Origin of the sequence: Pseudomonas shirazica (assembly GCF_015168335.1) — a bacterium.
GTDB lineage: Bacteria > Pseudomonadota > Gammaproteobacteria > Pseudomonadales > Pseudomonadaceae > Aquipseudomonas > Aquipseudomonas asiatica.
On the sequence record NZ_CP063456.1, the window covers coordinates 1930877 to 1985461 of the forward strand.

Sequence of the window (54585 nt, forward strand, 5' to 3'; positions counted from 1 at the left end):
CTGTGGGAGCGGGTTCACCCGCGAAAGGGCCGGCACAGGCGACAACGCTACATCGGCAACAACCGATCCTGAATCACCTCTTTCATCACCAGCGTCGAACTCAACCGTTTCACATTGGGAATGCTGGTCAGCTGCTCGTCATACAGCTTCTGGAACGCCGGCAAATCCTTGGCCACCACATGCAGCAGGTAATCCGGGTCGCCAAACAGCCGCTGCGCCTCGACGATCTGCGGGATTTCGGCCAGCGCCGCTTCAAAGTCCGCTACCGGCTGGCGAGTGACTTCGCGCAGGGTCACGAATACCAGCGCGGCAAAGTTCAACCCCAGGGCGCTCGGCGCCAAGCGGGCGTGATAGCCAAGAATCGCCCCCGACTCCTCCAGCGCCTTCAAGCGCCGATGACAGGGCGACAGGCTGAGCCCCACACGGTCGGCCAGTTCGGTCACCGATAGCCGACCATCTTTTTGCAGTTCGGCAAGAATTTTTCGATCGGTCCTGTCCATTGAGAAGGATCTTCCAGTAATTGAAGGTTGTTGAGGAATATACGAAAGAAAATCCCTCGGCGGAATCCGTAATCTTTCGTCATCCCAAAGCAGTGGAAAAAGGAAGATTCAAGTGGCTCTCAGTGTTCTGACGGCGTTCTGGGCCGTGTCGATGCTGTTCGTGATTACCCCGGGCGCGGACTGGGCCTACGCGATTTCGGCCGGCATGCGGGGGCGCTGGGTGATGCCGGCGGTGGCGGGGATGTTGTCGGGGCATTTCCTTGCGACCCTGGTGGTGGCGGCAGGGGTCGGTAGCCTGCTGGCCGGCCACCCGCTGGCGCTGACCTTGCTGACCCTGGCGGGGTGTAGCTACCTGCTGTGGCTGGGTGGCAACCTGCTGCTGAGCCCGGCCTTGCCGGCGGCCGAGCAGGATGGTGCGGGGGAGTCGGGGTCTCGCTGGGCATTGAAAGGGTTTTGCGTCAGTGGCCTGAACCCGAAAGTGTTTTTGCTGTTCCTGGCGTTGTTGCCGCAGTTCACCGACCCGCAGTCGAGCTGGCCGGTGCCGTTGCAGATCTTGCTGCTGGGCCTGGTGCACCTGTGCAGCTCGTTGGTGATCTACTCGCTGGTCGGTTATGGCGCCAAAGCCGTGTTGAGCACCCGGCCGGGGGCGGCGAAGCTGGTCGGGCGGGTGTCGGGGGTGGCGATGATCACGGTGGCCCTGGGCTTGATAGCCGGCCAGATCAGCTGACTCACTGGCGTGCGTTGGCCGCTCCTACAGGTTGCCGCGTTAACCTGGCAGGCGAGAGCCAAGGGTAAAGACGACATGCATGGCCTCGGATAAACTCGCAGCACTTCAACGCACAACCAGGATGTGCCCCATGCCCGAAACCACGCAACTGCTCACCTTCGCCCTGATCTGCCTCGGCATGGTCCTGACCCCAGGGCCGAACATGATCTACCTGATCTCCCGCTCGATCTGCCAGGGCCGCAAGGCCGGACTGATTTCGTTGGGTGGTGTGGCCCTGGGCTTCGTCATCTACATGTTCTGCGCCGCGCTGGGCATCACCGCCCTGGTGATGGCCGTGCCTTTTGCCTACGACGCGCTGCGCATCGGTGGCGCGCTGTACCTGTTGTACCTGGCCTGGCAGGCGCTGCGCCCTGGTGGCCGGTCGCCGTTCCAGGTTCGCGACCTGCCTGCCGACAGCCCGCGGCGGCTGTTCACCATGGGCTTTGCCACCAGCCTGCTGAACCCCAAGATCGCCGTCATGTACCTGTCGTTGATGCCGCAGTTCATCGAGCCGGGGCATGGCAGCGTGCTGCTGCAGTCGCTGGTGCTGGGGTCGACGCAGATCGCCATCAGCGTTTCGGTCAATGCACTGATCGCGATCATGGCCGGGTCGATCGCCGTATTCCTCGCCGGTCGCCCGCTATGGCAGCAGGTTCAGCGCTGGCTGATGGGTACGGTGCTGGCGGGCCTGGCCGTGCGCATGCTGGCCGAAGGGCGGCGTTGACCGCTAGGCCTCAGGCGGCGGCTCCTGGGGCAGGTACAAGGTAAAGGTGGTGCCCTGGCCCGGCACACTTTTCACCTGCACATCGCCCCCGGACTGCCTGGCAAAACCGAACACCTGCGACAGCCCGAGCCCGGTGCCTTCACCCGGTGCCTTGGTAGTGAAGAACGGGTCGAAGATACGCTCCAGCAGTTCGGTGGCAATGCCGACACCGCTGTCGCTCACCGAAATCGCCGCGAACGGGCCCGGCTGTGGCGCCTGGCCGCGCAGGGCGGGCAGTGACTGGTCAGCCTGCAGGCGCAGCTGCAAGGTGCCTTCGCCGGCCATGGCGTCGCGGCCGTTGAGCATCAGGTTGATTACCGCGGTTTCCAGTTGATTGAGGTCGGCGCGGATATGGCAAGGCGCCTGTGGCAACTGCAGCTCGACCTGGATCCGCGCACCGGTGGCAGTGTCGAGCATGTCGGCCATGGCCTCCAGCCGTGGCCCGGCCTCGAACACTTGCGGGCTCAAGGCCTGGCGGCGGGCGAAGGCCAGTAACTGGCCGGTCAGCCTGGTGCCGCGGTCGACAGTGTCGGACATGGTCTTGAGATAGCGTTCGCGACGCTGTGCATCGAGGTTGGGGCGCTGCAGAAAATGCAGCGACGAGCGAATGATGGTCAGCAGGTTGTTGAAGTCATGAGCCACGCCACCGGTAAGTAGGCCAATGGCTTCGAGCTTTTGGGTCTGGCGCAGCACGGCTTCTGTGTGCAGCAACTGGCTGGTGCGTTCATCCACGCGCTGTTCGAGGGTGGCATTCAGCGCCTCCAGTGCCGCCATGGCTTCGCGGACCTCGGCGTAGGCCTGTACCCGCTGGATATGCGCCCAGCAGCGCTCGGTGACTTCACTGATCAACGTCTGTTCATAGTGGGTCCACTCCCGTGGCACCTTGTCGTGGATGGCCATCAGCGCGGTCAGTCGGCCGCCTTTGATCAGGGGCATGCAAATGGTCGCGGTAATGCCGATGGCCTGGAAGGTGGCAGCTTCCTCCGGGGACAGCTCGCTCAGGTTGTCCTGGATGACCAACGGCAGGCCATTGCGCAGGCGGCCGAGCGCCAGCTTGCCAAAATCCTGCAACCGATAGCGGCCCAACAGATGCGGCGAGCCGGGCGCCACGGCGTCACCGCAGATGGTGAAACCGTCTTCGTCTGGCTCCATCACCGCGTAGGCACAACTTGACAGTTGCAGGTGCTCGACCAGCATGCGCGTGGTAGTGGCAAGGATCTGGTTCGGGTCGGTAGCGTCGGCCACGGCACGGCCCAGGTCGTCGAGGAACCTCAGGCGCTGGTTGGCGAGCACGCTGGCGGTGGTTTCGGTGACTGTATCCAGCATGCCAAGGACCTTGCCGTCGTGGTCGCGGATGGGGCTGTAGCAGAAGGTGAAATAGGCCCGTTCGGGGCCGCCGTTGCGGTCGATGACGAGCGGGAAGTCTTCGATGTACACCGCCTCGCCGGCCAGGGCGCGGTTGGCCATGTGGCCGATGTCGGCCCAGGCCTCCTGCCACACGGCGCGGAAGGGGATGCCCAATGCCGAGGGCTTCTGCCCGAGAATCTGTGAGAAAGCGTCGTTGTGCAGGGTGAGCAGGTCAGGGCCCCAGAGCACGGCTTGCGGAAAGCGCGAGGCCAGGCACAGCGCCAGGCTGGTTTTCAGCGGGTCGGGCCAGTACTCCAGCGGGCCCAGCGGGGTGGCGGCCCAATCGTGGTTGCGGATGCGCTCGGCCATCAGACCGCCGCCGTCTAGCCATTTTGCCATGTGCTCTGCTGGTCCTTTTGCGTAAGGCCTGAAGGGTGCATCCAGAATAGACGTTTGGCGAGAATTTTTGGTGGCTGTACCGGCCCTATCGCCGGCAAGCCAGCTCCCACAGGACTGCACATGACTCGAAGTCGATGCGGTCCAGGTGGGAGCTGCCTTGCCGGCGATAGGGCCGGTACAAGCTAGCGAATGAAGTGCACCTTGCCAGTGTCGTCATTGCCCATGTAGATGCCATAAACCCCGGCTTGCCGCTCGAGGATATAGCGCTCGAGAATCTGCCGGATTGCCGGATAGTAGATTTCGTCCCACGGGATCTCGTCGGGCTCGAAGAACCTGTAGGCCAGCGTTTCCGCCCCGTACTGCCCGGTTTCCTCGGTGGCGATGGCGCGGAAGATGATATAGACCTCGCTTATCTTCGGGACGCTGAAGATCGAGTACGGCGAGACGATTTCGGCGCGTACGCCGCTTTCTTCCCAGACCTCGCGCAAGGCCGCCTGCTCGGTGGTCTCGCCGGCCTCCATGAACCCGGCCGGCAAGGTCCAGGTGCCGGGGCGCGGCGGGATGGCGCGCTGGCACAGCAGGTACTTGCCATCACGCTCGATGATGCAGCCGGCGATGATCTTCGGGTTGATGTAGTGGATGTAGCCGCAGCCGGTGCAGTGCAGGCGTTCGTGGGTGTCGCCTGTGGGAACGCCCCGGGCCAGTTCCATGGTGCAGTGCGGGCAGTAGCGCGGGGCGTTGGGCATGATCGGTGGCCTGTGGGTGGCTTATATGCGTGGGTCCTTCAAGGCCAGGGGCTCAACCATCTCGCGCACCTTGACGTTGTCATCCTGCTTCTGGCGCAGGTAGTCCAGGGCCACCTTGGCGGCGGCGCGAACGTGGTCAACCGAGGCCTGGTGGGCAACCAGCGGGTCGCCGCTCTTGATCGCCTCGACGATCTTTTCCATTTCGCGGTTGCTGGCGCCGCGGCGGTTCTCCTGCGACACCGAGGTGGCGCGCAGGTAGCTGATGCGCGCCTGCAACTGGCGCAGCTGCTGGGCGGCCACCTGGTTGCCGGAGCCTTCCAGCAGCACATCGTAGAAACCTTGTACCGAGTCCAGCACCTGTTGCAGTTCGCCTTCCTCGAGGGCTTCGCGGTTGACCTCCAGCGCGCGCTCCAGGGCGCGGATGTCCTTGGCCTTGGCGTTGAGGGTGAACAGCTGCACGATCAGGCCTTCGAGCACGCAGCGCAGCTCGTAGATGTCGCGGGCGTCTTCCAGGGTGATGATGGCCACGCGCGGGCCCTTGGCGTCGGCGAACTCCACCAGGCCTTCGGACTCCAGGTGGCGCAGGGCTTCACGCACCGAGGTGCGGCTGACGCCGAGGCGGTCGCAGAGGTCGCGCTCGACCAGGCGGTCGCCTGGCAGCAGGTGGAAGTTCATGATCGCGGCGCGCAGCTTGTCGAGCACGATTTCGCGCAGGGTAACGGGGTTGCGATTGACCTTGAAGCTGTCGTCGAGTGGCTGGCGTTTCATCAAGTGCGCTCTTAAAGAGGCTGCCCGGCCGCAACCGCAACAGCACCACGAACCTTGGGTGCTCCTTGCGTGGGTTCGAACAGCCCGGTGTTAACGGGTTGACTCCGCATCGGCTTCAGCGAACGCTTCGCGGGCCAGGCGGAAACTGTCCACCGCCGCGGGCACGCCGCAATAAATGCCGACCTGGAGCAGGATCTCGCGAATCTGTTCACGGCTCAGGCCATTACGCAAGGCGCCGCGAATGTGCAGCTTGAGCTCGTGGGGCCGGTTGAGCGCGGAAATCATGGCCAAGTTTATCATGCTGCGCTCTTTGAGCGACAAGCCTTCGCGGCCCCAGACGTGGCCCCAGCAGTATTCGGTGACCAGCTCCTGCAACGGCTTGGTGAAGTCGTCGGCGTTCTGGATCGAGCGGTTGACGTAGTCCTCGCCCAGTACCTGGGTGCGGATCTGCAGGCCTTTTTCGTACTTTTCATTGCTCATGTGCAGTACTCCAAAATAAAACAGGGGACGCAACCGAGGGTGAGACGATGACGCGGCCCCTAAAAACAGGGTCATCGGTGTTGGCTTCTTCGCGGGCTTGCCCGCTCCCACAGGGATTGCACAGGTGCTGAAACCTGCGCAGTACCTGTGGGAGCGGGCGAGCCCGCGAAGAAGCCAACGCGGTCTATCAACCCAAGGGGGGCAGGGCGCCCAGCTTGCCCTTGTGGTAGACCATCGGGGTCACCGGCTCGGCCGGCAGCACCAGGTTCTTCACCGCGCCGACGATGATCGCGTGGTCACCGCCGTCGTACTCGCGCCACAGCTCGCATTCGATGATCGCCGTGGCCTTGGCCAGCAGCGGGTTGCCCAGCTCGCTCAGGTGCCAGTCGATGCCTTTGGCCTTGTCCTTGCCCTTGCCGGCGAAGGCATAGGCCTCGGCGGTCTGGTCGGCGGACAGCAGGTGAATCGCGAACTGCTTGCTGTCACGCAGGATGGGGTAGGTGTCGGAGGCGTAGTTGGGGCAGAACAGCACCAGCGCCGGGTCGATCGACAGCGCGCTGAACGCGCTGGCGGTGATGCCGACGATGCCACCGTCGGCGTCCAGGGTGGTGACCACGGTGACGCCGGACGGGAACGAGCCCATCACGTCTTTGTAGATGCCTGGTTCGATCATCTCGTGCTACCTCTTAGCGCATCACAAACGGGTCGGGCATCGGCGCGGTGGACAGGTTGATCCACACCGTCTTCAGCTCGGTATAGGCCAGCACCGAATCGATGCCGCTCTCACGGCCGTAGCCGCTGTTCTTGAACCCGCCGATCGGCGCCATGGCCGACACGGCACGGTAGGTGTTGACCCAGATGATCCCCGAACGCACGTCGCGGGCCAGGCGGTGGGCACGGCCCAGGTCGCGGGTCCAGATGCCGGCGGCCAGGCCGAACTGCGAGTCGTTGGCGATGGCCAGGGCCTCTTCCTCGGTCTTGAAGCGGATTACCGCGGCAACCGGGCCGAACACCTCTTCCTGCATGATGGTCATCGAGTTGCTGTCGCACTCGAACAGGGTCGGCTCGTAGAACCAGCCGTCACCCTCGACCTCGGCACGCTTGCCGCCCATGTGCAGCTTGGCGCCTTCGGCCTTGGCAGCGGCCACCAGGCCTTCGACCACGGCCAGCTGTTGCGCGGTGGCCATGGGGCCCATTTCGCTGGCGTCGTCCTGCGGGTTGCCGATGCGGATGCGCCTGGCGCGGGCGATCAGGCGTTCGACGAACTCGTCGAAGATCTCGTCCTGCACCAGCAGACGCGAGCCGGCCACGCAGCTTTGCCCGGAGGCGGCATAAATGCCTGCCACGGCGCCGTTGATGGCGCTGTCCAGGTCGGCATCGGCGAAAATGATGTTCGGCGACTTGCCGCCCAGCTCCAGCGACAGCTTGGCGAAGTTCTCGGCGCTGCTGCGCACCACGTGGCGGGCGGTGGCGGCGCCGCCGGTGAAGGCGATCTTGCGCACCAGCGGGTGGCGGGTCAGCGCCGCGCCGGTGCTGGGGCCGTAGCCGGTGACCACGTTGACCACACCAGCCGGGAAGCCGGCCTCGAGGGCCAGGCGGGCCAGCTCGAGGATGGTCGCCGAGGCGTGCTCGGACGGCTTGAGCACGATGGTGTTGCCGGCGGCCAGGGCCGGGGCCAGCTTGATGGCGGTGAGGTACAGCGGGCTGTTCCACGGGATGATCCCGGCCACCACGCCGATCGGCTCGTGCACGGTGTAGGCGAACAGGTCGGGCTTGTCCAGCGGCAGGGTGCCGCCTTCAAGCTTGTCGGCAAGGCCTGCGGTGTAGTGGAAGAACTCTGGCAGGTAGCCGACCTGGCCGCGGGTTTCGCGGATCAGCTTGCCGTTGTCACGGCTTTCCAGCTGGGCCAGGTGTTCCTTGTTTTCGGCAATCAGGTCACCCAGGCGACGCAGCAGCTTGCCGCGCGCGGTGGCGGTGATGCTGCGCCACTCCTTGCTGTCGAAGGCGCGCTGGGCGGCCTGCACGGCCAGCTCGACATCGGCCTCGTCGGCGTCGGGCAATTGCGCCCATGCCTGGGCGGTAGCCGGGTTGAGGCTGTCGAAGGTCTTGCCGCTCTGGGCATCGCGCCATTGGCCGTCGATGCACATCTGGAAACGAACGAGGGTCATGCAACAATCCCCTTGGCGGATTCGGTGAGGGTGCGGGCTTGCGCGAGGAAGTCCAGCAGCATCTTGTTGACTTCGCGCGGTGCTTCCACCGGCATCATATGCCGTTGCTCGGCGAGGACCACGCTTTGCGCGCCAGGAATGCTGGCAGCGAGCTGGCGGGTCATGGCCGGGGTGGAGCCTGCGTCGAGTTCGCCGGTGGCGATCAGCGTCGGCACCTGGATGCTGCCCAGGTCGCCTGCGCGGTACATGTCCTGGGTGGCGAACAGCGAATAAGTGGTGTGGTAGCCCTGCGGGTCGTTGCTCGCCAGCACCTGGCGAATGGCGGCGACCTGCGCCGGGTTGGCAGCCTTGTATTCACGGCTGAACCAGCGGTCGAGCGCGGCGTCGACGTTGGCGTCGGGGCCAAGCTGCGCAGCCTGGGCGGCGCGGGCGATAACGCCGGCGCTCTGCTCGGGGGTGCGGTTGAACACGCTGTTGAGCACTACCAGTGCAGCCAGGCGCTGTGGGTATTCGAGGGCGAACGCCCGGGCGACCAGGCCGCCCATGGAAAAGCCGATCACGGTGGCTTGCGCGATCTGCAGGTGGTCGAGCAGTTCGGCCAGTTGTGCAGCATAACCTTCCAGGCCAATGTCGGCGGCTGGCAGCGCGCTCTGGCCGTGGCCGAGCATGTCGTAGGCGATGACGCGGTAGTCGTTGGCCAGGCCAACGAACTGACCGCCCCACATTTCCTTGTTCAGGCCCACGCCGTGGATCAGTACCACGGGTTGGCCCTGGCCGACGGACAGGTAGCTGGTGCCGGCGGGTGTGCGTTCAGCGACAGGCTGAATCATGGAGGGCGCTCCTTGAAGGTCGGGCGCGGCGGGTAAGCACGCCACGCCCCGGCCCGTCTTGGTTGTTGTTATTGAGCGTTGGCTTTTTCGGCAGCCAGTTCTTCCAGGTCGATGTAGCGGTTGCCGATGCGCGGGTGCAGGCGACCGCCGTCGGAGGCGCCCAGGACCACGACGATTTCATCGGCGCGCGGGGCATCTTCGATCTGCATTTCCAGGGTGATGTAGTGCGAGCGCAGGCCTTCGTCGTCCTTCTGCATCATCGGGATCTGGATCGAGGTGCCCGGGCCGCCGCGCTTGTTGGTGAAGCTCAGGTAGCTCTTGGCCTGTACCGCTTCACGGTAGTGGTTGCCGAAGCGCAGGGTATGGATCACCGCCGAGGCGTGTTCGATTTCGCCGTCGGCACCGACGACTGCGGCCTTGCCGTAGGCTTCGATCTTGTCGGCGCCGCCGATGGCGGCAGTCAGGCGCTCGACCATCAGGGCGCCCAGGTCCGAGCAGTTGGCACGGATTTCCGGCTTCAGATCTTCAACGAAACCGCGACCGGCCCATGGGTTCTTGATCACGACGGCCAGGCCGACCATGGTCACCGGCTTGTCGGTGGCCTTGCCGCCTTCGATGCGGGTCTCTTCGGAGTAGGTGACGATCTTGCGGATTTCGAAACTCATGGGTGGCTCCTGGTGAGGGTTATCAGCTCTTGTTGTCTGATGGTATACCATAATATTTGTTGTGCAATAGGTGGCTGGAAATTTCTCTTGCGAGGGGACGAAAGGTGGCCTGATGCCTTGATTCCTGCGGTTTCTGTACTGGCCTTTTCGCGGGCTTGCCCGCTCCCACAGGGATCGCACGGCATTCATGGCCTGTGCTGTCCCTGTGGGAGCGGGCAAGCCCGCGAAGAGGCCGGTGCAGGCTTCAAAAAAAAGCCCGCTCACGCGGGCCGCAGGGCCCACGGGAGCGGGCGCGTCCCGCAATGTTTCAGGTAATGGGAAATCAGGCGAACGCCGGCACCACTTCCTTGATGAACAGCTCCAGCGATTTCTTCTTCTCGGCGTGGGGCAGGCTGTTGTCGCACCAGAAGCTGAACTCGTCGACGCCGAGTTCCTGGTAGTACTTGATACGCGCGATGATCTCTTCCGGCGTGCCGATCATGGTGTTCTTGCGGATGTTCTCCAGCTCGAACGCCGGCACTTCGGCGAACTTCGATTCCGGGCTCGGCTCGAGGAAGCCGTTGACCGGGGTGGTCTTGTTGCCGAACCAGGCATCGAAGGTGCGGTAGAAGCGCGAGATGGCCTGGGCGCCAACTTTCCAGCCTTCCGGCTCGGCCGGGCTGTGCACGTGGGTGTGGCGCAGCACCATCAGTTGCGGGCGTGGCACGCCCGGATTGTTGTCCAGGGCGGCCTGGAACTTGTTCTTCAGGTCCAGCACTTCCTCGTCACCCTTCATCAGTGGGGTGACCATCACGTTGCAGCCATTGGCCACGGCGAAGTTGTGCGAGTCCGGGTCGCGGGCGGCGATCCACATCGGCGGTACGGCGTTGTAGGGCTTCGGCACGCTGGTGGACGTGGGGAACTTGTACACTTCGCCGTCATGGGCGTAGTCGCCTTCCCACAGCTTGCGCACCACCGGCACCATTTCACGCAGAGCCTTGCCGCCGTCGGTGGCCGGCATGCCACCTGCCATGCGGTCGAATTCGAACTGGTAGGCGCCACGGGCCAGGCCCACTTCCATGCGGCCCTTGCTGATCACGTCGAGCAGGGCGCATTCGCCCGCCACGCGGATCGGGTTCCAGAACGGCGCGATGATGGTGCCGGCGCCCAGGCGGATCTTGTCGGTGCGCGCAGCCAGGTAGGCCAGCAGCGGCATCGGGCTTGGCGAAATGGTGTATTCCATGGCGTGGTGTTCGCCGATCCACACGGTGCTGAAACCGCCGTGCTCGGCCATCAGGGTCAGTTCGGTCAGGTCTTCGAACAGCTGGCGGTGGCTGACCTGTTCATCCCAACGTTCCATGTGCACGAACAACGAAAATTTCATGGGGCTTTCCTCAACGCTTGAAAGGGGCTGGCGCCTGGCAGGGTTGGCACCAGCGGTCTCGATTCAGAATAGGCTTCAGGCAAAGGCCGGCAGGCTGGCCATCTTGCCGCGGCAGTACACCATCGGCCGTGGCGCCTCTTCAGGGACGATCAGGTTGTGCACCTTGCCGACCATGATGGCGTGGTCGCCACCTTCGTATTCGCGCCACAGTTCGCATTCGATGACTGCGGTGGCACCGGCCAGGATCGGGTTGCCCAGTTCGCTCAGGGACCACTCGATACCGCTGGCCTTGTCCTTGCCCTTCTTGGCGAACGCATAGGCTTCGGCCTGCTGTTCACCGGACAACAGATGAATGGCGAAGCGCTTCTGCCTGATCAGCACGGGGTAGGAGTCGGAGGTGTAGTTGGGGCAAAACAGCACCAGCGGCGGGTCCATCGACAGGGAGGAAAAGGCGCTGGCGGTCAGACCGACGACCGAGCCATCGTCGTCCAGGGTGGTGATGACGGTAACGCCGGACGGGAAGGAGCCCAGGACATGCTTGTAGACGGTTGCGTCGATCATCTGGTGTACCTCTATAGGGCTGCGGTGGTCCGCGGTTTTTATCGTTGATGTGTCTGATGGTATACCGTAATACCTATTTTGCAAGCGGAATTTTCAAGCGGGGGTGTTGCGCGATGAACGGCTCAAGCCCGCGTATACCGTGGGCTTGAGCGGTGAGGCGGTTTGCCGCAGGGGTTGCGCGAGCGGATCAGTGGGCGTTTTTTCCTACGGATCAGTGTTGTCAAAAGTTTGGAATACCATAATATGGTCCGCAGCTGAGAGGCCGCCTAGATGCGGTTTCCTTACAAAGATAAAAACGACCTTTCGAGCTGAATCCTATGTCCCAACCGTCGTCGCAACACCAGTTTGTCGAGAATCACACGGTCGATTACGTTCCACCTGCCGAGCGCCACGGGAAGGCGCGCGACCTGTTCACCCTCTGGTTCAGTACCAACATCGCGCCACTGCCCATCGTCACCGGCGCCATGGTGGTCCAGGTATTCCACCTGAACCTGTTATGGGGGCTGGTCGCCATCGTGCTGGGCCATCTGGTCGGGGGCGTGGTCATTGCCCTTGCCTCTGCGCAGGGACCGCAGCTGGGCATTCCGCAGATGGTGCAGAGCCGTGGCCAGTTCGGCCGCTACGGCGCCTTGCTGATCGTGTTCTTCACCGCACTGATCTATGTCGGCTTCTTCATTTCCAACATCGTCCTGGCGGGCAAGACCATCCACGGCATCACTCCGAGCGTGCCGATGCCCGGCGCGATCGTGATCGGTGCGCTGAGTGCCACCGCCATTGGCGTGATCGGCTACCGTTTCATTCACATCCTCAACCGCATCGGTACCTGGGTGATGGGTTCGGCGCTGCTGGCCGGCTTCATCATGATGTTCGCCCAGGAACTGCCGGCCGACTTCTTCAGCCGTGGCGCGTTCAACCTGTCGGGCTTCATCGCCACCGTGTCGCTGGGCACCATCTGGCAGATCAGCTTCTCGCCGTATACCTCCGACTATTCGCGCTACCTGCCGCGTGAAGTGGGCATTGCCAAGCCGTTCTGGGCCACCTACTTCGGCGCTACCCTGGGCACCATCCTGTGCTTCAGCTTTGGTGCGGTAGCGGTGCTTTGCGTGCCGGAAGGCACCGATGCAATGGATGCGGTCAAGCAGGCCACCGGCTGGCTGGGCCCGATCCTGATGGTGCTGTTCCTGCTCAACATCATCAGCCACAACGCCCTCAACCTGTATGGCGCGGTGCTGTCGATCGTCACCGCGATCCAGACCTTCGTCGCCGAGTGGACGCCGAGCATCAAGGTGCGGGTGGTGCTGGCTTCGGTGATTCTGGTGGGCTGCGGCCTGGTAGCGCTGAATGCCTCGGCGGACTTCATCGGCCAGTTCATCGGCCTGATCCTGGCACTGCTGCTGGTGCTGGTGCCGTGGGCGTCGATCAACCTGATCGACTTCTACCTGATCAAGAAGGGCCAGTACGATATCGCCTCGATCTTCAGTGCCGACGGCGGCATCTATGGCCGCTTCAACCACCACGCGATCATTGCCTATGCCTGCGGCATCCTGGTGCAGTTGCCGTTTGCCAACACGTCGCTGTATGTGGGGCCGTATTCCAATATCGTCGAAGGGGCTGATCTGTCGTGGCTGTTCGGCTTGCTGGTGACGGTGCCGCTGTACTACTGCCTGGCGACCCGGGGCAAGGCTGCCGAGAAGGCGGGGCGGGTTGTGAGTGTGAATGACTGATAGATTGGCGTTGCTGTAACAGGGGCTGCGTTGCAGCCCATTCGCAGCGCAAGGCTGCTCCTACAAAGGAATCGCGTTGCATGTAGGAACTGCTTTTCAGAGATTGTGATACCCCTGTGGGAGCGGGTTCACCCGCGAAGAGGCCAGTGCAGGCTAACGCCCTTCATGCTGCCGCCGATACGCCCCCGGCTGCACCCCCACCGCTTTGGCAAACGCCCGGGTAAATGCCGCCACCGACTGATACCCCACCTGTGCCCCCACCTGCTCCACGGTATGCCCCGTGCGCAGCAACTGACTGGCAAGGCGCATCCGCAACGCCAGCAGTACCTGCCCCGGCGACTGCCCCGCCAGTTCATTGAAACGCTTGAAAAACGCCGACCGCGACAACCCGGTACAGGCGGCCATGCTTTCCAGCGTCCACGCTTGCCCCGGTTGCTCGATCAACTGCTCCAGCAAACCGGCAAACGCCGGTTGCCGGGCGAGGGCGACCAGCCCGCCCAGCGATTGCCCGGCATGCACCTGCTGGCGTAGCACATACAGGAACAGCAAGTGCGTCAGCCGCTCCAGCAACGCCTGGGAAGGCCCGGCGGCGCGCCGGCACTCCTCCAGGATCAGCTCGAACAACGCCCGCGCCGCATGCCCGGCCGGTTCATCGGCGCGCAGCAATATCCAGTCGGCCAGGCCGTCGACGATCAGCGCCGACAACCCCGGCCTGAAGTGGAAGAAACCACATACCAGGCCCACGCCATCGACCGCATCAACGTCCATGGCCTGCATCTGCTGGCGTGGCTGGGCGCAGGCACTGGCAGGGTCCTGGTCGCTGGCCAGGCGATAGCCGAGGTCGCGCAGCAGGAACACCGCATCGCCGGCCTCCAGGCGCAGTGCCTCGGGCTGCCCGTCGATGTGCAGCCAGCAATGTCCTTGCACCACCAGGTGGAAGCTGGCCCGGCCCATGCCTTCGGTGCTGGCGTGCCAGCCGCCGCAGTAGCGGCCCACATGGAACAGGCTGGCATCGAGCTCCAGGCCCTCTAATAACCAATCGACAAGGTGGCTGGACGAAATCATCTAATGCAAAGACTCAAGAGCAAGGAAAGGCGACTGATGAATATGGAGGGTAGTTCTTATAACCAACAGACTGTAGTGACACTCATCAAAGGAGACCACTCCATGTCCTCGCGCATTACTTTACACACGCTGCAGAGCGCCCCGGAAGCGGCCCGTCCGTTCCTCGAGAACGCCCAGAAGAATTCCGGCTTCATCCCCAACCTGCTGGGCGTGCTGGCCAATGCCCCGGCGGCGCTGGAAACCTACGTGACCGTTTCGGCACTCAACGGCAAAGCCGAACTGAGCCTGGCCGAGCGTGAAGTGGTGCAGCTGATTGCCGCCACCCAGCATGGCTGCGACTTCTGCGTGGCCGGCCACACGGCCGTGGCCCTGAACAAGGCCAAGCTGCCGCAGGAGGTGGTCGATGCCCTGCGTGCCCGTGGCGAGCTGCCCGATGCCCGGTATGAAACCCTGGCCGCGTTCGCCCGCGAAGTAATCGCCACCCGCGGCAATGTCAGCGAGGCCACTTACCAGGCCTTCCGCGCAGCCGGTTTCAGCGAAGGCAACGCCCTGGAGGTGATTCTGGGCGTGAGCCTCGCAACCCTGTGCAACTTTGCTAATGTGTTCGCCCAGACGCCGCTCAATGACGAGCTTGGCAAGTACCGCTGGCAACCTTCTGCATGATCTGCGTGTGACACCGGTCGTACCGCGATCGTTGTAGGAGCGGCCTTGTGCCGCGAATGGGCCGCCAGGCGGCCCCGGCGTTTTCAAAGGAGCAAGACCATGCAAGATTGTGCATTTCGACAATGGCTGGATGCCAATGCCGAGGCCATTGACCGGGGCCAATGCGAGCCGCAGCTGGTGCTGGCGCAAATCGCCGAGTCGCAGCTGCTGCGCGTCGGTGTCGACCCCGCCCAGGGCGGCACGGGCGGGCAGGTGACCGACGCGGTCGAGGCCATCGCCGCGATCGCCAGCCGCTCGCTGGCAGCGGCGTTCGTTTGCTGGGGCCAGCGCGCCTTCATCGAATACCTGTTGCACAGCCCCAACCAGCCCCTGCGCGAGCGCCTGCTGCCGCGCCTGCTGACTGGCGAACTGGCCGGCGCCACCGGGCTGTCCAACGCCATGAAGTTCCTGTCCGGCATCGAAGCGCTGCAGGTGCGTGGCCGCCCGCAAACCGATGGCTGGCAGCTGGAAGGGCGCCTGCACTGGGTGACCAACTTGCGCAAAAGCGGCTTCGTGGTGGCTGCGGCTATCGAAGATGAAGCCGGTGGTGCACCGTTCGTGCTGGCCATCCCGTCCGACGCACAGGGCCTGGAGCGTTCCGACGACCTGCAGCTGATGGGCCTGCAGTCAAGCAACACCGCAGCACTGGCCTTCCACCAAGTGCAATTGCAGCGTGGCTGGTTGCTGCACGAAAATGCCCGTGAGTTCCTGCCCCGGGTACGCCCGGCGTTCCTGGCGCTGCAGTGCGGCATGGCCATTGGCCTGGCGCGGCGGGCGCTGGCGGAAGTGCAGGCACACCTGCATGGCCGTGCCTCGTTCCTCGACGAAGCACGTCAGGTGCTCAGCGAACGCCTGGAAAACACCGTGAACGAGCTCAAGCAGGGCCTGCTCGATGGCCGCTTCCAGCAGCAGCCGGCAGCCTTGTTCAAGCTGCGCATCACCTTGGCCGAAAGCGCTGCCGACGCCGTGCAACTGGAGTTGCAGGCCAGTGGTGGCAAGGCCTACCTAAGCGAGTACGGTGAAGGCTTTGCCCGCCGCTGGCGCGAGTCGGCCTTCGTGCCGATCGTCACGCCCAGCCTGGTGCAGCTGCGCGCCGAACTGCAACGCCAGGCGGGCGCGGCATGAGCCCAGTGTTGCTCGAAGCCCGCGACATCAGCCTGGGCTACCCGCGCGAGGGTGGCTGGCAGGCGGTGCTGGCACAGTTCGACCTGCAGCTGGCACCCGGCGAAGTGGTGACCATCCTCGGCCCCAGCGGGGTCGGCAAGTCCAGCCTGCTGCGTGTGCTGGCCGGCCTGCAGCAGCCCCGCGGTGGCAGCGTGACCCTGCACGGCCAGCCGCTGCAGGGCCCGCACCCACGCCTGGCGGTGGCCTTCCAGGACCCGAGCCTGTTGCCCTGGTTGAACCTGGAGAAGAACGTCGCCTTCGGCCTGGACTTCGCCCGCCAGCCGAAACTTGCCGCCGCCGAACGGCGCGCACGCATCGACCATGCGATTGCCGCCGTGGGCCTGGCCCATGCCCGTGGCCAGTACCCGGCGCAGTTGTCCGGCGGCATGGCCCAGCGCACCGCGCTGGCCCGCTGCCTGGCCCGCCAGCCCGAAGTGCTGTTGCTCGACGAGCCGTTCGGCGCGCTGGATGAAGTGACCCGGGCCGACATGCAGCAACTGCTGCTGCAACTGATCGCCACCCACAACACGGCAGCGGTGCTGATCACCCACGATATCGACGAAGCCCTGCTGCTGTCCGACCGGGTCCTGCTACTGGGCAACCACCCAGCGCACACCCTCGGCCAGTGGCACATCGACCTGCCGCAACCACGGACGCAGCGGGTCGAGGAACTGGGCGCCTTGCGCATCGAAATCCTCAAAACCCTTCGGCGGGCAAGCCGCACAGTCGAACCTACCCCAACCCCGTTGCCCTCGGAGGCTGTCCATGTGCATGGATGACTGCTGTTCCTCTTCTTCGCGTCGCGATTTCCTCAAGCTCGGCGCCATGCTCACGGCCGCCGGAGCACTGCCGTTGCTGTCGAGCCTGCAGGCCCGGGCCGCCGCCGAGCCGGACGCGCCGGTGCGTATTGGCTACCTGCCGATCACCGACGCCACGCCACTGCTGGTGGCGCACAACAACGGCCTGTTCGAGGCCGAAGGCATCAAGGCCGAGCGCCCGGTGCTGCTGCGCAGCTGGGCGCAGGTGATCGAAGCGTTCATCTCCGGCCAGGTCAACGTCATCCACCTGCTGTCGCCGATGACCGTGTGGGCCCGCTACGCCAGCAAGGTGCCGGCCAAGGTGGTGGCCTGGAACCACGTGGGCGGTTCGGGGCTGACCGTGGCCCCGGACATCAGCGACATGAAACAGCTGGGCGGCAAGACCGTGGCCATCCCGTTCTGGTACTCGATCCACAACGTCGTGCTGCAACAGATGCTCAACGACAACGGCCTGACCCCGGTGTCGAAGCCGGCCAATGCGCCACTGGCCGGCAACGAAGTCAACCTGCTGGTGCTGCCGCCGTCCGACATGCCGCCTGCACTGGCCAGCAAGCGCATCGCTGGCTATATCGTCGCCGAGCCCTTCAACGCCCTGGCCGAGAACCTCAAGGTTGGCCGCGTGCAGCGCTTTACCGGCGATGTGTGGCGCAACCACGCCTGCTGCGTGGTGTTCATGCACGAGCATGACCTGAACAACCGCCCGGAGTGGTCGCAGAAGGTGGTCAACGCCATCGTCAAGGCCCAGCACTGGACCCGTGACCACCGCGCCGAGGCCGCTGCATTGTTGTCCAAGGCCGGCCCCAACAAGTACACCCCGCATGAACCAGCGGTGCTCGGCAAAGTGCTGGCACCGGCCGCCGAGGACCGGGCCGGTTATATTGCCAGTGGCGCCATTCGCCACCAGCAGTGGGACGAAAAGCGCATCGATTTCCAGCCTTACCCGTTCCCCAGCTACACCGAAGAACTGGTCAAGCGCCTGAAAACCACCTTGATCGAGGGCGACAGCGCGTTCCTGGCCGGCCTGGACCCGGCACAGACCGCCCGCGACCTGGTCGACGACCGCTTCGTGCGCAACGCCATTGCTACCGTTGGCGGGCCGTCGGTGTTCGGCATCGCCGATGACTTCGAGCGTAGCGAGGAGTTCGCGGTCTGATGCGCACGCATGTCGTTCATGCCGGCCTGGGGCTGGCCGGGTTGCTGGGTCTGTTGCTGCTGTGGTGGGCCGGTGTCGCGCTGTTCGGCCAGGCCGATGGCCTGTCGGCGCGCTTTTCGCCGGCAGCGACCCTGGCCAGCCTGGTCGAGTTGCTGGGGCAGGGCGAGGTGTACGGGCATATCTGGGTCAGCCTCAAACGTATCCTGGTCGGGCTGCTGCTGGCGCTGCTGATCGGCGTGCCGCTGGGCTTGCTGGTGGGCAGCTACCGGCACCTGGAGGCGGCGACCACGCCGGCGTTCCAGTTCCTGCGCATGATCTCGCCGCTGTCGTGGATGCCGGTGGTGGTGATGCTGATGGGCGTGGGGGACCAGCCTATCTACTTCCTACTGGCGTTTGCCGCATTGTGGCCGATCTTGTTGAACACGGCGGCCGGGGTAAGGCAGCTGGACCCACGCTGGTTGCAGTTGAGCCGCAGTTTGAGTGCCACGCGCCGGGAGACCTTGTGCAAGGTGATCGTGCCCGGGGTGATCGGCCATGTGCTGACCGGCGCGCGCCTGGCCATCGGCATCCTGTGGATCGTGCTGGTGCCGTGCGAAATGCTCGGGGTGAGTGCGGGGCTGGGGTACTTCATTCTCGATACCCGCGACCGGCTGGCGTATTCCGAGCTGATGGCGATGGTGCTGCTGATCGGGGTGCTGGGGTTTGTGCTGGATGCCCTGGCGCGTGGGCTGCATCGGCGCTGGGTGCATGGCTGAGGGGCCAGTGCGGCTTCTTCGCGGGCTTGCCCGCTCCCACAGTTTGGCCTTGTGACATCCCTGTGGGAGCGGGCAAGCCCGCGAACAGGCCCTTGGATCAATGCACGGTCTTGCGCTGCCGTACACACTCCTGGGCCTGAGCGGTCAGTTCGTCCAGCCGCTCATCCCGCATCTGTTCCGCTTCGATCATCGCATCCTCACCCTGCTGGTTGAGCAGGTAGGTATGGATCTGCATCACTTCCGCCGTCTGGTAGATCGGCGCAATATCCAGTCGCCCGATCAGCGCGCCGCTAGCCCGCCCGGTACTGCTCATCAGCACCTGCGGCCCATTGGCGGCCACCACTTGCATGCCCATCGCCTCGAACCACGGTACCTGGCTGGCAAAGGCATTCAGCTCGACGCAGGCATGGCGTGCCTGCAGGTCGCCCAGCAGGGCGCGGGCGATGCCCTGGCGACGATGGCTGGCGCGCACGGCCAGGAACGCCAGGGCGCAAGCCTGTTCATCGTCCTCGGCCGGCAGCGACAGGGCAAACCCCAGCAATTGGTCCGGCTCTTCGGCATCCAGCGCCAGGGTCAGCGCCACGGCCAGGCCTCGGGTGCCGTCCAGTGCTTGCAGGTACTGGTGCACTTCCATGCCAACGCCGTACTGGTACAGCGGGTACAGCGGGTTGTCGGCGCTGATGGCGACACTGCTCAGTTCGCCGACGTGGTGGATCACCAGTTCGCGGATCTGGTTCTGGAAAGATTCAGGCGGCACGCTGTCGAGGCGGCTCAGGATGAACATCGGGGGGCGGGCTCCGGCGGGTAGATGGACGGCCCGCGCCATGCGGGCGCGGGCTGTACAGTCTAACCGTTTTTGCCGATCAGCCTTGTACCTGCAATGCACCGAGCATCAGGTCGAGGTTCTGCACCGCCGCACCGGAGGCACCTTTGCCGAGGTTGTCGAACACTGCGGTCAGCAGCACCTGACCATGCTCAGGGTTGGCGTAAAGCGCCAGGCGCAGGTCGTTGCTGTCGTTCAACGCCTCGGGGTCGAGGTTCGGCGCCGCGCCGTGCTGGTGCAGGGGCATCAGCTGGACGTGGCGGGCACCCTGGTAGTGCTGCTGCAGGCAGGCCTGCAGCTGTTCGGCACTGACCTGGCCGGGCAGCAGGCGCAACTGCAGCGGGATGCTCAGCACGATGCCCTGGCGGTAGGCACCGTAACCGGGCATGAACATCGGCCGCGCCGACAGCCCGGCGTGCTGCTGGATTTCCGGCACATGCTTGTGCGCCAGTTCCAGGCCGTACAGTTGCAGGGCCGGGGTTTTGTCGGCGGCGGGCTGTTCATGCCGTTCGACTGCGGCGCGGCCACCACCGGAATAGCCGGAGATGGCGTGGATGTTCAGCGGGTAGTCCGCTGGCAGCAGGCCGGCCTTGACCAGTGGGCGCAACAGGGCGATGGCGCCGGTGGGGTAGCAGCCGGGATTGCTGACGCGCTTGCTCTGCGCGATGCGCTCGGCTTGCTGCTCGTCGAGCTCCGGCAGGCCATAGACCCAGCCTGGGCTGGTGCGGTGCGCGGAGCTTGCGTCGATCACCCGCACTTGCGGGTTGTGGATCGCCGCCACGGCCTCGCGGGCAGCATCGTCGGGCAGGCACAGCAGGGCGATGTCGGCGCTGTTGATTGCCTCGCGGCGGCGTTGCGGGTCTTTGCGTTCGGCTTCGGGCAGGGTCAGCAGGCGCAGATCGCTGCGGCCTTGCAGCCGGGCATGGATCTGCAGGCCGGTGGTGCCTTGGTCACCGTCGATGAAGACAACAGGTGTGTGCATGGTCAAAGTCCGGTCGGGTAGGGATGGCCTATGCTCGCTTGTGGCTCTGGTAAAGAAAATTTGAATATGATGATCGATATATTCATCTTTTCTGAACGAGATTGGCCCATGCGCGAAATCAGCCTCGATCGCCTCCGCACCTTGGTGGTCATCTCCGACCTGGGCTCGTTTGCCGAAGCCGCCCGCCAGCTCAACCTGGCACCGCCCACCATCAGCCTGCACGTGGCCGAGCTGGAAGCGCGCATTGGCGCACCGTTGCTCACCCGCACCCGCGGCCAGGTGCGGCCCACGGTCATCGGCGAAACCCTGCTGGCCCGTGCCCGGCGCCTGCTGGCCGACGCCGACCTGGCGCTGGATGAAGTGCGCCGGCAGGTCGAGGGCCTGACCGGCCGGGTGCGCCTGGGCGCCTCCACCGGTGCCATCGCCCACTTGCTGCCGCAGGCGCTGGAGCACCTGCGTACGGTGCACCCAGGGATCGATGTGCAGGTCCAGGTGCTGACCTCCCAGGCCTCGCTGGCGCGCTTGCGCGAGGGCACGCTGGATATCGGCCTGGTGGCCTTGCCACAGGTGTCTGGTAAAGGGCTTGCGGTTACGCCCTGGCGGCGCGACCCGATCCTGGCCTACGTGCCGGCCGACTGGCAGCCACCGGCCAAGGTTACGCCGGCCTGGCTGGCGCAGCGGGCGTTGATCCTCAACGACAGCAGCACCCAGCTTTCGCGGGTGACCGGCGAGTGGTTCGCGGCAGCGGGGTTGTACCCTGAGCCGCGAATCGAGCTGAACTACAACGATGCGATCAAGAGCCTGGTCGGGGCCGGGTATGGAGCGACATTGCTGCCGCAGGAGGGGGAGTCGGCCGAGCTGGACCGGCGCATTGCCCGCCGGCCGCTGCGGCCGGGGTTGTGGCGGCAACTGGGCATTGCCTGCCGGGAAGGGCAGGTGGAGCGGGCCACGGGGTATGTGTTGCAGGCGTTGGAGCGGTTGCGCCAGTGAGGGCCCTGGGGGCTGCTTTGCAGCCCTTTCGCGACACAAGGCCGCTCACATGGGAACGCGACCTCTTGTAGGAGCGGCCTTGTGTCGCGAAAGGGCCGCACAGCGGCCCCAAGCTTCAACCCCGCTCTCGGGCCCGCACCGCAGTCACTGTCTCGCCGCCAACCCCCCAGTTATCGGTTGGCACCTCCTCGATCACCACAAAGGTACTGGCCGGCGGCTTGCCCAGCACCTGCTCCAGCATGCGGGTCGTCTGTTCGATCAGTTGGCGCTTGTGCTCAGCACTGACGCCTTCATCGGTCACGCGAATATGGACATAAGGCATGGTTGCTCGCTCCTCTGTTCAATGCCAGGTGCCAGCGGTGCTACCGCCATCCACCGGCAGGATCACGCCGCTGACGAAGCGTGAGTCGGCCAGGTACAACACTGCATCCACGACATCCTGTGGCGAGCCGGTGCGGCCGCTGGGTGACAGCGCGCCCATGCCTTGCGTATTGCCGCCATGCAGCGGTGTATCGATGATCCCCGGTGCCACCGCATTCACCTGCACGCCGCTGGCTGCCAGTTCAAGTGCCAGGCCTTTCACCGCCTGGTTCAGGCCACCCTTGACCAGTACCGGCAGCAGGGCCGGCACGCGGGTGTCCGGTTGCAAGGCAATGGAGGCGGTGATGGCGATGATCTGCCCATGCCCTTGCCTGGTCATGATCCGCGCCGCTTCCTGGGCCGGGTAGAAGAAGCCCTTGAGGTTGGTGCCGACCAGGGCGTCGACATCCGCTTCGCTGTACTCGGCAAACGGCTTGGCAATGAAGATGCCGGCGTTGTTGATCAGCAGGTCGACCCCGCCAAAGGCTTGCTCGGCGCTGGCGAACAGGCGCTGGGCCGTGCCCTGCTCGGCGATGTCGCCAGCCACGCCGATGAAGCGCGATGGGTTGCCGAGGCGGGCGGCGGCTTGCTCAAGGCGGGCCTGGCTGCGGGCGTTGCCGACCACGTTGTCGCCGCGTTCGAGGAAGGCCTCGGCCAGGGCGAAACCCAGGCCGCTCGAGGCCCCGGTAATGATGACGGTGCGTGGCGTGTTCATGTGCATGTGCATAATCTCCAGTGAAGTGAGCCATGGGCTCGGTGTGAAGCCACTGTAGGTTGCAATCAGCACTTGAAAAATGAGGCGCTGGGCATTTCAATCGATACATCATGTAATCAATCGAGCCGACATGACCCGCCATTTCGATGACCTGCAACTGGGCAGCCTGGAACTGTTCTGCCTGGCCGCCGACAGCGGCAGCTTCACCGCTGCGGCCACGGAAGCCGGCGTTACCCCGGCGGCGGTCAGCCGCAGCGTGGCGCGCCTGGAAGAGCGCCTGGGTGTGCGCCTGTTCGTCCGCACCACCCGGCAGATGCGCCTGTCCGCAGCCGGCCAGGCCTACTATCAGCAATGCCGGCAGGCACTGGGGCAGTTGGTGGAGGCCGAGCGCCAGGTCACGGGCGGGCAGGTCGAGCCGAGCGGTCTGCTGCGTATCAGTGCACCCACGCCCTATGCTCATCACCGGCTGTTGCCGCTGCTGCCGCGGTTTCGCCAGCGCTACCCCAAGGTGCAGGTGGATGTGCATGTCAGCAACCGCAACGTCGACTTTGCCGAGGAGCCGTTCGACCTGGCCATTCGTGGCCGCGAGCCGGCCGATTCGCGGCTGGTGGCGCGTCGCCTGGAAGATGCCGAACTGGTGGTGGTGGCCACGCCGGGCTACCTGGCCCGTGCCGGCACGCCACGAACACCGCACGACTTGCTGCAACATGAGTGCATCCAGTTCGAACTGCCCAGCAGTGGCCGCCGCCCGCCGTGGAGCTTCCTTCAGGATGGCCAGCAGGTGGAGATCGAAACCCAGGGTGGGTTCACCTGCCTGGGCGACTTCCTCGCCACCGCCACGCTGGTGCGCCACGGCGGCGGGCTGATGCAGGCTTACCGCTTTACCGTGCAGGACGCACTGGCCAGTGGCGAACTGGTGGAAGTACTCGCCGAGTTTGGCGGCACCTCGCGGCCGTTCATGCTGATCTACCCCCAGGCCCGGCACATGCCGTTGCGGGTGCGGGTGTTCATCGATTTCCTGTTTGCCGAGGGGGCATAGCCCCCGGGCTGAGCCGAGGCGCCGGGGCGTATGGCCGACTATGCTGTTTGCTGCGTCGAGCCAGTGTCATCTCGACGACCCCTCAGGTTTTCCAGGAGAACGCTCCATGAAATCCACTAAATGCATACCTTTGCTGGTGATTGCCTCGGTCCTCAGTTTTGCCGCACACGCAGACCCGGCGAGCAACTGTGCGGCCAAGATCAAGGAGCTTGAGGATTTCGAAAAGGCCAGTGGCCAGGCAATGCATGGCGGCATGGCCCATGACTTCAAAGTCCACTTGCAAAATGCCAAGGATGCTCAGAGCAAGGGCGATATGACTCAGTGTCAGGCCTCGGCGGACCAAGCCAAGACTATTTACAACAAGGCACGTAGCAAGTAAGCCCTTGCTGGCCTCTTCGCGGGTAAACCCGCTCCTACAGTATCTCCAACAGGCTCAAGGCCAGCGTGGTTACTGTGGGAGCGGGTTTACCCGCGAAGAGGCCAGCGCAGGCTGGCGCCGTCTTCAGAACCAGCGATCGTTCTTCCTGCGCCCACGGGTCAGCGACGGCAGGATCAGCCCCGCCAGCAAGCCCGCGCCGGCAATGCTGCCGCCATACACCATGTAGCGCATCATCACCTGCTTGTTCTCGTCCCCCAGGCGTGCCTGGGTATCGCGCAGCTGCGACTGGCTCTGGTCGAGCTGTTCATTCAGCGCCTTGTTGCGTGCTTCCAGTTCGTCGATCAGCTTCTTGCGTGAATCGAGGGTTTCCTGCATGCCCTGTACGCGATTCTTCCAGCTGTCGTCGATGTTCTTCAGCTGCCCGGTCAGGTCCGCGACCTGGGCATCGAGCTGCGGCAGGCGCTCGCCCTGGCCTGGCACCGACTGCAGGTCGTTGCTGAGAATCCACACCACATCGCCGTTCTGCCCGCGCACCTGGCTGTAGTTGCCCTGGCTGCCGATCAGGGTCAGCTTCTGCCCGGACTTGAGCGTACCGACAATGCGGTGGCCATCGGTGGGGCCGCTGCGCACGTAGGTGCTCAGGCTGTCGCTGACCCAGCGTGCATCGCTGGCAGGCTCTTCGGCGTGCACCGGTGCGGCAAGGGCCACCAGGGTGGCGATCAGGCCGCCGCGCAGGGCAGTGAGGGCGGAAGCAGTTGGGCGGGAATCGGGCATGTTGGGTCTTCGCTGAAACAGGACAAAAAGTAGGCCCGGTGACTGGGCCGATGAACCGGTCGGTGGGTTGACCGTCAGCGAAAGACCGTTTTTTTGTCAGCAGGTTCACTACCTGATGTCGGAAATGTCTGCAGGATGTTGCAGGACTTCAACCGGCGACTGTGAGACTAGACTCAAAGGCTCAGACCCTTTCTTGGAACAAGACCATGACAGCCAAGAACACAATCTGCCTCTGGTACGACAACGACGCCGAGGAGGCCGCGAACTTTTACGCCAGCGTCTTCCCTGACACGACAGTGATAGCGGTGCATCAGGCACCTGCTGATTATCCATCCGGGAAACAGGGTGACGTGATTACCGTGGAGTTCAGCGTCATGGGTATTCCCTGCGTGGGGCTCAACGGAGGCAAGGCCTTCACGCATTGCGAGGCGTTTTCATTCCAGGTCAGCACCGAGGACCAGGCCGAGACCGACCGCTTGTGGGATGCCATTGTCGGCAACGGCGGGGAGGCCAGTGTCTGCGGCTGGTGCAAGGATAAATGGGGGATTTCGTGGCAGATCACCCCGCGCATCCTCATCGAAGCCATCGGCCACCCCGACCGGGCGGCGGCCAAGCGGGCGTTTGATGCCATGATGCAGATGGGCAAGATCGATGTGGCCAGGATAGAGGCGGCGTTGAAGGGCTGATCACGGCAGTGAAGGCATCTTGATCGGGGGCTGCGCAGCAGCCCCCGATTCCACAAACTTGCCAGGTCAGTTGCCGGTCACTTCGGCCTCTGCCGACGCCGGCTTGGTCGAAGTCTTCTTCTCCTGCACCACGATGTAGAACTCTTCGCCATGCTTCACCGCGCCATACAGCACGGCCTTCTCGATCAGTTCGTTGCCGCGCAGGTGGCGCAGCATCATCGGGTCCTTGCGCAGGTCGCGGTACAGCGCAAGGCACAGCAGCACCATCACCACCACGAACGGCAGGGCCACGACGATGGTCAGGTTCTGCAGGCCGGTCAGTGCCTCGCCGGGGTCGCGCGGGTCGCCGATTGCCAGCATGATCGCCGCCACCGTACCGGTCAGCGCACCCCAGAAGATCACCGTACGCCGCGATGGCGTGGTGGTGCCGTGTTCCGACAGCGTGCCCATCACCAGCGAGGCCGCGTCGGCACCGGAGACGAAGAAGATACCCACCAGAACCATCACCAGCACTGATGTCGCCGAGGCCAGCGGGTAGCTGTCCAGCAACTGGTACAGCGCGTGGTTGCTGTTGACCGCACCATTGGCCAGCTGGAAGGCGCCTTCACGCAGGGCGTCGATACCCGCGCCGCCAAAGATGGTGAACCACACCAGGCTGACCAGGCTCGGTACCAGCAGCACCCCGGTAACGAACTGGCGGATGGTGCGGCCGCGGCTGATGCGGGCGATGAACATGCCCACGAACGGCGTCCAGGAAATCCACCAGGCCCAGTAGAATACGGTCCAGCCGGCCAGCCAGTTGTTCATCTGTTCACCGCCGCTGGCGTTGGTACGGGCCATCATTTCCGGCAGCATCTTGACGTAGATGCCGATCGAGGTTGGCAGCAGGTTGAGCATCAGCAGGGTCGGGCCGACCATGAACACGAACACCGCCAGCACCAGCGCCAGCACCATGTTGGTGTTGGACAGCCACTGGATGCCCTTGCCGATGCCCGACACCGCCGAGGTGACGAAGGCGATGGTCAGCAGGGTGATGATCGAGATGTAGAACAGCTTGCCGGGGCTTTCGATCCAGCCGTTGTACTCCAGGCCACCGGCAATCTGCAGCGCGCCCAGGCCCAGCGAGGCCGCCGAGCCGAACAGCGTGGCGAAGATCGCCATCATGTCGATCAGGCGGCCGAGCGGGCCGTTGGCATGCTTGCCGATCAACGGCCGGAAGGCGGCGGAAATCAGCTGCGAGCGGCCGCGGCGGAAGGTGCCATAGGCAATCACCAGGCCGACGATGGCGTACATGGCCCAGGGGTGCAGGGTCCAGTGGAACAACGTTGTGGCCATGGCCACCTGCATCGCTTCGCTGGACTGCCCGGTGGCCGTCCCTGGTGGTGGCGATACATAGTGCGACAGCGGTTCGGCAACGCCGAAGAACATCAGGCCAATGCCCATGCCGGCGCTGAACATCATCGCCACCCAGGACACCGTGCGGAATTCTGGCTGTTCGCCATCACGGCCCAGCGGGACCCGACCGTACCGGCTGGCGGCGAGCCACAGCACGAACACCACGAACAGCGTGGAGGTAAGCACGAAGAACCAGCCGAAGTTGAGAATGACCCAGGATTGCGCGCTGGAGGCGCTGCTGGCGAGGCTTGCCTGGTTGAGGAAGCCCCAGAGGACGAAAGCGATGGCCAGGAGGCTGGTGAAACCAAAGACGATCCAGTCGAGCTTGCCCTCGAAACGCCGGTCCTGGCGTGCTTCCGCGGTTTTCGAGGGATCCGTCACGCCAAGGTCGAGCGTTTCGGTGATGTGTTCCTTTGCCATGAATGATGAGGCCCCTTTCTGGCTTACCGGCTGGTGCAGGCTTGTAGTTTTGTGTGGGCTACCGAGTTCGATGACTGCCTCGGCGGGGAGATTGCTGGCGGGATTATCCTGCGCACTAAACGGCGGCTCCTGTCCCGATAACGCCCCGGGACGTCCATTGCGCGACCTGCCAGATACTTTTAGTTCTGGGGGCGATGGCCCTTTCTGCCTCGGGTTCTGGTACCCTGTGGGCATTACCCAGGCCTGCACATCCGGGCATCGTAGAAGCGCTGCCGCTTGTGGGCCTGGCCGTACCAGGAAACGGAGATTCGTCCAGATGGCCACTGACCGTGTGAGCCTGATTCATTTCGATAAATTGAGCATGAGCCCTGCCGCTGCCGATCGGTTCCAGAAAGCCCTCGACGCGCTGGAAGCGCTCAAGCTGCAGGACCGTTACGTGTATCTCATCGCTCCTTATCTGGGTGATATCGCTGACGCCTCCGACCTCGAGCAACTGGCCACCGCCCTGGAACAGGGCTTGCGCGTGGTCGACGAGCTGCTGGCTGCCAGGTCGGTCACCAAGGTCAAGGCCGAAGAAGTACGCCAGGTGTTCCACGCCGCCGCCGAGCGCGCGCAGGCTGAAATGCCCGGCTGAGTGGCGGCATGGCCAAAGACATCGACAACCCCTGCGTCTCGCTGTGCCAGCTCAATAGCGAGCTGTGCGTGAGCTGCGGTCGCAGCCGTGACGAAATTCGCAAATGGCGGGGCATGAAGCGCCCCGAGAAGATGGCCACCGTGCAGCGGGCGGCAACGCGGATGAAGGCTATCGCCAAGAAGGCGGCCAAACGGCAGAATGGCGACTGAGCCTGCGCACCCTGTGCGCAATTTTTCCTGATTGTCTGACGAGCCTGAAAATGGATTCTCACTCGCTGTTTGCCTTTACCCTGGTCGCTGCCATCGCGATCGCCAGCCCCGGCCCTGCCACCCTGATGGCCATCAACAACAGCCTTGCCCATGGCCAGCGCAGCGCGATCTGGTCGTCGCTGGGCAATGGCTCGGGCCTGTTCTGCCTGTCGGCAGCCGCCATGCTGGGGCTGGGCGCGCTGCTGGCCAGTTCCGAAATGCTGTTCAACGCCTTGAAGATCCTGGGGGCGGGCTACCTGTTCTATCTGGGCGCGCGGCAATTGCTGAAAAAGAGCCCGATGCTGGCGCAGGGCGACGCAGAGGGTGTGGCCAAGGTTCGGCCCACGCCGCTGAAGCTATACAAGTCGGCCTTCCTCACGGCAGTGACCAACCCCAAGGCGACCATGTTCTTCACCGCGCTGTTCCCGCAGTTCATCGACCAGGGGGCGGCGCTGTTGCCGCAGTTCCTGATCCTGACCGGGATATTCGTAGCGTTGTCGCTGGTTTCGCTGAGCCTGTATGCCGCACTGGCGGCGCGGGCCAAGGGCGTGCTGACCCGGCCGTCCCTGTCGCGCTGGGTGAGCCGGGTGGTGGGCACCACCTTTATCGGCTTTGGCGCGGCGATCCTGGCGATGCGCCGGCAGGGGGCCTGAAGTACGAGGGGCGCTCCATCTGGCCGATAAAAGGCCAACCTGATGGCCATACATGGTCCAGACTGTCTGCAGCACGCACAGATGGGTGCTGCAGTCGACCACAGGACGTGGCAACCATTGGCCACCGCTCCGGGTCTGCGGATGTCACATGTGCCGAGGGTTGTCGATGATCGAGCGCTGCTTTCGCCACGCCTTGCTGCTGTTGCCGTGCCTGCTGCTGCCGCTGGCGGCGGTAGCGCATGAGGAATGCCGGCGGCTGACTGCCACCGGCAACCCGGAATACCCCCCCTACCTGTGGCGCGACCCGCAAAACCCCCAGCAACTGATCGGTGCCAATGCCGATCTGCTCAAGTACCTGGGCAAGCAACTGGGGCTGGAAATCGAGGTGGTCTACGGCGGGCCGTGGTCGCGCGCCCAGGAAGAAGTGCGCACGGGCCGGATCGACCTGATGGCCGGGTACTTCCTGACCAAGACCCGTCAGCAGCAGATGGACTTCATTACCCCGGCATTCCTGTATACCCCAAGTGTTATCTGGGTGCGCCAGGACAATACCTTTGCCTACCAGCAATGGGCCGACCTGAAGGGCCGCAAAGGCGGCACGCTGGTCAACAACAGCCACGGCCAGCAGTTCGACGACTACGCCAGGACCAACCTCACCCTCGAAGCGGTACCCGGTGCCAGGCAGGCATTCGAGAAGTTGATGCACAAGCGCAGCGATTACGTGGTGTACGAGCAGTATCCCGGCTTGGCGCTGGCACGCACCTTGGGGATTGCCGACAATTTACAGGTGCTGGAGCCACCGGTATCCAGCGAAGGGCTGTACCTGGCGCTTTCGCATGACTCGCCCTGCAATCAGCCGAAGCTGCGTGAGGCACTGACAAGGGAGATGGAAAAGATCGTTGCCGGGGCATTGCCGGAGCAACTGCTGCAGCAAAACCTGGAGCGTTGGCAATAGCAGCCTGGTATGCGGTCCCTTGTAGGAGCGGCCTTGTGTCGCGATGGGGCGCGCAGCGGCCCCTGTTTTCAGCTTCGCCGCAGATATCGCCGGGGCCGCTTCGCGCCCCATCGCGACACAAGGCCGCTCCTACAGGGACCGGGCCAGTTGCTCGGCTTCCTTGGCCCGGGTCACGCTGACTGCGCCGGGCAGGGTGACATCGTTCTTCGCCGCGAGGATCTCGGCCATGACGCTGACGGCAATCTCGGCCGGGGTCTTGCTACCGATATAAATGCCGATAGGGCCGTGCAGGCGCCGCAACGACGCTTCGCTTTCGCCAAAGTGTTCGATCAGGCGCTCGCGGCGCAGCTGGCTGTTGCGCCGTGAGCCGATGGCACCGATATAGAACGCCGGGCTGTGCAGCGCTTCGAGCAGTGCCAGGTCGTCCAGCTTGGGGTCGTGGCTGACAGCGACGATGGCGCTGCGCAGGTCCGGGGCAAAGGCGCGGACGACGTCGTCCGGCATGCCGGCAAGGTGGTTGACGCCGGCAACGTTCCAGCCTGCCGTGTACTCGGGGCGCGGGTCGCACAGTGAAACGCTGAAGCCATTGAACAGGGCCATGGTCGCCAGGTATTCGGCCAGCGCGCCGGCACCGATCAACAGCAGGCGGTAGCCGGGGCCGAGGGTGCTGAGCATGTGCTGGCCATCGAAGCTGAACAGCTCGGGCGTGGTGGTGGCGCTGAGGCTGGCTTTGCCGCTGCGCAGGTCGAGCCCACGCCGTACCAGGTTGCCGCCGTCGAGGCCGGCGAGCAGTTGCTCGAGGTGTGGCAGCGACGGGGCGAACTCCAGCACCAGTTCGAGGGTGCCGCCACAGGGCAGGCCGAAGCGGTGGGCCTCGTCGGCACTGACACCATAGCGCACCACCTGGGGCAGGCCGCTGGGCATGCCGGGGCCGGCGTAGGCACTGGTGTAGCGGTGAATGAGGTCGTCCTCGATGCAGCCGCCAGAGACACTGCCAACCACACGGCCGTCGCTGCGCAGGGCCATCATCGAGCCCACCGGGCGGGGGGAGGAACCCCAGGTGCGGGCGACCGTGGCGAGCAGGGTGCGATGGCCGGCGGCGAGCCAGTCTCGGGTGGTGCGCAGGACCAGCAGGTCGATGCTTTCCATGGGTACTCCGGTACAGCCACCAAGTTTCAGCGCATATGCAAAATGATCGGGCTACTGCTGGCCGGGTCGGTGTGCCCACGCAACTTGCCTACCGCCTGCGCATTCACTGGCCCACCATTGTTCCCCCAGGCACTGCGCACGAAACCCAGCACATCAGCAATTTCCTGGTCACTCAACTGCTCACGGAAGGCCGGCATGCGATAGGCATCGGGCAACCCGGCCGTCACCACCCGCTGCGAACCATTGAGGGTGATGTTGATCGCCGAGGCGTCTTCCTTGGCCAGTGCCGAAGTAGCGCCGGCCAAAGGCGGCATCCATTCGGCCTGGCCCTTGCCGTCCATGCCGTGGCACGACGCACAGCGGGTTACATAGGTATGCGCCCCAGGGCTGTCGAGCCGCGCCGCCGTTGTTTCGGCTTGGTACTGCCACGGCTCACCGTCGCGTTGCGGGTCGCCGGGCAGCGACTTCAGGTAGCGGGCAATGGCCGCCAGGTCGTCGTCACTCATGAACTGCGTGGAGTTGTTGAATGCCTCGGTCATCGAGCCGAATACCACCGCATGACGGTTGCGCCCGGTCTTGAGGAACTGCGCGATCTCGGCCTCGCTCCAGCGCCCCAGCCCGGTGTTGGGGTCGGCTCGCAGGCTCGGTGCATACCAGCCATCGAGCAGTGCGCCAGCTAGGAACGGCTTGCCGCTGTCATCCAGGGCCTTTTCGTTGAAGGCCAGGCCGCGCGGCGTATGGCAGCTGCCACAGTGGCCTGGGCCCTGGACGATGTAGGCGCCGCGGTTCCACTGGGCATCCTGCCCGGCCTGGTTGGTGTAGGGCGTGGTGGCGGCGAACAGGCCGTTCCACAAGGCGATGGGCCAACGCAGGTTCAGCGGCCAGGGAATGTCGCTGGCCAGGTTGGCCTGTTGCACCGGCTGCACGCCTTGCATGAAAAAGGCATACAGCGCCTTTACATCGTCATCGCTGAGCTTGGCGTAGGACGGGTAGGGCATGGCCGGGTACAGCCGTCGGCCATCGGGGGCTACGCCGTGGCGCACGGCACGGTCGAAGTCGGCCAGGCTGTAGCCACCGATGCCGGTGTCGCGGTCGGGGGTGATGTTGGTGGCGTGGATTGCCCCCAGCGGGGTGGCCATTTCCAGCCCGCCGGCGAACGGTTTGCCGTCCGCCAGGCTGTGGCAGGCCACGCAGTCGCTGAGGCGGGCCACGTATTCGCCACGGCTGACCAGCGCCGGGTCGGCAGCGGTGGCTTGCGTACCGGCAAATGGCGAGGCGGGCTCACGGGTGACGTACCAGGCCAGCAGGCCTGCCGCGACCAGGCACGGCAGCGCCAGCCAGCCAGCGGTTCTTGCGAAACGGTGGGTCATGGGGCGTCCTTGTGTGCTCAGCTGAAGGTATGGCGGCTCAATGGCAGGCTGCGCACGCGCTGGCCGGTCAGCTGCGCGACTGCGTTGGCTACCGCCGGTGCCACCGCGGGCAACGGTGGCTCGCCGATGCCGCCCATCTTCGCCCCGCTTTCGACAATGCGCACATGCACCCTGGCCATGCGCGATGGCGGCAAGATCGGGTACAGGTCGTAGTTGCGCGCGCGCGGCTTGCCATCCACGTACACCGCTTCTTCCAGCAGTGTCTGCGACAGGCCCAGGGCGACGGCGCCGTTGACCTGATGCTCGATGATCGCCGGGTTGACGATGCTGCCCGGGTCGATGGCCTGCCAGATGTCGTGCACTTTGACCTGGCCGTTCTCGATCGATACCTCGGCAATGACCGCTGCCTCCGAGCCGAACGGCGAGGCCATGGCCACGCCACGCGCCCGCTTGCTGCCGTCCTCGGCGGTGAACGGCCCGCGCTTCCAGCCGCCGGAAAGCTCGGCGACGGCCTGCAACAGGTTGGTCAGGCGCGGGTTGTCGCGCAGCAGGTGCAGGCGCAGTTCGAACGGGTCCTTGCCGCCTTTGTCGGCCAGTTCGTCGAGGAACGACTCATAGAAGAAGTCATTCAGCGAGTTGCCCACCGAGCGCCAGTAGCCGAGCATGGCCGGGCCTTTCACGTAGATCTGCGCGATACGCTTGTTGGCGATGGCGTAGGACTTGCCCGACAGGCCTTCGAGCGCGGTCGGGTCGAGCTTTTCGCCTTGCTTGCCTGCGAGGGCCTCGGTCGGGCCTTCGGTGGCGCTCACGGCTTCGAGGGCCACTGGCAGGCCGTCGGCATCCAGCCCGGCCCGGAATTTCACCACGGCGACCGGGCGCAGCACATCGCGGAGGAATTCTTCCTCGCGGCTCCAGATGAGTTTCACCGGCCGGCCGACCGCCTTGGCCAAGGCAATGGCCTGTGGGTAGGGGTTGGCCGAGTCGTACAGGAAGTGGCGGCCAAAGAAACCGCCCAGCAACGGCGAATGCAAGGTGATCTGTGCCGGGGCCAGGCCGGTGCGCTTGGCAATGTCGTCACGGAACATGTCCGGCGCCTGGTTGGGCAGCCACACCTCCAGGGTGCCGTCCGGGTTGAAGCGCGCCAGTGCCGACGGCGGCTCCAACTGGGCGTGGTTGAGGTACTGGTTATGGTAGGTTGCCTCGACCCGGGTCTTGGCATTGGCCAGCATGCCGGCCACATCGCCCTGGTTTTCGTCGTCGCGCGCCGGGCCCGTGACCGTGGCCAGGTGCTCGCGCCAGCCATCGCTGGAGAAGTCGGCCGGCATCGGCCGTACCGGGCTGTCGGCCGCAGGCTCCTTCCAGTCAACCTGGATGGCCTCGACCGCGCGCTTGGCATGCCACCAGCGTTCGGCTACCACGGCCACGGCGCCCGGCAACTGATGCACCGAATGCACGCCCTTCATGGCCTTGACCTGGTCTTCGTTGCGCAGGCTGCCGACGGTCATACCCAGGCGTGGCGCGTGCTGCACGGCAGCGTGGAGCATGCCGTCGACCTTGATGTCGATGCTGTACACCGCCTTGCCGGTGGACTTGTCGTAGGCATCCAGGCGACGTACCGGCTTGCCGATCCAGCGAAACTGGCTGGGGTCACGCAGCTTGACGCTGGCCGGGTCTGGCACTGGCAGGTCCATGGCCCGCCCGGCCAGTTCTCCGTAGGGGATGGAGCGGCCAGTCGTGGTATGTACCACGTGACCCGGCGTGGTGGAGAGTTCTTCGACCGGCACGCCCAGCTGCTCGGCACCCGCCTGCAGCAGCATGGCCCGGGCGAGGGCGCCCAGGCGGCGCATGGTCGGGTAGCTCATGCGCACCGACATGCTGCCGCCGGTGATGCGCATGCCGTTTTCCATCACTACATAGGCTTCGCCGGGCGGCGCGCTGTCGACCACGAAATTGACCGGGTCGACGTCCAGCTCTTCACCAACGATCTGCGCCATGGCGGTGAAGGGGCCTTGGCCACCTTCCATGAACGGGCTGAGCAGGCGTACTTTGCCGTCCGGGCGGATCTCCAGAAACGCCGGCACCTGGGTACCGCGCTCCGGGGTTGCTGCGGCGGCTGCCTGCACGCGGGCCGAGCCCATGGGCAGGCCGAAACCCAGCACCAGGGCACCGACAGCCGTGCCGGCAAGAAAGCGCCGACGCGACAGGTTGACCGTTTCGCCCAATTGCAGCTTGAGCAGTTCGGCGGGGGTATCGACTGGTGTGTTCATCAGGCCTTCTCCCCTTGGGCCAGCTCATGCACGGCAGCATGGATGGCGTTGTAGGTGCCGCAGCGGCACAGGTTGACCATGGCTGCCTCGATCTGTGCGTCACTGGGCTTGGGCGTGTGCTTGAGCAGCGCCGTTGCCGCCATTACCTGGCCGGACTGGCAGTAGCCGCACTGGGCCACCTGGTGCTCGACCCAGGCCGCGACCACCCGTTTGCCGACGGCATCGGCCTCGATCGCCTCGATGGTGGTCACCTCGCGCCCGACCACGCCGGCCACCGGGGTGACGCAGGCGCGCACCACGTTGCCGTCCACCAGCACCGAACAGGCGCCGCACTGGGCCAGGCCGCAGCCATACTTGGTGCCGGTCAGCCCCAGGTCGTCGCGGATCACCCACAGCAGGGGCGTGTCGGCGTCTGCCTCGACCTGGTAGGTCTTCTGGTTGATGCGTAGTTCCATGGTTCACCTGCCCGTCAACGGTTGCTGTCGCTTGGTTTCTTGTGATCGGGGAATACGGTGCTCCCCAGTGCAGAAACGCTAGCACAGCGGGGTGACCGCCGGTCTGCTGACGGGGGCAGGTTCAGAGGATCAGGCAAGCAATTCGGTGAAATGCGCAAGCGGCGATGTGCGCTATCGCCTGTAGGAGCGGCCTTGTGTCGCGATGGGGCGCGCAGCGGCCCCGGGGTCTTGGCAGCATGCAGTATTGTAAGGGGCCGCTTTGCGGCCCATCGCGACACAAGGCCGCTCCTACAAGAAAGCGCATTTGGAGGTGAGGAGGACTTCCGCAACGAAAACCCGGATAATGCCGGCCAATTTCGTTTTGCACGTTTAAATCACGGTAATCCCGCATGGAAATCAAGGTCAATTTTCTCGACAATCTCCGTCTCGAAGCCAAGTTCGACGACTTCACGGTGATCGCCGACCAACCGATCCGCTACAAGGGTGATGGCTCGGCCCCGGGGCCGTTCGACTATTTCCTGGCGTCTTCGGCCTTGTGCGCGGCTTACTTCGTCAAGCTGTACTGCCAGACCCGCGACATTCCCACCGAAAACATTCGCCTGTCGCAGAACAACATCGTCGACCCGGAAAACCGCTACAACCAGGTCTTCAAGATTCAGGTCGAGCTGCCCGAGGACATTTCCGAGAAGGACCGCCAGGGCATCCTGCGCTCCATCGACCGCTGCACCGTGAAGAAGGTGGTGCAGACCGGCCCCGAGTTCGTGATCGAAGTGGTCGACAACCTCGATGCCGATGCCCAGGGCCTGCTGATGCCGGTGGCGGACACCAGCACCTACATCCCCGGCAAGGACCTGCCGCTGGAACAGACCATCGCCAACATGTCGGGCATCCTCGCCGGGCTGGGGATGAAGATCGAGATCGCCTCGTGGCGCAACATCGTGCCTAACGTGTGGTCGCTGCATGTGCGCGACGCCCAGTCGCCGATGTGCTTCACCAATGGCAAGGGCGCGACCAAGGAGGCTGCGCTGGCCTCGGCGCTGGGCGAGTTCATCGAGCGGCTGAACTGCAACTTCTTCTATAACGACCAGTTCTGGGGCGAGGACCTGGCCAACGCGCCGTTCGTGCACTACCCGAACGAGCAGTGGTTCAAACCCGGCCCGCGCGATGCGCTGCCGGCCGAGATCCTCGACGAGCACTGCCTGGCAATCTACAACCCGGACGGCGAGCTGCGTGGCTCGCACCTGTACGACACCAACTCGGGCAACACCGCGCGCGGCATCTGCTCGTTGCCGTTCGTGCGCCAGTCCGACCAGCAGGTGGTGTACTTCCCGTCCAACCTGATCGAGAACCTGTTCCTCAGCAACGGCATGAGCGCCGGCAACACCCTGGCCGAGGCGCAGGTGCAGTGCCTGTCGGAAATCTTCGAGCGCGCCGTGAAGCGCGAAATCCTCGAAGGCGAGCTGTGCCTGCCGGATGTGCCGCAGGAGGTACTGGCCAAGTACCCGGCCATCGTCGCCGGCATCCAGGGCCTGGAAGAGCAGGGCTTCCCGGTGCTGGTCAAGGATGCGTCGCTGGGCGGCGAGTTCCCGGTGATGTGCGTGACCTTGATGAACCCGCGCACCGGCGGCGTATTCGCTTCGTTCGGCGCCCACCCGAGCCTGGAAGTGGCGCTGGAGCGCAGCCTCACCGAACTGCTGCAGGGCCGCAGCTTCGAAGGTTTGAACGACCTGCCGCAACCGACCTTCGAAAGCCATGCGCTGACCGAGCCGAACAACTTCGTCGAGCACTTCATCGACTCCAGTGGCGTGGTGTCGTGGCGCTTCTTCAGTGCCAAGGCCGACTTCGAGTTCGTCGAGTGGGACTTCTCCGGCCACGGCGAGGATTCCAACGTGCAGGAGGTCGCGACCTTGTTCGGCATCCTCGAGGACCTGGGCAAGGAAGTGTACATGGCGGTGTACGACAACCTTGGCGCCACCGCCTGCCGCATCCTGGTGCCGGGTTATTCGGAGATCTACCCGGTCGAGGACCTGATCTGGGACAACACCAACCGCGCCTTGTCGTTCCGCGCCGACATCCTCAACCTGCACAGCCTGGACAACCGTTCCCTCAAGCTGCTGCTCAAGCGCCTGGACAACTGCGATGTGGATGACTACACCACCATCACCACGCTGATCGGCGTGGAGTTCGACGAGAACACGGTGTGGGGCCAGTTGACCATTCTCGAGCTGAAGCTGCTGATCTGCCTGGCTGTGCAGCGCTTCGAGGATGCCAAGGAACTGGTCGAGGCGTTCCTGCAGTTCAACGACAACACCGTCGAGCGCGGCCTGTTCTACCAGGCGCTGAACGTGGTGCTGGAAGTGCTGCTGGACGACGAACTGGAAATGGACGACTACGAAGCCAACTTCCGCCGCATGTTCGGTAACCCGCGCATGGACGCGGTGCTGGGTTCGGTGGACGGCAGCGTGCGCTTCCATGGCCTGACCCCGACCAGCATGAAGCTCGAAGGCCTCGATCGCCACCTGCGCCTGATCGAAAGCTACAAGAAGCTGCACGCGGCCCGGGCCAAGTTCGCCTGACTCCTGTAGGAGCGGCCTTGTGTCGCGATGGGCCGCAAAGCGGCCCCGGCAATATCAGCTTCAATGCCAAAACGGGGGCCGCTTTGCGGCCCATCGCGACACAAGGCCGCTCCTACAGCGACGTCGATCGCCTTCATATATCGGTTTCAAATAACCGCTATCCCCAATCTGTCTTGCCGCTTCGCCTGCCAGGCGCGTAGCGTTTTGCTCCCATCCCCTCGATCCATGGCGCGTTGACCGCCAGAAGGACCTCGGCCGCGCACAACAAGAAGGCGCAGACCATGAGCACCCCTTTGGATACCAATGCCCTCAAAGCCCGCCAGCAAGCCGCGTGGGCCAGTGGCGACTACGCGGTAATCGGCACCACCCTGCAACTGGTTGGCGAGCGCCTGGCCGAAGCCTGTGACCTGCGCTGGGACGAGCAGGTGCTGGATGTCGCCGCCGGCAACGGCAATGCCACCCTGGCTGCTGCCCGGCGCGGCTGCCGTGTCACCTCCACCGACTATGTGCCCGAGCTGCTCAAGCGCGGTGAAGAACGCGCGCGGGCCGAGCACCTCAATGTGGTGTTCCAGGTCGCCGATGCCGAAGCGCTGCCGTTTGCCGATGGCACCTTCGATGCGGTGCTGTCCACCTTCGGCGTGATGTTCGCGCCCGACCAGGCCCAGGCCGCACGCGAACTGAGCCGGGTGTGCCGGCCCGGTGGCCGGATCGGCCTGGCCAACTGGACCCCGCAAGGGTTCGTCGGGCAGATGTTCAAGACCCTCGGGCGGCATGTACCGCCACCGGCCGGGGCTCTGCCGCCTTCACGCTGGGGTGATGAAGAACAGTTGCGCGTGATGTTCGAGGGGGCGCTGGGCGAATTGAAGGTCAGCCGCCAGCACTTCAACTTCCGCTATCGCTCGGCGGCGCATTTCATCGAGGTGTTCCGCACCTGGTACGGGCCGGTGCACAAAGCGTTTGCCTCGCTGGAGCCGGAAGCGGCCGGGGCGCTGGAGCGGGATCTGACCCAGTTGCTGAACGAAAGCAATGTGGGCGGCTCGTCGTCGTTGGTGGTGCCGAGTGAGTACCTTGAAGTGGTGATCATTCGAGGTTGAGCCCACGGGCCAAGCGCTCAGTTCTTGCACTTGGCCATCACCACCTGGCAAGTCTTCGGTGTGCCTCCTGACCGGCTTGCATAACGCACGCAGTTGTTCAGCGATTTCTGCCGGGCAATGCTCAGCGTATTGCCCCACGCGAGGCCGCCTTCGCCGGTGGTGGGGACGGCCTTGGCGAAGCAGTTGGAGCCCGTTGCCGGCGTTGCGTACCTGGCCTTGCTGGCTTTGCTGGAGCAGCCGGCGGTGAGTGCCAGGCTGAAGGCGAGCAGGGTGGTCAGCGCCCAGGACGTGGAGGGGCGAATCGGTTTACTGCTCATATGCTCTCCTTACCGAGGTGCAGGACTCTGCGATCGCAAGCAAGGTGCTGCCCCTGTGGGAGTGGGTTTACCGAGGCGTCGAACCGCCGCGAACACTGGCAAGGCCGGTGCCATCCTCTGCACAGGATATTGCATTCAAGCGAAGCGGTGAACGCTTGCGTTGCATCAGATGCAGCGCAAGGCCTTGCACCATGGCAAGGCCTTGCGCCTGGGGCAGCGATCAGAACCGGTAGTTGAAGCTGGCTTCCAGCGTGCGCGGTGCACCTGGGGTAATCAGGTCAACCGAACCGTGCGCGGAGGCATAGTAGTCGCGGTCGAACACGTTCTTGAGGCGCAGCGCGGCATCCCACTGCGGCACGCTGTACAGCAGCGCGGCGTCGAAGGTGGTGTAGCCCGGCATCACCACCACGTTGTCGAGTGCGGTGTAGCGCTCGTCGACGTAGTTGGCGCCGGCGGCCACGCGCCATTCCGGGGTCAGCGTGCGCACCAGCCAGACGTTGGCGCTGTTACGCGGCGTCAGGGTAGGAGTCTGGCCTTCGTTGGCCACGCCATTGGTCTTGTTGTTGGACTTGGTGATCTCGGCATCCAGGTAGGCGTAGCCGGCGTAGATCTGCCACTTGTCCGTGAGCTGCCCGCTGACGGTGGCTTCGAAACCGTCGGTGCGCTGTTCGCCGGCCAGCACAGTCAGGTTGGGGTTGGCCGGGTCGGCGGTCTTCATGTTGGTGCGCTCGAGGCGGAATACCGCTGCGGTCACCGACAGGCGGCTGTCGAGCAGGTCCCACTTGGCGCCGATTTCGTAGTTGGTGGTTTCTTCCGGCTCCAGATGCTGGTTGGTCGGGCTGACCGCGAACACTTCGCCCGAAGGCTGGTAACTGCGGCTGACCGACACATAGTAGGACTGGATGTTATCCGGCTGGTACACCAGGCCGGCACGTGGGCTCCAGGTCTTGTCGGTACGGTCGAGGTCGACGTTCTGCGCGCGGTCGTCGTCGTACTCCTGGCCGAAGATGTCATAACGCACACCGACCAGGGCCTTCCAGTGCTCGTTCAGCTCGATCATGTCCTGCACATACAGGCCGGCGGTCTGCTGGAAGTTGGTGCCCTTGGACGACAGGTTGGCGGCGTGCTCCGGCACCGGCACCAGGGCGTCGCGGTACACCGGCACCTGGGCCACGTTGTTCTGGCTCAGCACCCGCTGGTGCTTGTCCTGGAAGCCCACTTCAACGCCATACAGCAGGTTGTGCTGCATGCCGGCAAGCTGCGCCTGTTGCTTGAGTTCCGTCTGGTTGAACATGCCGTACTCGTCGCGGGCGACGTTGCCACGGTTGAGCTTGACCAGCAGTTCGCCGTCAGGCGCGGTGACGAAGCGCGTCGGGCTGCTGTCGGCCAAGGTGTTGTTGCGGTCCAGGTCGTAGCGGTAGTACCGGCTGGTGTTGGTCAGGGTGAAGTCGTCGTTGATGCGGTAGTCCAGGCTGGCAGTCAGCGAGAACACTTCGCTGCGGGCGTAGTCCTGGTCGGCATCGCCGGAGCCGAAGCGCTTGTCGCGGTCCACATCTACCGGGCGGTTGCCCAGCGCCGGGATGCCGAAGTCGATCAGGCGCTTGTCGTACAGGTAGGTGGCGCCCAGGTTCAGTTCCAGGTCGTCGGAGAGGCGGAAGTAGGCCGATGGCGCGATGGCCTTGCGGTCGATATAGCCATCGTCGCGGAAGGTGTCGCTGTCTTCGAAGGCGCCGGTCACGCGGTAGGCCTGGTTGCTTTGCGGGTCGGCCCAGCCGGTGTCGAACTGGGTGCGGCGCTTGCCTTCGCTGTCGAAGCTCATGCCGACTTCGCGCTTGGGCGTGAAGCTCGGCTTCTTGCTGATGCTGTTGATCAGGCCGCCCGAAGAGCCGCGGCCATACAGCACGGCGGCAGGGCCCTTGATCACCTCGACCCGCTCGATGTTGGACAGGTCGCGGAAGTACAGCGCGTCGTCGCGCACGCCGTCGATGTACATGTCGCCAATGGCGCTGAAGCCGCGAATGGTCACCTGGTCACGCTGGCCGTCGCCGTTGGACAGGCCGACGCCGGGCACGTTCTTCAGCACGTCTTCCATGGACTGCGCACCCTGGTCCTTGATCACGCTTTCGGGCACGACGTTGACGGTTTGCGGGATGTCGCGCAGCGGGGCGTCGATCTTCATGGCGCTGCGGCTTTCGCTGGCCTTGTAGCTTTGCTGCTCGTAGGCGCTGGTGACCGCAGTGGCGGGCAAGGCGAGGGAACCCTGCGATTCAGATTGGACCGCGTGAACAGCAGGTACAACCAGAATGCCCAGCACGGAAATGGATGCTGGGACAACAGACTTTTTTGCCATTACAGGTGACTCTTTGTTGTATTTGAAGGTCACGAATAGTAATGATTTGCAAATGTAAAGCAAGTGTAAAGAGTTCGTATTTGCTATTGCAAGAATGCAGCTGGCAGAAAAAGCGACAAAACGCGTCGTGAGGGGGAAGGGCCGGCAATGTGTCAGGCAAGGGCTATGCTTGTTGGCGCGTGAACATTTCACGTCCCTACCCGGTCTCGATTACATGGAAGCAGGCCTATGAATCCAATTCGCTCTCTCGCTCGTGCCATTGCCGTTGCCACCCTGGCGTCTGCCTTCAGCTTCACGGTGCAGGCTGCCGGTATTCCCATTGGTAGCGAGGCGCTGGAAAGCCACGTCACCACGCAGGTCACGGCCATCGACCTGGCTAACCGACAGGTCACGGTGAAAGGCCCTGACGCCAAGAAGGATGTGACCTTCCAGCTCACTGAAAAGGCCAAGGCGCTGCCCAACCTCAAGGTGGGTGACCAAGTCGACATCTACGTGACCCGTGCGGTGGCCTATGTGCTCAACCCGGAGGTGGGCGGTGCACCGAAGGCGACTGAAGAGTCCGGTACCATTCGCGCCACGGCAGACAACCCCAACCCGGGCGGCGAGGCGTTCCGTCAGGTCAGGGTGACCTCGCAGATAAAGAAGATCGACCTCAAGACGCATGAAGTGAGCCTGTTGCCGCCGGAGGGCAAGCTGCAGGTGGTCAAGGTCGAGAACCCTGACCTGCAGGCACGCATGAAAAACCTCAAGGTCGGCCAGACGGTCGACGCGATCTACACCGAAGTGCTGCGCGTCGAAACCTCGCGCTGACCATTCATTGGGGCAGGCTACGGGTTGCCCGCGCATGGATCCGCCGTGATGCCTTGCATGACGGCGGATGTCGTTCGAACAGCTGCATCACCCAATCGGGCCGAGTCTTGCTGGCATCGTTGAGCCAATTGGCAACCGAGTCCTGGGCATACTTGTCTGCCTCAGCCAGGCGCGGCACCAACAGTGGCTCGGCCACTTCGGGCGCTTGCTTGAGTGCGGCGATGTGCTCGCACCACACGCCACGTGGGCGCAGCACCTCGATACAGAAGCGTCGTACCAGTGGGTTGCTGTCGCCGGCATGCCGGGCAAGCAGGGCCAGGGCATCATCCAGCTCTTGAGCCAGGCGCGGGCGCAGGGCCATCCAGGCCCATTCGCGCACACCAAAATGTTCATCGCGAGCAAAACGCAGCTGGGCCAGGAATGCGGCCTCGAGATCGGCCGTGCGCGACAAATACGCCTGGGCGAAGGCCGCCCAGCTGCGCACAGTATCGGCGCTGTGCGCGCTGCACTGCTCCAACACCTGCTGGCGCTGGGGCGCAGGTGCGGGTTCCAGCCACTGCCCAAGGGCAAGGCCGATCCCCGTAATTTTTTTTGACAGGCCCTGCGAGCATGTTTCTTCGGCGCAGGTAGCCAGCTGTTCGATCAGCGTGTCGGGCAACTGGCCTGCCAGTGCACTGACCAAGGTCCTTTGATCCACTGCCAGGCATTCGGCCAGGTTGCGGGTGGGCAACTGCCCATGGTCGATCAGGGTTGTACGTTCATCTGTCATCGAATGTGCTCCATCACATACGGTTTGGTCTGGCCTCAGTCGTGAACCCGCCGGCTCAGGCCGCGGGCGGCGAGGCTGCGCAGCATCCTAGCCCAATTGGCTGGTATCCATGTGACGAATAGCATGAGTGCACACTTTCGATTTCCATGGATAAAGGGAATTTTCCGATCATCGCCTGAACATCTGTCACCAATGAGGACTGCCATGTTCAGCAAGACCTTGTGCCTTCTGGTACTTCCCTTTGCCCTGGCGTTGCTTGCCGGTGCCGTGCTGCCGTTCCAGGCTGCGGGTAATGCCGCCGTCGGCCGGGCGCTGGGGCACTGGTTGTGGGGTGCGTTCACGTCATTGACGGTAAGTTCGCTGGTAGTGATCGCCGCGCTGCTGATCCTCAGGGTGCCGGCGCCGGACATGGGCAAGGCCTTGCAGGGGCCCTGGTGGCTGTGGGTTGGTGGTGTGCTGGGGGCGCTGTACGTGGCCGGTGCTGCTGCGCTCACCCCCCGGCTTGGGGCAGCGGGGTTCCTGGTGCTGGTGGTGGCGGGGCAGATCATCACGGCGGTGGTCGCAGACCACTTTGGGGTGATGGGGTTGGGAGGCAAGCCGCTCAGTCTGGCCAGGTTGGCGGGTGTGGTGCTGATCCTCTGCGGCGTTCTGCTGGTGCAGGGCACCTGGGGAGCAGGCTCGCCGGCCAATGCCCCTGCCGTGGAGAAACAGTCGGAAGGCTGATCAGCGCCCCGGCTGGCTGCACGCCCACACGGTTTCCCGCAGCCAGCGATGCCCGGGGTCGTCGTCCTTGCGGCTATGCCAGGCTTGCTGGTAATCGAACGAAGGAATCGCCAGTGGCGGCTCGAACTGGCGCAATGTCTTGTGCTGGTGCAGCGAGCCCACCGCGCGGCTGGCCACGGTGAGGATCAGGTCGGTGCCGGCCAGCACCTCGACCGCCGCACTCCAGTGCGGCAAGGCCAGGGCAATCCGCCGACGCAGGCCTTGCGCGGCCAGGGCGCGTTCGATTTCATCGAAGGCATCCGGGTGCATGGCCATCAGCACATGCGGACGGGCCAGCCAGTCGTCCAGGGCCAGGCCGCCGCTGGCCGGTAGCACCTGGCGGTCGGCAACGCTGATGAAGCTGTCGGTGAACAGCGGCTGCGCCGTGATGGCCTGGGGCAGGTCCGGGAAGATGCCCAGGGCCAGGTCCAGTTCACCATCGAGCAACTGGGCCAGCATGGTTTCGCGGCTGGCCTGGCTGATGGCCAGGTCTACCCCGGGCGCGACCTGGCGCAGGTGGCGCAGCAGGGGTGGCAGGATGATCCGCGAGGAATAGTCGGACAGCGAGAGCCTGAAGCGACGCTGGGCCTTGGCCGGTTCGAACTGTGGGGCGGCCAGCAGGCCGTTGAGGTTGCCCAGGGCGTCGTGCAGCGGTTTGGCCAGCGATTGGGCGCGGGCGGTCAAGGCCATGCGGCCGTTCTGGCGCACCAGCAAGGGGTCGTCGAAGTGCTTGCGCAACTGCGCCAGGGCGTGGCTTACCGCCGGTTGGCTGCGGTGCAGGCGCAAGGCGGCGCGGGTGACGTGCTTTTCGCTCAGCAGGGCGTGCAGGGCGAGCAGCAGGTTGAGGTCGATCTTGCGTAGTTCATCCATGTTGCGAATGGTCTTGGTTGCGTCCGACAGTTTTCATCAGTTTAACAAATGCCCAAGGCCGCTCTCATAGAACAACACATGCCTCATTGGTTTAGTGAAGTTCTGTAGGAGCAGCCTTGTGCTGCGAAGAGGCCGGTACTGACAAAGCTTGTCTATTGCTTGTACCGGCCTCTTCGCAGCACAAGGCTGCTCCTACAGAGGACGCTTCAAACGAGCGATATTTGTTTTCTGCGCGACAGCGCAGCCCAAAGAGCCAGAGCTTTATCGCCTTGCTACCGCATGTTGCACGCACTGCTCGTAATAGGTCTGCTTGATCGCTGCAGGCTTTAGCCGCGAGCGGCTGTTGTAGGTCTGTTCGGTAATGCCGAAGGCGGTCATGCGCATCCACGGTTTGGGGAATTTGCGCGCCTGCAACTTCTTGCGCGTGGCATACAGGGTTACCCCGGAAAGCTTGGCCTGCTGCGCTTCGGCGGCTATCTGTGCGCCCCAGCCGCAAGTGTGGCGATCGTTCTGGCTCAGCGCCCGTGCCTGGGCGCCGAAAGCGAGCGTGGCTAGCAGGCAGCCGGCCATCGTTGCTAGAAGTACTCGCATGTTGCTGTCCTAAGCATCTGAAGGAAAACGAAGTTTGCCTTCACAAGCAGCTACCGGGGGCCAGCAAATTGCCGTCAGGTTGTTGCCATCCGCAACGGGCTGGCGCGGTGTGTGCGCAGGCTGGTCCAGGCCAGGCTGGCGACCCAGATCACCGATACGCCGTAGTTCAGGCGCTGGTACAGGCCGAACCATTGGCCGCTTTGCGCTGCCTTGCCCATGAGTACGACGGTCACGATCGCCAGCACCACGCAGGCCAGGGAAAACAGCCCCAGTGCCCTGGAGCCGGCAATGCGATTGCCCAACCAGGCCCACAGTGCGCTTGCAAGGGTCAGCGAAAGGAACATCAGCAAGCCGGACAGGTTGTGTAGCTGCTGTGAAGGGGAAGGCTGCGCCGGAGCGCAACCTTGGTCGCAGGGAAACCAGCCGGTACCCAGGCTGCCCAGACCATTCGTTCAGGGCTGCGTGTCGCCTACGGATGCCGGGAAATACCGCACTGCGTGTATGTGATCGTACAACTGCTTGCGCTATGATGAGCGCTGTCTTTCAAGGTGAAATACAGGGCAATGACAGAGCAGCAGGTACAGGCAAAGACCCGGCGCAAGCCGCGCAGTCTGGCTCAGGAACTGGTCACGGTGCTGACCGAGCGCATTCGCAGCGGCCAGCTCAAGCGCGGCGACAAGCTGCCGACCGAATCGCAGATCATGGCCGAAGAGGGTGTCAGCCGCACGGTGGTGCGTGAAGCGATCTCGCGGCTGCAGGCTGCCGGGCAGGTCGAGACCCGCCACGGCATCGGTACCTTCGTGCTGGACGCGCCAGCAACGGGTGGTTTCCGTATCGACCCGGCGACCGTGGTCACCCTTCGCGAAGTGTTGGCGGTGCTGGAATTGCGCATTGCCCTGGAGATCGAATCGGCGGGCCTGGCGGCGCAGCGGCGCAGCGACGAAGAGCTGGCCGGCATGCGTGCGGCGCTGGACGAACTCAACGAAGGGGCTGCCCACGCCACGGATGCGGTGTCGGCGGATTTCCAGTTCCACCTGCGCATTGCCCAGGCCAGCGGCAACCACTACTTCGCCGACATCATCAACCACCTGGGCACCAGCATCATCCCGCGTACCCGGTTGAATTCGGCGCGGCTGGCCCATGATGACCAGGCGCACTACATGAGCCGGCTGATGCATGAGCACGAGGCGATCTACGAAGCCATCGCCCGGCGTGATAGCGAAGGGGCGAAGATGGCCATGCGCATGCACCTGAGCAACAGCCGCGAGCGCTTGCGCCAGGCGCATGAAGAGGCCGAGGCGCAGGGGGGCTGAGGCCTTCGTCGCTTGTACCGGCCTCTTCGCGGGCGCGCCCGCTCCCACAGGGATCACCTTATCTTGAGGGTGCAGCGATACTTGTGGGAGCGGGCGTGCCCGCGAAGAGGTCGGTACAGCCAAAAGAAAAGCCCCGCCATGCGCGGGGCTTTCTGGTTTCAAGGGGCGATCAGATCGCGCCCTCACTCCACTGGCCATTTACCAGCCGGCGCAGCCCCAGCGGGTTGCCGTCGCGCAGTGCCTCAGGCAACAGTGCCTGCGGGTAGTTCTGGTAGCACACCGGGCGCAGGAAGCGGTCGATGGCCAGGGTGCCGACCGACGTGCCGCGCGCATCCGACGTGGCCGGGTAAGGCCCGCCGTGCACCATCGCATCACACACCTCGACACCGGTCGGGTAGCCGTTGACCAGGATCCGCCCGACCTTCTCTTCCAGCACGGGTACCAGCCAGGCGAAGGCCTGCAGGTCTTCCGGCTCGCCAATCAGGGTCGCGGTCAGCTGGCCGCGCAGGCCGAGCAGGGCGGCGCGCAACTGGTCGTTGTCCTGCACTTCCACGGCAACAGTGGTCGGGCCGAACACTTCTTCCTGCAACAGCGGGTCAGACTCCATCAGCAGGCGGGCATCGGCCTTGAACAGCTGGGCGCGCGCCTGGCTGCCTGCCTGCGCCTGGCCGGCCAGGTGCTCGATACCGGCATGGGCGTGTAGGTGCTCCAGGCCACCGACGTAGCTGCGCAGGCCACCTGCGTTGAGCATGGTCTGGCCGGCCTGCTGGCTCAGGTGCTGGCCAAGCTCGGCCAGCAGTTGGCTGTACTGCGGCGACTGCAGGCCGATCACCAGGCCCGGGTTGGTGCAGAACTGGCCTGCGCCCAGGCACACCGAACCGGCCAGTTCTCGGGCGATGGCTTCGCCACGCTTGGCCAGGGCGCCCGGCAGGATGATGACCGGGTTGATACTGGACATCTCGGCGAACACCGGGATCGGCTGCGGGCGCTCGGCGGCCATGCGGCACAGGGCGTCACCGCCTTTCAGCGAGCCGGTGAAGCCGACGGCCTGGATGGCCGGGTGTTTGACCAGCCACTCACCGACGCCGCCACCGAACACCATGTTGAACACGCCCTTGGGCATGCCGGTGCGCTCGGCGGCGCGCTGGATGGCACAGCCGACCAGGTCGGCGGTGGCCATGTGGCCGCTGTGGGCCTTGAACACCACCGGGCAACCGGCGGCCAGGGCCGCAGCGGTATCGCCACCGGCGGTGGAGAAGGCCAACGGGAAGTTGCTGGCGCCGAACACGGCGACCGGGCCGACGCCGATGCGCATCTGGCGCAGGTCCACGCGTGGCAGGGGCTGACGCTCGGGCAGGGCCAGGTCGATGCGTGCACCGAGGAAGTCACCACGGCGCAGCACCTGGGCGAACAGGCGCATCTGGCCGCTGGTGCGGCCGCGCTCGCCCTGGATACGGGCGGGGGGCAGGGCGGTTTCACGGCAGACGATGGCGACGAAGGCGTCGTCCAGTTCGTCCAGCTCGGCGGCGATGGCGTCGAGGAATTCGGCGCGCCGCGCCGGGGCCAGCTGGCGGAATTCGGCGAAAGCGGCGGCCGCGGCCTTGGCGGCCTGGTCCACTTCGCTTTCGGTGGCCTGGGCGAAGCTGTAGGGCAGGGCCTCGCCGGTGCTGGCGTCCAGGCTCTGCAGGCGCTGCGGGCCAGCGGCGCTGCGCTGGCCGGCGATGAAGTTGTGGCCGAGGATTTCAGGCATGGGGTGCTCCTGTAGGTTGAGAGAAAATCTGGCAGGTTGTCGCATGACCTGTGGGAGCGGGCGAGCCCGCGAACACCGGCGCAGCCGGTGCCATACACCGGGTTGCCTGCTTCGCGGGCTCGCCCGCTCCCACAGGGATCGCGACACTGTCGAGAAGCCGGGTCATCAGGTAATCGGTGCCGGGTTGAACAGGGTGATGTCGTTGTGCAGGCGATGCTGTTCGGCCCAGGTCTGCTTGCGGCCGCTGGCCACGTCCAGGTAGTAGTGGAACAGCTCCCAGCCCAGCTCCTCGATGGTCGAGCGGCCGCTGGCGATGCGCCCGGCGTCGATGTCGATCAGGTCGGGCCAGCGCTGGGCCAGCTCGCTGCGGGTGCATACCTTGACCACTGGCGCCATGGCCAGGCCGTATGGCGTGCCGCGGCCGGTGGTGAACACATGCAGGTTCATGCCGGCAGCCAGTTGCAGGGTGCCGCAGACAAAGTCGCTGGCCGGGGTGGCGCAGAAGATCAGGCCTTTGCGGTTGACCCGCTCGCCCGGGCCGAGCACGCCCTGGATGGCGCCGCTACCGGACTTGACGATCGACCCCAGGGACTTCTCGACGATATTCGACAGGCCGCCTTTCTTGTTGCCCGGCGTGGTGTTGGCGCTGCGGTCGGCGGCGCCTTGCTGCAGGTAGCGGTCGTACCAGTCCATTTCGCGCACCAGGGCTTCTGCGACCTCCTGGTTTTCCGCCCGCGAGGTGAGCATGTAGATGGCGTCGCGCACTTCGGTCACCTCCGAGAACAGCACGGTGGCGCCGGCGCGTACCAGCAGGTCGGCGGCGTAGCCCAGCGCCGGGTTGGCGGTGATGCCCGAGAAGGCATCGCTGCCCCCGCACTGCATACCCAGGATCAGTTCGCTGGCCGGCACGCTTACGCGGCGGCGCTGGTCGAGTTTCTTCAGGCGGGTCTCGGTCAGTTGCATGATCTGTTCGATCATTTCCACAAAGCCCAGGCTGGCGTCCTGCAGGCGGTACAGCCACGGGTCGCTGAGCTCCACCGACGGGTCGTTGTCGTGCATCACCTGTCCGGCCTGCAGCTTTTCGCAGCCCAGGCTGATGACCAGGGCCTCGCCGCCCAGGTTGGGGTTGCGCGCCAGGTTGCGCACCGTGCGGATCGGGATATAGGCATCGCGCGCGTTGATCGCCACCCCGCAGCCGTAGCTGTGGGTGATCGCCACCACGTCATCGACATTGGGGTACTTGGGCAGCAACTCGCTGCGAATGCGATTTACCGCATGCTCCAGCACGCCGGCCACGCACTGCACGGTGGTGGTGATGCCGAGGATGTTGCGGGTGCCGACGGTGCCGTCGGCGTTGCGGTAGCCTTCGAAGGTGAAGCCTTCGAGCGGCGGCAGCGGCTGCGGGACGGCGTCGCAGCGTGGCAGGCTGTCCAGCTCCGGCGCGGCCGGCATGGCCAGCTGGCTTTCCTGCACCCAGCTGCCTTGGCGCAGGTCTTCCAGCGCGTAGCCGATGATCTGCCCGTAGCGGCGCACCGGTTCGCCCTTGGCGATGGCTACGGTGGCCACCTTGTGGCTCTGTGGCACGCCTTCGACCAGGGTCAGGCCGTCGGCGAAGCGGGCGCCTTCGCCCAGGCCGCCATCATTGACCACCACCACGACATTGTCATCGTCGTGCAGGCGGACGTAGCGGGGCGAGTCGGAATGTTCGATCAACTGCATGTTCGGGCCCTACTTGTCAGGTTCTCAGGCTTTTGTACATCCGCCCGCGGCGGGGTGGCCGACGCGGGCGTGTTCACTCAGTGGCGCGAGCCGGCCAGTTCGCTGCCGGCCGCTGGCTCGGCGTCAGGCTTTGGGCTTTCACGCAGCTCGATGCGCTTGATCGGGCCGACGATCACCAGGTAGCTGAACACCGCCACCAGGGCGTTGGCGCCGACGTACACCAGGGCCCACTTGAACGAACCCGTGGCGCTGATGATGTAGCCGATCACGATTGGCGTGGTGATCGAGGCGATGTTGCCGAAGGTGTTGAACAGCCCGCCCGACAGCCCGGCGATCTGTTTCGGCGAGGTGTCGGCGACCACCGCCCAGCCCAGCGCGCCGATGCCTTTGCCGAAGAACGCCAGGGTCATGAAGCCGACCACCATCCACTCGGCGTCGACGTAGTTGCAGAACACCATGGTGGTCGACAGCAGCAGGCCGCAGACGATCGGCAGCTTGCGCGAGAAGGTCAGCGAGTTGCCGCGGCGCAACAGCCAGTCGGAGATCACCCCGCCCAGCACACCACCGATGAAGCCGCAGACCGCCGGCAGCGAGGCGATGAAGCCGGCCTTGAGGATGGTCATGCCGCGCTCCTGCACCAGGTACACCGGGAACCAGGTGAGGAAGAAGTAGGTGATGGCGTTGATGCAGTACTGGCCCAGGTACACGCCCAGCAGCATGCGGCTGGTCAGCAGTTGCTTGATGTAGCCCCATTTCGGGCCGTCGTTGCCGCGCTTCTGGTCCATGTCCACCAGCCCGCCATTCTGCTCGATGTGCTCGAGTTCACCTGGGCTGATGCGTGGGTGTTGGCGCGGGTTGTAGATGGTCTTCAGCCACACCATGGAGAACACGATGCCCAGTGCGCCCATGACCACGAACACGTGCTCCCAGCCGAAGCTGAACACGATCCAGCCCATGATCGGTGCGAACAGTGCGGTGGCGAAGTACTGCGCCGAGTTGAAGATGGCCGAGGCGGTGCCGCGTTCCTGGGTCGGGAACCAGGCCGCGACGATGCGCGCATTGCCGGGGAACGACGGGGCTTCGGCAAAACCGACCAAAAAGCGCAGGGTGAACAAAGTCACCACCGCCCAGGCTACCGGCAGGCCACCGACAAAGCCCTGCAGCAGGGTGAACAGCGACCAGGTGAAGATGCTGAAGGCGTAGACGTTCTTGGAACCGAAGCGGTCGAGCAGCCAGCCACCAGGAATCTGGCCAGCCACGTATGCCCATCCGAAGGCGGAGAAGATGTAGCCGAGGGTCACGGCATCGATGCCGAGGTCTTTCTGCAGGCTGGAGCCCGCGATGGCAATGGTGGCGCGGTCAGCGTAGTTGATCGTGGTCACCAGGAACAGCATGAACAGGATCAGGTAGCGCACATGCGTCTTCTTCGTCGCTTGCATGCTGGTAGTACTCCCACTAGTTATTTTTGTGCGGGCTCACGAATTGTAACCGGAGCGGGGCTGGCCCACTCCGGGCGCGGCATCTGGCAGGCCGCGGGCGGCGCTTACTGCGGGCCCATCTTGTCCATCAGCGCGGCGAGTTTTTCGTACTCGTCGGCGGTGAGGTCGGTAAGCGGAGTACGCACCGGGCCGGCGTCATAACCGGCGATCCTGGCGCCGGCCTTGACGATGCTCACGGCATAGCCGGCCTTGCGGTTGCGGATGTCCAGGTAAGGCAGGAAGAAGTCGTCGATCAGCTTGGCCACGGTGGCGTGGTCGTCACGGGCGATGGCGTTGTAGAAGTCCATGGCGGTCTTCGGCACGAAGTTGAACACGGCGGAGGAGTACACCGGCACGCCCAGGGCCTTGTAGGCAGCAGCATACACCTCGGCGGTCGGCAGGCCGCCCAGGTAGCTGAAGCGGTCGCCCAGGCGGCGACGGATCGACACCATCAGCTCGATGTCACCCAGGCCGTCCTTGTAGCCGATCAGGTTCGGGCAGCGCTCGGCGAGTTTTTCCAGCAGGTCGGCGTTCAGGCGGCAGACGTTGCGGTTGTAGACGACTACGCCGATGTTTACCGATTTGCATACGGCTTCGACGTGGGCGGCGACGCCTTCCTGGCTGGCTTCGGTCAGGTAGTGGGGCAGCAGCAGCAGGCCCTTGGCACCCAGGCGCTCGGCTTCTTGCGCGTATTCGATGGCCTGGCGGGTGGAGCCACCGACGCCGGCGAGGATAGGGACCGACTTGGCGCAGGTGTCGACGGCGGTCTTGATCACCTGGCTGTACTCGCTGGCAGCCAGCGAGAAGAACTCACCGGTGCCACCGGCGGCGAACAGGGCGCTGGCGCCGTACGGGGCCAGCCATTCCAGGCGCTTGACGTAGCCAGCCGGGTTGAAGTCGCCATGGGCGTTGAAGTCGGTGACCGGGAAAGACAGCAGGCCGTGGGAGAGGATGGATTTGAGTTCTTGTGGAGTCATTGTTGTTGGCATCCTGTGGCGCTTGGGTGAAGGGTGATGTTTTGCGTTGGAGGTAAGTTATCGTACAACTTGTACGATGACTAGTCCCTTGGGGAGATTTTTTTGTGGAGGGGCGGAAGGCGTGTTATTGCCTGTGCCGGCCTCTTCGCGGGTAAATCCGCTCCTACAGGGACCGCGTCGCGCTTGTAGGAGCGGGGTTGCCCGCGAAGAGGCCAGAACAGGCGACAACAAGAGATGCATGAGACATAGATGGCAGACTCACTGCGATCAGTCATCGTATCTCTTTATGGGGCAGGAAAAAACGATCGCGGAGACAGGCACAAGCCCGCCGCCCGTTTCCACGGGAAGTGTTCTGGGACCAGCAGAGGGTGACCGGGGAAAACGAGGGCGGCCTTGCGCCGCCCCGCGATCAAAGCAGAGGAAACTGGGGTCAGGCAGCGTGCTGGCGCTTGATCTGCGCCTTGCGTACCTGGGCCCGGCAAGCGTCGCCGAAAGCCTGGAAAATCTTGATCGAATCCGGGTTCTTCGCCGCTTGCCATTCCGGGTGCCACTGCACGGCGAACAGGAATGGCGAGATGCTCGGGGCATGGATCGCCTCGACCAAGCCGTCTTCGGCGTGGGCGATGGCCTCGATGCCGGCACCGAGCTTGTGCAGGCCTTGGCCATGCAGCGAGTTGACGCGAATCTCGTCGGTACCCAGGGTGTCACGCAGCCAGCTGTCCGGCTTGATCTTCACGCCGTGCACCTGGGCGTATTGCACCTCGACCGGGTCTTCCGGGTTTTCCCGGTGGTCGTTGAAGCCAGGCTCGGCGTACACCTTCTGGTAGATGTCGCCACCCAGGGCCACGTTGATTTCCTGCATGCCACGGCAGATGCCGAAGATCGGCAGGCCACGCTTGATCGCGGCCTTGACCAGCGGGATGTCGAACAGGTCGCGGTTCTGGTCCTGGCCTTTGCCGGGGGTCTCGTTTTCCTGGCCGTACAGGGCCGGGTCGATGTTGCTGCCGGCGCCGGTCAGGTACACGCCGTCGGCCATGTCCAGATAGGTCTCGAGGTCTTCGATGCCGCAGCAGGTGGGCACCAGCACCGGGACGCAATCGGAAAACTCGACCAGCGGGGTGATGTATTTGTGGGTCATGACCTGGTAGTCATGGCCTTTGCGCTCTTGGCTGCCCATGGTCATCAGGACGACGGGTTTGCGCAGGGAGGGTTGCTTGTTGCCAATGTTGCTGTTGGACATATGTCACCTTGGGACAGGTTCGGCCTGTCGTTGTTGTGCAGGTGCACGGCGCGGGGCCATGGGTGCAACCTGTAGCCCCGAGCACTGCCGGCTCGTCGGAGGCGACGATTCCGGTCGGGGCTTGTAGATAGCTTGCCAGAGCCGTTCGATATGTCAAACGACGGAGCAGGGCTTGATGGCAGGGAATGCGCCGGTTTTTGGGGGCTGAAACCGATGCGGGCCTGTGGCGGCGTGGGTTTGGCGGGGGTTAAGGTCAATAATATTTAACGATGCAGTTGGGTCTTTGCAGCGGTGCAATGAAGGGCCGGCAGAGTCGCTCACTCCTTCGGCTGACGCGGAACCTGTAGGAGCGGCCTTGTGTCGCGAAAGGGCTGCAAAGCAGCCCCGGCAATTTGTGCACCTGCGCTGAAACCCTGGGGCTGCTGCGCAGCCCTTTCGCGACACAAGGCCGCTCCTACACAGATATCGCGCCAGCTTTCATCATTTTCAATCAGTGCAGTATCTGCGCCAGGAACCCCTTGGCCCGCTCGGTACGCGGCTGGTTGAAGAACACCTGCGGTGGGCTGTCTTCAATGATCTGCCCGCCCTCGAGGAACAGCACCCGCTCGGCTACCTGGCGGGCAAAGCCCATTTCATGGGTGACGCAAAGCATGGTCATGCCAGTGCCGGCCAGTTGCACCAGCACATCCAGCACCTCGGCGACCATCTCCGGGTCCAGCGCCGAGGTGGGCTCGTCGAACAGCATGATCCGCGGCTTCATGCACAGCGCCCGGGCAATCGCCACGCGCTGCTGCTGGCCGCCGGACAGCTGGCTGGGGTACTTGTGCGCCTGGCTTTCGATGCCGACCTTGCTCAGGTACATGCGCGCCCGCTCCTCGGCGTCCTTGCGCGACAGGCCGCGCACGCTGGTGGGGGCCAGCAGGCAGTTGTCGAGCACG

54 protein-coding genes and 1 pseudogene (1 of these 55 running past the window's edge) are annotated in these 54585 nt (G+C 64.5%); 21 read left to right on the forward strand and 34 right to left on the reverse strand.

Annotated elements, in window-relative coordinates; genetic code table 11:
- Nucleotides 1-47: 47 nt before the first annotated feature.
- Nucleotides 48-500 carry an Lrp/AsnC family transcriptional regulator gene (locus IMX18_RS08915; RefSeq protein ID WP_015270735.1) on the reverse strand — a complete coding sequence of 151 codons (453 nt, stop codon included), beginning with the start codon at nt 498-500 and terminating at the stop codon, nt 48-50.
- Nucleotides 501-612: 112 nt separating this feature from the next.
- On the opposite strand from IMX18_RS08915, the gene IMX18_RS08920 reads away from it, so the two are divergent.
- Nucleotides 613-1227, forward strand: a complete 615-nt coding sequence (locus tag IMX18_RS08920) for a LysE family translocator (protein ID WP_137137563.1) — start codon at nt 613-615, stop codon at nt 1225-1227.
- 130 nt (nt 1228-1357) lie between these two features.
- Entirely contained in the window at nt 1358-1990 is a 633-nt protein-coding gene (locus IMX18_RS08925) for a LysE family translocator (RefSeq protein ID WP_023660833.1), read from the forward strand.
- Between the two features lie 3 nt (nt 1991-1993).
- Here IMX18_RS08925 and IMX18_RS08930 read toward each other — a convergent pair whose 3' ends face one another.
- The 10 genes from IMX18_RS08930 to IMX18_RS08975 form a co-directional block, all read right to left on the reverse strand.
- Nucleotides 1994-3775 carry an ATP-binding protein gene (locus IMX18_RS08930; RefSeq protein ID WP_191472550.1) on the reverse strand — a complete coding sequence of 594 codons (1782 nt, stop codon included), beginning with the start codon at nt 3773-3775 and terminating at the stop codon, nt 1994-1996.
- A gap of 182 nt (nt 3776-3957) precedes the next feature.
- Nucleotides 3958-4521, reverse strand: coding sequence for an NUDIX hydrolase (locus tag IMX18_RS08935; RefSeq protein ID WP_054572590.1), 564 nt, complete (start codon nt 4519-4521; stop codon nt 3958-3960).
- Between the two features lie 21 nt (nt 4522-4542).
- The gene (locus IMX18_RS08940; RefSeq protein ID WP_013973031.1) at nt 4543-5289 is read right to left on the reverse strand and encodes a GntR family transcriptional regulator; all 747 of its coding nucleotides are present in this window, start codon (nt 5287-5289) and stop codon (nt 4543-4545) included.
- Nucleotides 5290-5379: 90 nt separating this feature from the next.
- On the reverse strand, nt 5380-5769 hold the full coding sequence (locus IMX18_RS08945) for a carboxymuconolactone decarboxylase family protein (RefSeq protein WP_008100863.1): 390 nt from the start codon (nt 5767-5769) through the stop codon (nt 5380-5382).
- A gap of 187 nt (nt 5770-5956) precedes the next feature.
- Nucleotides 5957-6442, reverse strand: a complete 486-nt coding sequence (locus tag IMX18_RS08950) for a flavin reductase family protein (protein WP_003258675.1) — start codon at nt 6440-6442, stop codon at nt 5957-5959.
- 13 nt (nt 6443-6455) lie between these two features.
- Nucleotides 6456-7937, reverse strand: coding sequence for an aldehyde dehydrogenase (locus IMX18_RS08955; RefSeq protein WP_024087305.1), 1482 nt, complete (start codon nt 7935-7937; stop codon nt 6456-6458).
- A complete protein-coding gene (locus IMX18_RS08960; RefSeq protein ID WP_054572588.1) occupies nt 7934-8767 on the reverse strand; it encodes an alpha/beta fold hydrolase in 834 nt (277 codons plus the stop codon). Before IMX18_RS08960 ends, IMX18_RS08955 begins: the two co-directional genes overlap by 4 nt.
- Nucleotides 8768-8835: 68 nt before the next feature.
- Nucleotides 8836-9432: an amino acid synthesis family protein gene (locus IMX18_RS08965; protein ID WP_003258678.1), complete on the reverse strand. Its 597-nt coding sequence runs from the start codon at nt 9430-9432 to the stop codon at nt 8836-8838.
- 322 nt (nt 9433-9754) lie between these two features.
- Complete coding sequence (locus tag IMX18_RS08970) at nt 9755-10795, reverse strand: LLM class flavin-dependent oxidoreductase (RefSeq protein ID WP_054572566.1); 1041 nt, start codon at nt 10793-10795, stop codon at nt 9755-9757.
- 75 nt (nt 10796-10870) lie between these two features.
- The gene (locus IMX18_RS08975) at nt 10871-11356 is read right to left on the reverse strand and encodes a flavin reductase family protein (RefSeq protein ID WP_003259250.1); all 486 of its coding nucleotides are present in this window, start codon (nt 11354-11356) and stop codon (nt 10871-10873) included.
- A gap of 317 nt (nt 11357-11673) precedes the next feature.
- Between IMX18_RS08975 and IMX18_RS08980 the strand changes: the two genes are divergently transcribed.
- Nucleotides 11674-13080, forward strand: a complete 1407-nt coding sequence (locus IMX18_RS08980) for a purine-cytosine permease family protein (protein WP_015270727.1) — start codon at nt 11674-11676, stop codon at nt 13078-13080.
- Between the two features lie 153 nt (nt 13081-13233).
- On the opposite strand, the gene IMX18_RS08985 is transcribed toward IMX18_RS08980, so the two are convergent.
- Complete coding sequence (locus IMX18_RS08985; protein WP_015270726.1) at nt 13234-14145, reverse strand: AraC family transcriptional regulator; 912 nt, start codon at nt 14143-14145, stop codon at nt 13234-13236.
- A gap of 102 nt (nt 14146-14247) precedes the next feature.
- Between IMX18_RS08985 and IMX18_RS08990 the strand changes: the two genes are divergently transcribed.
- The 5 genes from IMX18_RS08990 to IMX18_RS09010 all read left to right on the forward strand — a co-directional run bounded on the left by IMX18_RS08990 (nt 14248) and on the right by IMX18_RS09010 (nt 18737).
- Entirely contained in the window at nt 14248-14808 is a 561-nt protein-coding gene (locus IMX18_RS08990) for a carboxymuconolactone decarboxylase family protein (protein WP_003259243.1), read from the forward strand.
- Between the two features lie 99 nt (nt 14809-14907).
- Nucleotides 14908-15972, forward strand: a complete 1065-nt coding sequence (locus tag IMX18_RS08995) for an acyl-CoA dehydrogenase family protein (RefSeq protein WP_217190143.1) — start codon at nt 14908-14910, stop codon at nt 15970-15972.
- Nucleotides 15969-16790, forward strand: coding sequence for an ABC transporter ATP-binding protein (locus IMX18_RS09000; protein ID WP_054572569.1), 822 nt, complete (start codon nt 15969-15971; stop codon nt 16788-16790). The genes IMX18_RS08995 and IMX18_RS09000 overlap by 4 nt, the downstream gene beginning before the upstream one ends.
- A complete protein-coding gene (locus tag IMX18_RS09005) occupies nt 16777-17982 on the forward strand; it encodes an ABC transporter substrate-binding protein (RefSeq protein WP_217190142.1) in 1206 nt (401 codons plus the stop codon). Before IMX18_RS09000 ends, IMX18_RS09005 begins: the two co-directional genes overlap by 14 nt.
- Complete coding sequence (locus IMX18_RS09010; protein WP_102083669.1) at nt 17982-18737, forward strand: ABC transporter permease; 756 nt, start codon at nt 17982-17984, stop codon at nt 18735-18737. Before IMX18_RS09005 ends, IMX18_RS09010 begins: the two co-directional genes overlap by 1 nt.
- A 97-nt stretch (nt 18738-18834) precedes the next feature.
- Here IMX18_RS09010 and IMX18_RS09015 read toward each other — a convergent pair whose 3' ends face one another.
- Both IMX18_RS09015 and argC read right to left on the reverse strand, forming a co-directional pair.
- On the reverse strand, nt 18835-19521 hold the full coding sequence (locus IMX18_RS09015) for a GNAT family N-acetyltransferase (protein ID WP_013973019.1): 687 nt from the start codon (nt 19519-19521) through the stop codon (nt 18835-18837).
- A gap of 79 nt (nt 19522-19600) precedes the next feature.
- A complete protein-coding gene (gene argC / locus IMX18_RS09020) occupies nt 19601-20542 on the reverse strand; it encodes an N-acetyl-gamma-glutamyl-phosphate reductase (protein ID WP_100413465.1) in 942 nt (313 codons plus the stop codon).
- A 108-nt stretch (nt 20543-20650) separates the two neighbouring features.
- Here argC and IMX18_RS09025 point away from each other — a divergent pair, with 108 nt between their 5' ends.
- Nucleotides 20651-21532 carry a LysR family transcriptional regulator gene (locus IMX18_RS09025; protein ID WP_015270720.1) on the forward strand — a complete coding sequence of 294 codons (882 nt, stop codon included), beginning with the start codon at nt 20651-20653 and terminating at the stop codon, nt 21530-21532.
- Nucleotides 21533-21647: 115 nt separating this feature from the next.
- Here the strand turns inward: IMX18_RS09025 and IMX18_RS09030 are convergent, their stop codons facing one another.
- Together IMX18_RS09030 and IMX18_RS09035 are read right to left on the reverse strand one after the other, a co-directional pair.
- On the reverse strand, nt 21648-21854 hold the full coding sequence (locus tag IMX18_RS09030) for a tautomerase family protein (RefSeq protein WP_039615259.1): 207 nt from the start codon (nt 21852-21854) through the stop codon (nt 21648-21650).
- An 18-nt stretch (nt 21855-21872) separates the two neighbouring features.
- Entirely contained in the window at nt 21873-22607 is a 735-nt protein-coding gene (locus IMX18_RS09035; protein ID WP_054572571.1) for an SDR family NAD(P)-dependent oxidoreductase, read from the reverse strand.
- A 130-nt stretch (nt 22608-22737) separates the two neighbouring features.
- Here IMX18_RS09035 and IMX18_RS09040 point away from each other — a divergent pair, with 130 nt between their 5' ends.
- Nucleotides 22738-23646, forward strand: a complete 909-nt coding sequence (locus IMX18_RS09040) for a LysR family transcriptional regulator (protein WP_054572572.1) — start codon at nt 22738-22740, stop codon at nt 23644-23646.
- 106 nt (nt 23647-23752) lie between these two features.
- Entirely contained in the window at nt 23753-24025 is a 273-nt protein-coding gene (locus tag IMX18_RS09045; RefSeq protein ID WP_013973013.1) for a hypothetical protein, read from the forward strand.
- A 123-nt stretch (nt 24026-24148) separates the two neighbouring features.
- On the opposite strand, the gene IMX18_RS09050 is transcribed toward IMX18_RS09045, so the two are convergent.
- The gene (locus IMX18_RS09050; protein ID WP_015270716.1) at nt 24149-24799 is read right to left on the reverse strand and encodes a TIGR04211 family SH3 domain-containing protein; all 651 of its coding nucleotides are present in this window, start codon (nt 24797-24799) and stop codon (nt 24149-24151) included.
- Between the two features lie 206 nt (nt 24800-25005).
- Between IMX18_RS09050 and IMX18_RS09055 the strand changes: the two genes are divergently transcribed.
- Complete coding sequence (locus IMX18_RS09055; protein WP_015270715.1) at nt 25006-25485, forward strand: VOC family protein; 480 nt, start codon at nt 25006-25008, stop codon at nt 25483-25485.
- 66 nt (nt 25486-25551) lie between these two features.
- Here IMX18_RS09055 and IMX18_RS09060 read toward each other — a convergent pair whose 3' ends face one another.
- Nucleotides 25552-27300, reverse strand: a complete 1749-nt coding sequence (locus tag IMX18_RS09060) for a BCCT family transporter (RefSeq protein ID WP_054572573.1) — start codon at nt 27298-27300, stop codon at nt 25552-25554.
- A gap of 316 nt (nt 27301-27616) precedes the next feature.
- Here IMX18_RS09060 and IMX18_RS09065 point away from each other — a divergent pair, with 316 nt between their 5' ends.
- The 4 genes from IMX18_RS09065 to IMX18_RS09080 all read left to right on the forward strand — a co-directional run bounded on the left by IMX18_RS09065 (nt 27617) and on the right by IMX18_RS09080 (nt 29790).
- On the forward strand, nt 27617-27934 hold the full coding sequence (locus tag IMX18_RS09065) for a hypothetical protein (protein ID WP_054572574.1): 318 nt from the start codon (nt 27617-27619) through the stop codon (nt 27932-27934).
- Between the two features lie 8 nt (nt 27935-27942).
- On the forward strand, nt 27943-28143 hold the full coding sequence (locus IMX18_RS09070) for a DUF1289 domain-containing protein (protein ID WP_003259230.1): 201 nt from the start codon (nt 27943-27945) through the stop codon (nt 28141-28143).
- Nucleotides 28144-28193: 50 nt separating this feature from the next.
- Nucleotides 28194-28835 carry a LysE family translocator gene (locus IMX18_RS09075; RefSeq protein WP_217190141.1) on the forward strand — a complete coding sequence of 214 codons (642 nt, stop codon included), beginning with the start codon at nt 28194-28196 and terminating at the stop codon, nt 28833-28835.
- Nucleotides 28836-29001: 166 nt separating this feature from the next.
- Nucleotides 29002-29790, forward strand: coding sequence for a substrate-binding periplasmic protein (locus IMX18_RS09080; protein WP_015270712.1), 789 nt, complete (start codon nt 29002-29004; stop codon nt 29788-29790).
- A 129-nt stretch (nt 29791-29919) separates the two neighbouring features.
- Here the strand turns inward: IMX18_RS09080 and IMX18_RS09085 are convergent, their stop codons facing one another.
- The 4 genes from IMX18_RS09085 to IMX18_RS09100 are packed head-to-tail and all read right to left on the reverse strand — an operon-like array spanning nt 29920 to nt 35031.
- On the reverse strand, nt 29920-30939 hold the full coding sequence (locus IMX18_RS09085) for an XdhC family protein (protein ID WP_217190140.1): 1020 nt from the start codon (nt 30937-30939) through the stop codon (nt 29920-29922).
- 26 nt (nt 30940-30965) lie between these two features.
- Nucleotides 30966-32309, reverse strand: a complete 1344-nt coding sequence (locus IMX18_RS09090) for a c-type cytochrome (protein ID WP_217190139.1) — start codon at nt 32307-32309, stop codon at nt 30966-30968.
- Between the two features lie 17 nt (nt 32310-32326).
- Nucleotides 32327-34576: a xanthine dehydrogenase family protein molybdopterin-binding subunit gene (locus IMX18_RS09095; RefSeq protein WP_217190138.1), complete on the reverse strand. Its 2250-nt coding sequence runs from the start codon at nt 34574-34576 to the stop codon at nt 32327-32329.
- Nucleotides 34576-35031 carry a (2Fe-2S)-binding protein gene (locus IMX18_RS09100; protein WP_003259224.1) on the reverse strand — a complete coding sequence of 152 codons (456 nt, stop codon included), beginning with the start codon at nt 35029-35031 and terminating at the stop codon, nt 34576-34578. Before IMX18_RS09100 ends, IMX18_RS09095 begins: the two co-directional genes overlap by 1 nt.
- A 389-nt stretch (nt 35032-35420) precedes the next feature.
- Between IMX18_RS09100 and IMX18_RS09105 the strand changes: the two genes are divergently transcribed.
- Together IMX18_RS09105 and IMX18_RS09110 are read left to right on the forward strand one after the other, a co-directional pair.
- Nucleotides 35421-37607, forward strand: coding sequence for an OsmC domain/YcaO domain-containing protein (locus IMX18_RS09105; protein ID WP_217190137.1), 2187 nt, complete (start codon nt 35421-35423; stop codon nt 37605-37607).
- A gap of 281 nt (nt 37608-37888) precedes the next feature.
- On the forward strand, nt 37889-38701 hold the full coding sequence (locus IMX18_RS09110; protein WP_039615268.1) for a class I SAM-dependent methyltransferase: 813 nt from the start codon (nt 37889-37891) through the stop codon (nt 38699-38701).
- A 17-nt stretch (nt 38702-38718) separates the two neighbouring features.
- Here the strand turns inward: IMX18_RS09110 and IMX18_RS09115 are convergent, their stop codons facing one another.
- On the reverse strand, nt 38719-39018 hold the full coding sequence (locus tag IMX18_RS09115) for a hypothetical protein (protein ID WP_003260568.1): 300 nt from the start codon (nt 39016-39018) through the stop codon (nt 38719-38721).
- A 220-nt stretch (nt 39019-39238) separates the two neighbouring features.
- Nucleotides 39239-41368, reverse strand: a complete 2130-nt coding sequence (locus IMX18_RS09120) for a TonB-dependent receptor (protein WP_054572578.1) — start codon at nt 41366-41368, stop codon at nt 39239-39241.
- Nucleotides 41369-41596: 228 nt separating this feature from the next.
- Here IMX18_RS09120 and IMX18_RS09125 point away from each other — a divergent pair, with 228 nt between their 5' ends.
- The gene (locus IMX18_RS09125) at nt 41597-42178 is read left to right on the forward strand and encodes a hypothetical protein (RefSeq protein ID WP_013973000.1); all 582 of its coding nucleotides are present in this window, start codon (nt 41597-41599) and stop codon (nt 42176-42178) included.
- A gap of 4 nt (nt 42179-42182) precedes the next feature.
- Here IMX18_RS09125 and IMX18_RS09130 read toward each other — a convergent pair whose 3' ends face one another.
- Entirely contained in the window at nt 42183-42947 is a 765-nt protein-coding gene (locus tag IMX18_RS09130; RefSeq protein ID WP_217190136.1) for a hypothetical protein, read from the reverse strand.
- A gap of 204 nt (nt 42948-43151) precedes the next feature.
- On the opposite strand from IMX18_RS09130, the gene IMX18_RS09135 reads away from it, so the two are divergent.
- Nucleotides 43152-43670, forward strand: a complete 519-nt coding sequence (locus IMX18_RS09135) for a DMT family transporter (RefSeq protein WP_217190135.1) — start codon at nt 43152-43154, stop codon at nt 43668-43670.
- Here IMX18_RS09135 and IMX18_RS09140 read toward each other — a convergent pair whose 3' ends face one another.
- From IMX18_RS09140 to IMX18_RS09150, 3 genes and pseudogenes are all read right to left on the reverse strand, one after another.
- Nucleotides 43671-44579, reverse strand: coding sequence for a LysR family transcriptional regulator (locus IMX18_RS09140; RefSeq protein ID WP_217190134.1), 909 nt, complete (start codon nt 44577-44579; stop codon nt 43671-43673).
- Nucleotides 44580-44840: 261 nt separating this feature from the next.
- On the reverse strand, nt 44841-45170 hold the full coding sequence (locus IMX18_RS09145) for a hypothetical protein (protein ID WP_023660807.1): 330 nt from the start codon (nt 45168-45170) through the stop codon (nt 44841-44843).
- 74 nt (nt 45171-45244) lie between these two features.
- Nucleotides 45245-45619 (reverse strand): annotated as a pseudogene (locus IMX18_RS09150) (DUF998 domain-containing protein); the annotation flags it as partial.
- 114 nt (nt 45620-45733) lie between these two features.
- On the opposite strand from IMX18_RS09150, the gene IMX18_RS09155 reads away from it, so the two are divergent.
- Nucleotides 45734-46483 carry a FadR/GntR family transcriptional regulator gene (locus IMX18_RS09155; RefSeq protein ID WP_085720651.1) on the forward strand — a complete coding sequence of 250 codons (750 nt, stop codon included), beginning with the start codon at nt 45734-45736 and terminating at the stop codon, nt 46481-46483.
- Between the two features lie 169 nt (nt 46484-46652).
- Here the strand turns inward: IMX18_RS09155 and IMX18_RS09160 are convergent, their stop codons facing one another.
- From IMX18_RS09160 to IMX18_RS09185, 6 genes are all read right to left on the reverse strand, one after another.
- Complete coding sequence (locus IMX18_RS09160) at nt 46653-48233, reverse strand: aldehyde dehydrogenase (NADP(+)) (RefSeq protein WP_102083640.1); 1581 nt, start codon at nt 48231-48233, stop codon at nt 46653-46655.
- A gap of 165 nt (nt 48234-48398) precedes the next feature.
- Entirely contained in the window at nt 48399-49952 is a 1554-nt protein-coding gene (gene garD, locus IMX18_RS09165; RefSeq protein WP_217190133.1) for a galactarate dehydratase, read from the reverse strand.
- Between the two features lie 77 nt (nt 49953-50029).
- Nucleotides 50030-51391, reverse strand: coding sequence for an MFS transporter (locus IMX18_RS09170; protein WP_015270698.1), 1362 nt, complete (start codon nt 51389-51391; stop codon nt 50030-50032).
- Between the two features lie 104 nt (nt 51392-51495).
- The gene (gene kdgD, locus IMX18_RS09175; RefSeq protein ID WP_015270697.1) at nt 51496-52407 is read right to left on the reverse strand and encodes a 5-dehydro-4-deoxyglucarate dehydratase; all 912 of its coding nucleotides are present in this window, start codon (nt 52405-52407) and stop codon (nt 51496-51498) included.
- A gap of 430 nt (nt 52408-52837) precedes the next feature.
- Nucleotides 52838-53647 carry a gamma-glutamyl-gamma-aminobutyrate hydrolase family protein gene (locus IMX18_RS09180; RefSeq protein WP_015270696.1) on the reverse strand — a complete coding sequence of 270 codons (810 nt, stop codon included), beginning with the start codon at nt 53645-53647 and terminating at the stop codon, nt 52838-52840.
- A 490-nt stretch (nt 53648-54137) separates the two neighbouring features.
- Nucleotides 54138-54585: the 3' portion of an amino acid ABC transporter ATP-binding protein gene (locus tag IMX18_RS09185; RefSeq protein ID WP_013972988.1), read on the reverse strand. Its footprint extends 335 nt past the window's final position; only the last 448 of its 783 coding nucleotides appear in the window; the start codon falls outside the window, past its right edge; the stop codon is at nt 54138-54140.

Excerpts from the sequence above, each read along its gene's own strand:
- IMX18_RS09130 (WP_217190136.1), bottom strand. The coding sequence starts at position 42,947 with ATGACAGATGAACGTACAACCCTGATCGACCATGGGCAGTTGCCCACC.
- IMX18_RS09040 (WP_054572572.1), top strand. The coding sequence starts at position 22,738 with ATGACCCGCCATTTCGATGACCTGCAACTGGGCAGCCTGGAACTGTTC.
- IMX18_RS09180 (WP_015270696.1), bottom strand. The coding sequence starts at position 53,647 with ATGTCCAACAGCAACATTGGCAACAAGCAACCCTCCCTGCGCAAACCC.
- IMX18_RS09120 (WP_054572578.1), bottom strand. The coding sequence starts at position 41,368 with ATGGCAAAAAAGTCTGTTGTCCCAGCATCCATTTCCGTGCTGGGCATT.
- IMX18_RS08955 (WP_024087305.1), bottom strand. The coding sequence starts at position 7,937 with ATGACCCTCGTTCGTTTCCAGATGTGCATCGACGGCCAATGGCGCGAT.
- IMX18_RS09045 (WP_013973013.1), top strand. The coding sequence starts at position 23,753 with ATGAAATCCACTAAATGCATACCTTTGCTGGTGATTGCCTCGGTCCTC.
- IMX18_RS09140 (WP_217190134.1), bottom strand. The coding sequence starts at position 44,579 with ATGGATGAACTACGCAAGATCGACCTCAACCTGCTGCTCGCCCTGCAC.
- IMX18_RS09025 (WP_015270720.1), top strand. The coding sequence starts at position 20,651 with ATGCGCGAAATCAGCCTCGATCGCCTCCGCACCTTGGTGGTCATCTCC.
- IMX18_RS09015 (WP_013973019.1), bottom strand. The coding sequence starts at position 19,521 with ATGTTCATCCTGAGCCGCCTCGACAGCGTGCCGCCTGAATCTTTCCAG.
- IMX18_RS09135 (WP_217190135.1), top strand. The coding sequence starts at position 43,152 with ATGTTCAGCAAGACCTTGTGCCTTCTGGTACTTCCCTTTGCCCTGGCG.
- IMX18_RS09030 (WP_039615259.1), bottom strand. The coding sequence starts at position 21,854 with ATGCCTTATGTCCATATTCGCGTGACCGATGAAGGCGTCAGTGCTGAG.
- IMX18_RS09105 (WP_217190137.1), top strand. The coding sequence starts at position 35,421 with ATGGAAATCAAGGTCAATTTTCTCGACAATCTCCGTCTCGAAGCCAAG.
- IMX18_RS09080 (WP_015270712.1), top strand. The coding sequence starts at position 29,002 with ATGATCGAGCGCTGCTTTCGCCACGCCTTGCTGCTGTTGCCGTGCCTG.
- IMX18_RS09000 (WP_054572569.1), top strand. The coding sequence starts at position 15,969 with ATGAGCCCAGTGTTGCTCGAAGCCCGCGACATCAGCCTGGGCTACCCG.
- IMX18_RS09050 (WP_015270716.1), bottom strand. The coding sequence starts at position 24,799 with ATGCCCGATTCCCGCCCAACTGCTTCCGCCCTCACTGCCCTGCGCGGC.
- IMX18_RS08990 (WP_003259243.1), top strand. The coding sequence starts at position 14,248 with ATGTCCTCGCGCATTACTTTACACACGCTGCAGAGCGCCCCGGAAGCG.
- IMX18_RS08975 (WP_003259250.1), bottom strand. The coding sequence starts at position 11,356 with ATGATCGACGCAACCGTCTACAAGCATGTCCTGGGCTCCTTCCCGTCC.
- IMX18_RS09095 (WP_217190138.1), bottom strand. The coding sequence starts at position 34,576 with ATGAACACACCAGTCGATACCCCCGCCGAACTGCTCAAGCTGCAATTG.
- IMX18_RS09075 (WP_217190141.1), top strand. The coding sequence starts at position 28,194 with ATGGATTCTCACTCGCTGTTTGCCTTTACCCTGGTCGCTGCCATCGCG.
- IMX18_RS09110 (WP_039615268.1), top strand. The coding sequence starts at position 37,889 with ATGAGCACCCCTTTGGATACCAATGCCCTCAAAGCCCGCCAGCAAGCC.
- kdgD (WP_015270697.1), bottom strand. The coding sequence starts at position 52,407 with ATGACTCCACAAGAACTCAAATCCATCCTCTCCCACGGCCTGCTGTCT.
- IMX18_RS08930 (WP_191472550.1), bottom strand. The coding sequence starts at position 3,775 with ATGGCAAAATGGCTAGACGGCGGCGGTCTGATGGCCGAGCGCATCCGC.
- IMX18_RS09115 (WP_003260568.1), bottom strand. The coding sequence starts at position 39,018 with ATGAGCAGTAAACCGATTCGCCCCTCCACGTCCTGGGCGCTGACCACC.
- IMX18_RS09125 (WP_013973000.1), top strand. The coding sequence starts at position 41,597 with ATGAATCCAATTCGCTCTCTCGCTCGTGCCATTGCCGTTGCCACCCTG.
- IMX18_RS08970 (WP_054572566.1), bottom strand. The coding sequence starts at position 10,795 with ATGAAATTTTCGTTGTTCGTGCACATGGAACGTTGGGATGAACAGGTC.
- IMX18_RS09085 (WP_217190140.1), bottom strand. The coding sequence starts at position 30,939 with ATGGAAAGCATCGACCTGCTGGTCCTGCGCACCACCCGAGACTGGCTC.
- IMX18_RS09090 (WP_217190139.1), bottom strand. The coding sequence starts at position 32,309 with ATGACCCACCGTTTCGCAAGAACCGCTGGCTGGCTGGCGCTGCCGTGC.
- IMX18_RS09055 (WP_015270715.1), top strand. The coding sequence starts at position 25,006 with ATGACAGCCAAGAACACAATCTGCCTCTGGTACGACAACGACGCCGAG.
- IMX18_RS09145 (WP_023660807.1), bottom strand. The coding sequence starts at position 45,170 with ATGCGAGTACTTCTAGCAACGATGGCCGGCTGCCTGCTAGCCACGCTC.
- IMX18_RS08945 (WP_008100863.1), bottom strand. The coding sequence starts at position 5,769 with ATGAGCAATGAAAAGTACGAAAAAGGCCTGCAGATCCGCACCCAGGTA.
- IMX18_RS09065 (WP_054572574.1), top strand. The coding sequence starts at position 27,617 with ATGGCCACTGACCGTGTGAGCCTGATTCATTTCGATAAATTGAGCATG.
- garD (WP_217190133.1), bottom strand. The coding sequence starts at position 49,952 with ATGCAGTTGATCGAACATTCCGACTCGCCCCGCTACGTCCGCCTGCAC.
- argC (WP_100413465.1), bottom strand. The coding sequence starts at position 20,542 with ATGCACACACCTGTTGTCTTCATCGACGGTGACCAAGGCACCACCGGC.
- IMX18_RS09010 (WP_102083669.1), top strand. The coding sequence starts at position 17,982 with ATGCGCACGCATGTCGTTCATGCCGGCCTGGGGCTGGCCGGGTTGCTG.
- IMX18_RS08925 (WP_023660833.1), top strand. The coding sequence starts at position 1,358 with ATGCCCGAAACCACGCAACTGCTCACCTTCGCCCTGATCTGCCTCGGC.
- IMX18_RS09070 (WP_003259230.1), top strand. The coding sequence starts at position 27,943 with ATGGCCAAAGACATCGACAACCCCTGCGTCTCGCTGTGCCAGCTCAAT.
- IMX18_RS08985 (WP_015270726.1), bottom strand. The coding sequence starts at position 14,145 with ATGATTTCGTCCAGCCACCTTGTCGATTGGTTATTAGAGGGCCTGGAG.
- IMX18_RS08965 (WP_003258678.1), bottom strand. The coding sequence starts at position 9,432 with ATGAGTTTCGAAATCCGCAAGATCGTCACCTACTCCGAAGAGACCCGC.
- IMX18_RS09035 (WP_054572571.1), bottom strand. The coding sequence starts at position 22,607 with ATGAACACGCCACGCACCGTCATCATTACCGGGGCCTCGAGCGGCCTG.
- IMX18_RS08960 (WP_054572588.1), bottom strand. The coding sequence starts at position 8,767 with ATGATTCAGCCTGTCGCTGAACGCACACCCGCCGGCACCAGCTACCTG.
- IMX18_RS08935 (WP_054572590.1), bottom strand. The coding sequence starts at position 4,521 with ATGCCCAACGCCCCGCGCTACTGCCCGCACTGCACCATGGAACTGGCC.
- IMX18_RS08950 (WP_003258675.1), bottom strand. The coding sequence starts at position 6,442 with ATGATCGAACCAGGCATCTACAAAGACGTGATGGGCTCGTTCCCGTCC.
- IMX18_RS08980 (WP_015270727.1), top strand. The coding sequence starts at position 11,674 with ATGTCCCAACCGTCGTCGCAACACCAGTTTGTCGAGAATCACACGGTC.
- IMX18_RS09005 (WP_217190142.1), top strand. The coding sequence starts at position 16,777 with ATGTGCATGGATGACTGCTGTTCCTCTTCTTCGCGTCGCGATTTCCTC.
- IMX18_RS09155 (WP_085720651.1), top strand. The coding sequence starts at position 45,734 with ATGACAGAGCAGCAGGTACAGGCAAAGACCCGGCGCAAGCCGCGCAGT.
- IMX18_RS09060 (WP_054572573.1), bottom strand. The coding sequence starts at position 27,300 with ATGGCAAAGGAACACATCACCGAAACGCTCGACCTTGGCGTGACGGAT.
- IMX18_RS09100 (WP_003259224.1), bottom strand. The coding sequence starts at position 35,031 with ATGGAACTACGCATCAACCAGAAGACCTACCAGGTCGAGGCAGACGCC.
- IMX18_RS08995 (WP_217190143.1), top strand. The coding sequence starts at position 14,908 with ATGCAAGATTGTGCATTTCGACAATGGCTGGATGCCAATGCCGAGGCC.
- IMX18_RS08915 (WP_015270735.1), bottom strand. The coding sequence starts at position 500 with ATGGACAGGACCGATCGAAAAATTCTTGCCGAACTGCAAAAAGATGGT.
- IMX18_RS09170 (WP_015270698.1), bottom strand. The coding sequence starts at position 51,391 with ATGCAAGCGACGAAGAAGACGCATGTGCGCTACCTGATCCTGTTCATG.
- IMX18_RS09160 (WP_102083640.1), bottom strand. The coding sequence starts at position 48,233 with ATGCCTGAAATCCTCGGCCACAACTTCATCGCCGGCCAGCGCAGCGCC.
- IMX18_RS08940 (WP_013973031.1), bottom strand. The coding sequence starts at position 5,289 with ATGAAACGCCAGCCACTCGACGACAGCTTCAAGGTCAATCGCAACCCC.